This is a genomic window from Methanobrevibacter sp., from assembly GCF_045114555.1.
Classification (GTDB): domain Archaea; phylum Methanobacteriota; class Methanobacteria; order Methanobacteriales; family Methanobacteriaceae; genus Methanobrevibacter.
The window spans coordinates 1-42,554 of the sequence record NZ_JBGUKT010000003.1; the positions used below are offsets into that span (position 1 = coordinate 1).

37 protein-coding genes and 1 tRNA gene are annotated in these 42,554 nt (G+C 31.8%); 9 read left to right on the forward strand and 29 right to left on the reverse strand.

The window, feature by feature from the left end:
* From ACJMLB_RS00385 to ACJMLB_RS00400, 4 genes are all read right to left on the reverse strand, one after another.
* Positions 1 to 302 (reverse strand): transporter substrate-binding domain-containing protein (locus ACJMLB_RS00385; RefSeq protein WP_405322745.1); only part of this gene is annotated, 302 nt, incomplete at its 3' end.
* Positions 303 to 835: 533 nt separating this feature from the next.
* Positions 836 to 1,813 carry a methanogenesis marker 2 protein gene (locus tag ACJMLB_RS00390; RefSeq protein WP_405322748.1) on the reverse strand — a complete coding sequence of 326 codons (978 nt, stop codon included), beginning with the start codon at positions 1,811 to 1,813 and terminating at the stop codon, positions 836 to 838.
* Positions 1,814 to 1,926: 113 nt separating this feature from the next.
* Entirely contained in the window at positions 1,927 to 4,005 is a 2,079-nt protein-coding gene (locus tag ACJMLB_RS00395; RefSeq protein WP_405322750.1) for a DUF2117 domain-containing protein, read from the reverse strand.
* Positions 4,006 to 4,096: 91 nt separating this feature from the next.
* Positions 4,097 to 4,603, reverse strand: a complete 507-nt coding sequence (locus ACJMLB_RS00400) for a ribonuclease VapC (protein ID WP_405322752.1) — start codon at positions 4,601 to 4,603, stop codon at positions 4,097 to 4,099.
* Between the two features lie 219 nt (positions 4,604 to 4,822).
* On the opposite strand from ACJMLB_RS00400, the gene ACJMLB_RS00405 reads away from it, so the two are divergent.
* Positions 4,823 to 5,341, forward strand: a complete 519-nt coding sequence (locus ACJMLB_RS00405; RefSeq protein ID WP_405322754.1) for a molybdenum cofactor biosynthesis protein B — start codon at positions 4,823 to 4,825, stop codon at positions 5,339 to 5,341.
* Positions 5,342 to 5,438: 97 nt separating this feature from the next.
* Here the strand turns inward: ACJMLB_RS00405 and ACJMLB_RS00410 are convergent, their stop codons facing one another.
* The 5 genes from ACJMLB_RS00410 to ACJMLB_RS00430 all read right to left on the reverse strand — a co-directional run bounded on the left by ACJMLB_RS00410 (position 5,439) and on the right by ACJMLB_RS00430 (position 9,009).
* The gene (locus tag ACJMLB_RS00410; protein ID WP_405322756.1) at positions 5,439 to 5,921 is read right to left on the reverse strand and encodes a hypothetical protein; all 483 of its coding nucleotides are present in this window, start codon (positions 5,919 to 5,921) and stop codon (positions 5,439 to 5,441) included.
* 209 nt (positions 5,922 to 6,130) lie between these two features.
* Complete coding sequence (gene pyrE, locus ACJMLB_RS00415) at positions 6,131 to 6,655, reverse strand: orotate phosphoribosyltransferase (protein ID WP_405322758.1); 525 nt, start codon at positions 6,653 to 6,655, stop codon at positions 6,131 to 6,133.
* Between the two features lie 26 nt (positions 6,656 to 6,681).
* Positions 6,682 to 6,966, reverse strand: coding sequence for a PRC-barrel domain-containing protein (locus ACJMLB_RS00420; protein WP_405322761.1), 285 nt, complete (start codon positions 6,964 to 6,966; stop codon positions 6,682 to 6,684).
* Between the two features lie 271 nt (positions 6,967 to 7,237).
* On the reverse strand, positions 7,238 to 7,351 hold the full coding sequence (locus ACJMLB_RS00425; RefSeq protein ID WP_366940066.1) for a symporter small accessory protein: 114 nt from the start codon (positions 7,349 to 7,351) through the stop codon (positions 7,238 to 7,240).
* Positions 7,352 to 7,359: 8 nt separating this feature from the next.
* Positions 7,360 to 9,009 (reverse strand): sodium:solute symporter, encoded by a 1,650-nt coding sequence (locus tag ACJMLB_RS00430; RefSeq protein WP_405322764.1) that lies wholly within the window; start codon positions 9,007 to 9,009, stop codon positions 7,360 to 7,362.
* A gap of 431 nt (positions 9,010 to 9,440) precedes the next feature.
* Here ACJMLB_RS00430 and ACJMLB_RS00435 point away from each other — a divergent pair, with 431 nt between their 5' ends.
* Positions 9,441 to 10,742: a phenylacetate--CoA ligase family protein gene (locus ACJMLB_RS00435; RefSeq protein WP_405322766.1), complete on the forward strand. Its 1,302-nt coding sequence runs from the start codon at positions 9,441 to 9,443 to the stop codon at positions 10,740 to 10,742.
* A 74-nt stretch (positions 10,743 to 10,816) separates the two neighbouring features.
* Complete coding sequence (locus ACJMLB_RS00440; protein WP_405322768.1) at positions 10,817 to 11,248, forward strand: acetolactate synthase; 432 nt, start codon at positions 10,817 to 10,819, stop codon at positions 11,246 to 11,248.
* 254 nt (positions 11,249 to 11,502) lie between these two features.
* Here ACJMLB_RS00440 and ACJMLB_RS00445 read toward each other — a convergent pair whose 3' ends face one another.
* From ACJMLB_RS00445 to ACJMLB_RS00470, 6 genes are all read right to left on the reverse strand, one after another.
* Positions 11,503 to 11,781 carry a hypothetical protein gene (locus ACJMLB_RS00445; RefSeq protein WP_405322769.1) on the reverse strand — a complete coding sequence of 93 codons (279 nt, stop codon included), beginning with the start codon at positions 11,779 to 11,781 and terminating at the stop codon, positions 11,503 to 11,505.
* A gap of 68 nt (positions 11,782 to 11,849) precedes the next feature.
* Complete coding sequence (carB, locus tag ACJMLB_RS00450) at positions 11,850 to 15,026, reverse strand: carbamoyl-phosphate synthase large subunit (RefSeq protein ID WP_405322771.1); 3,177 nt, start codon at positions 15,024 to 15,026, stop codon at positions 11,850 to 11,852.
* Between the two features lie 87 nt (positions 15,027 to 15,113).
* The gene (carA, locus tag ACJMLB_RS00455) at positions 15,114 to 16,193 is read right to left on the reverse strand and encodes a glutamine-hydrolyzing carbamoyl-phosphate synthase small subunit (protein WP_405322774.1); all 1,080 of its coding nucleotides are present in this window, start codon (positions 16,191 to 16,193) and stop codon (positions 15,114 to 15,116) included.
* A 449-nt stretch (positions 16,194 to 16,642) separates the two neighbouring features.
* Entirely contained in the window at positions 16,643 to 17,248 is a 606-nt protein-coding gene (locus tag ACJMLB_RS00460) for a hypothetical protein (protein ID WP_405322776.1), read from the reverse strand.
* A gap of 4 nt (positions 17,249 to 17,252) precedes the next feature.
* Positions 17,253 to 17,510: a hypothetical protein gene (locus ACJMLB_RS00465; protein ID WP_405322778.1), complete on the reverse strand. Its 258-nt coding sequence runs from the start codon at positions 17,508 to 17,510 to the stop codon at positions 17,253 to 17,255.
* A 205-nt stretch (positions 17,511 to 17,715) separates the two neighbouring features.
* Positions 17,716 to 17,955 carry a hypothetical protein gene (locus ACJMLB_RS00470; RefSeq protein WP_405322781.1) on the reverse strand — a complete coding sequence of 80 codons (240 nt, stop codon included), beginning with the start codon at positions 17,953 to 17,955 and terminating at the stop codon, positions 17,716 to 17,718.
* Positions 17,956 to 18,148: 193 nt separating this feature from the next.
* Between ACJMLB_RS00470 and ACJMLB_RS00475 the strand changes: the two genes are divergently transcribed.
* The 4 genes from ACJMLB_RS00475 to ACJMLB_RS00490 all read left to right on the forward strand — a co-directional run bounded on the left by ACJMLB_RS00475 (position 18,149) and on the right by ACJMLB_RS00490 (position 21,244).
* Positions 18,149 to 18,379: a zinc-ribbon domain-containing protein gene (locus ACJMLB_RS00475; protein ID WP_405322783.1), complete on the forward strand. Its 231-nt coding sequence runs from the start codon at positions 18,149 to 18,151 to the stop codon at positions 18,377 to 18,379.
* A gap of 108 nt (positions 18,380 to 18,487) precedes the next feature.
* A complete protein-coding gene (locus tag ACJMLB_RS00480; RefSeq protein WP_405322785.1) occupies positions 18,488 to 18,835 on the forward strand; it encodes a hypothetical protein in 348 nt (115 codons plus the stop codon).
* A gap of 60 nt (positions 18,836 to 18,895) precedes the next feature.
* Positions 18,896 to 20,203 (forward strand): adhesin, encoded by a 1,308-nt coding sequence (locus tag ACJMLB_RS00485; RefSeq protein WP_405322787.1) that lies wholly within the window; start codon positions 18,896 to 18,898, stop codon positions 20,201 to 20,203.
* Positions 20,204 to 20,317: 114 nt separating this feature from the next.
* Positions 20,318 to 21,244 (forward strand): hypothetical protein, encoded by a 927-nt coding sequence (locus ACJMLB_RS00490; protein WP_405322789.1) that lies wholly within the window; start codon positions 20,318 to 20,320, stop codon positions 21,242 to 21,244.
* 115 nt (positions 21,245 to 21,359) lie between these two features.
* Here ACJMLB_RS00490 and rimI read toward each other — a convergent pair whose 3' ends face one another.
* The gene (gene rimI, locus ACJMLB_RS00495; protein ID WP_405322791.1) at positions 21,360 to 21,806 is read right to left on the reverse strand and encodes a ribosomal protein S18-alanine N-acetyltransferase; all 447 of its coding nucleotides are present in this window, start codon (positions 21,804 to 21,806) and stop codon (positions 21,360 to 21,362) included.
* Positions 21,807 to 22,050: 244 nt separating this feature from the next.
* Here rimI and ACJMLB_RS00500 point away from each other — a divergent pair, with 244 nt between their 5' ends.
* Both ACJMLB_RS00500 and ACJMLB_RS00505 read left to right on the forward strand, forming a co-directional pair.
* On the forward strand, positions 22,051 to 22,461 hold the full coding sequence (locus tag ACJMLB_RS00500) for a UPF0146 family protein (protein WP_405322793.1): 411 nt from the start codon (positions 22,051 to 22,053) through the stop codon (positions 22,459 to 22,461).
* Positions 22,462 to 22,649: 188 nt separating this feature from the next.
* Entirely contained in the window at positions 22,650 to 25,328 is a 2,679-nt protein-coding gene (locus tag ACJMLB_RS00505; protein WP_405322810.1) for a cation-translocating P-type ATPase, read from the forward strand.
* A gap of 753 nt (positions 25,329 to 26,081) precedes the next feature.
* On the opposite strand, the gene ACJMLB_RS00510 is transcribed toward ACJMLB_RS00505, so the two are convergent.
* The 13 genes from ACJMLB_RS00510 to ACJMLB_RS00570 all read right to left on the reverse strand — a co-directional run bounded on the left by ACJMLB_RS00510 (position 26,082) and on the right by ACJMLB_RS00570 (position 42,018).
* Positions 26,082 to 26,165: transfer RNA gene (locus ACJMLB_RS00510), tRNA-Ser, on the reverse strand.
* A gap of 117 nt (positions 26,166 to 26,282) precedes the next feature.
* A complete protein-coding gene (gene rpsJ, locus ACJMLB_RS00515; protein WP_292776411.1) occupies positions 26,283 to 26,588 on the reverse strand; it encodes a 30S ribosomal protein S10 in 306 nt (101 codons plus the stop codon).
* Between the two features lie 227 nt (positions 26,589 to 26,815).
* Entirely contained in the window at positions 26,816 to 28,057 is a 1,242-nt protein-coding gene (gene tuf, locus ACJMLB_RS00520; RefSeq protein WP_405322795.1) for a translation elongation factor EF-1 subunit alpha, read from the reverse strand.
* A 475-nt stretch (positions 28,058 to 28,532) separates the two neighbouring features.
* Positions 28,533 to 30,728 (reverse strand): elongation factor EF-2, encoded by a 2,196-nt coding sequence (locus ACJMLB_RS00525; RefSeq protein ID WP_405322797.1) that lies wholly within the window; start codon positions 30,726 to 30,728, stop codon positions 28,533 to 28,535.
* A 191-nt stretch (positions 30,729 to 30,919) separates the two neighbouring features.
* Complete coding sequence (locus tag ACJMLB_RS00530) at positions 30,920 to 31,480, reverse strand: 30S ribosomal protein S7 (protein WP_405322799.1); 561 nt, start codon at positions 31,478 to 31,480, stop codon at positions 30,920 to 30,922.
* 14 nt (positions 31,481 to 31,494) lie between these two features.
* Complete coding sequence (locus ACJMLB_RS00535; RefSeq protein ID WP_067147408.1) at positions 31,495 to 31,920, reverse strand: 30S ribosomal protein S12; 426 nt, start codon at positions 31,918 to 31,920, stop codon at positions 31,495 to 31,497.
* A 761-nt stretch (positions 31,921 to 32,681) separates the two neighbouring features.
* Positions 32,682 to 33,113: a NusA-like transcription termination signal-binding factor gene (locus tag ACJMLB_RS00540; protein WP_405322802.1), complete on the reverse strand. Its 432-nt coding sequence runs from the start codon at positions 33,111 to 33,113 to the stop codon at positions 32,682 to 32,684.
* A gap of 5 nt (positions 33,114 to 33,118) precedes the next feature.
* A complete protein-coding gene (locus ACJMLB_RS00545; RefSeq protein ID WP_296856561.1) occupies positions 33,119 to 33,418 on the reverse strand; it encodes a 50S ribosomal protein L30e in 300 nt (99 codons plus the stop codon).
* Positions 33,419 to 33,794: 376 nt separating this feature from the next.
* The gene (gene rpoA2, locus ACJMLB_RS00550; protein WP_405322804.1) at positions 33,795 to 35,465 is read right to left on the reverse strand and encodes a DNA-directed RNA polymerase subunit A''; all 1,671 of its coding nucleotides are present in this window, start codon (positions 35,463 to 35,465) and stop codon (positions 33,795 to 33,797) included.
* Between the two features lie 16 nt (positions 35,466 to 35,481).
* On the reverse strand, positions 35,482 to 38,241 hold the full coding sequence (locus ACJMLB_RS00555; protein WP_405322806.1) for a DNA-directed RNA polymerase subunit A': 2,760 nt from the start codon (positions 38,239 to 38,241) through the stop codon (positions 35,482 to 35,484).
* 47 nt (positions 38,242 to 38,288) lie between these two features.
* Complete coding sequence (rpoB, locus tag ACJMLB_RS00560) at positions 38,289 to 40,100, reverse strand: DNA-directed RNA polymerase subunit B (RefSeq protein WP_296856576.1); 1,812 nt, start codon at positions 40,098 to 40,100, stop codon at positions 38,289 to 38,291.
* 13 nt (positions 40,101 to 40,113) lie between these two features.
* Entirely contained in the window at positions 40,114 to 41,682 is a 1,569-nt protein-coding gene (locus ACJMLB_RS00565) for a DNA-directed RNA polymerase subunit B'' (RefSeq protein WP_295607821.1), read from the reverse strand.
* 87 nt (positions 41,683 to 41,769) lie between these two features.
* A complete protein-coding gene (locus tag ACJMLB_RS00570; RefSeq protein WP_292776391.1) occupies positions 41,770 to 42,018 on the reverse strand; it encodes a DNA-directed RNA polymerase subunit H in 249 nt (82 codons plus the stop codon).
* Between the last annotated feature and the right edge of the window lie 536 nt (positions 42,019 to 42,554).

Here is a 42,554-nt window from a genome sequence, read left to right on the forward strand (position 1 = left end):
GAACCAGAGTCTAATTCACTGTCTTTAGCATCCCAGTCTATTGGTTGTTTTACTAAAGTCCAGTTATTTCTGTCACAAACTTCTTGAGCTAAGTCTAAGTCAAATCCAACATATTCCCCATTGTCATCTTTGTAACCGTATGGAGGGAATTCTGCGTCGAAACCAACAACTAAAGTGCTGTCATCGTTATCAGTAGCTGCTTCATCGCCACCTAAGAAATCTAAGAAACCTGCGCTGGAAGCACCGATTAATAAGAAGACTAATAATGCAGCTCCTAATATAATTCCTATTTTTTTATTCATATTTACACCAAATATTTTTAATTTATAATATATTATAAATTAGATAAATAAAAAAATCTAATCTACATAATTATTTAAGAAAATCATATTATATAAAATAGTGTCATTTAATCAAAAAAATATTAAAAATAGAGTCAAAAATACAAGTTATGACTAATAAAAGCAAAAAATAATAAATAATGTTTAAGTTTTATTAAATTAGAAAATGAATAATTTTTAATAAAAATTATAAAACAATATGATAAAAATTTTCAATAAAAATAGAAATTATAGTAAAAATTAGTTTCAAATAATTGAAACAAAGAAAAAAATTTGAAAAATTAAAAATTTTAAAGGACAATAAATCGAATAAAAAGAAAATAAAGAATAAATAATGAGTTATAAGTAAAATTAAGTACTGATAATCAAAATAATAAAAAAGTTAAAAAATGAAAATTAAAAAGAATTTAAAAAAATATTGAAAAATTAAGAAAAATAGAAAAATGAAAATGAAAATGAAAAAAATATTGAAAAATTATAATTAATAAAATTATTTATCCATTCATTTTCAATACAGGATTTTTTTCTTGAGAGAATAAAACTGCTTTTTCATCCTCATATTCCAAATAAAGGACTTTCTCTTCTATTACATCACCAACAACAGCAACTTCAAATGAATATGGAGTTAAAGTGTCAATGATCTTTTGACAGTTTTCCTCTTTTGCAGTCAATACAAATGCTGCTCCAGGATAAGCCCTTAACCAATCTTCCCAAGAGACATCAGGATTTCTTGGAATCAAATCAAGGTTTACGCAAGCACCAACACCAGATGCCTCAAGAAGCATCTCTAAAGTGCCTAATGTTCCAGGATTACTGATATCCTTTCCAGCTGTAGGAAGATGTGCTTCTGCAATTTCCTGCATGACCTTTATTTGATCTTGAACCAACTTGTCATCCTTTTCATAAGTGGTATCCCAATTTAGAGCAAATTGAGGATGCTGTCTGCCATCGGTATCAATAGCTACAAGGACCTTATCGCCAGCTCTTGCACCTGCGGATGTGATTAATGAATCCTTCTTTGCAATACCTGCAATAGCCACATCCAATGAATTGAATTCAGAATCAGGATGAAGGTGTCCTCCAACCATAGGAACATTGAATTTCTTGCATCCATCTACAATTCCTTGAAGAAGATCATCATAAATCTCATCATCAAAAATAGACATTGTATTTACCATAGCTATTGGCTTTCCACCCATAGCTGCAATATCATTAACATTTACAAGCACTGAACAATAACCTGCCCAATAAGGATTTACACTCATTAACTGACCCCAAATCCCATCAGCAGCAAGCAGGATAACTTGATTGTTTCCAATGTCAATAGCTGAAGCATCATCTCCAAAATCAAGAAGCACTTCCCCAGAGATATTATAGACTTCACCTAAGGTTTTTGTAACCTTTTCAATGGAATTCTTTCTGCTTACTCCTACAAATTCCTGAAGTGATTTTACAAGTTCATCAAAATCCATCATTACACCTTAATAATAAAAAATATTTTATATAATTTAAAATAATTTAAAATAATCAATAATACAATAATTTAAAATTCATTATTACTATAAAAATAATAAAATAACCAATTCTATTCATTCGAATTGTCTGATTCATGTGAATTTTCAACAGAATCTCCAAATTCCTCTTCAATATATTCTGCCCATCCATCAGACTCATCTTCGCCCTCATCAACAGACTCTTCAGAAGAAACATCATTTGAATTTTCATCCAAATAAACCTCTTCAACTGGAACATCTTCATAAATAACTTCTTCAGCATCATGCTCAACATAAATCTCTTCCACTTGAGGTTCAACATCATGTTCTACATAAATCTCCTCAACTAAAGACTCATCAGAATCATGCTCAACATAGATTTCTTCAACTTGAGGTTCATCAATAGATCCTTCAATAGGAACTTCATCATAATAAATGGACTCCTCTTCATCTAAATAGACTTCCTCGTCCATATAAATCTCTTCATCTGGATAAACATCATCCGGATAATCATCCTCATCAAGATAAACTTCTTCGTATTCACCAGATCCATGTTCAACTATAATCTCTTCAAGTTGAGCATCGGAAATTTCCTTAAAATCTTCATCTAAATATGCCTCTTCAACTGGAGAATCATAATCTTCATCCAAATAAACCTCTTCTCCATCTTCAAAAGATTCATATTCGAATCCATCTATAAACTCATCCAAGTCTTCAACCAATTCAGGATTCTCATCAACAACTTCATGATATGAATCAATCACATCATAATTACAATCCTTCTGAGTGTAGCTTGGAACGATATCCTTTACTTTCTCCAATACATGATATTGGAATACATTAAGAATAGCATTCTTAAATTCATCTACAGAATGAGCCTCTTCATCAAATGGAACCTCTAAAGTGTCCTTTGAATAGAATATTTCCTCATGGATATACTGTCCGACAATATCATCAAATCCTGAAGAGACTTCAATGAATGTTGATTTTTCGTTGACAAAGCCATTTTCAACAACCTTATCCAAATCTCCATCAGTGATTCCAATGATTGGAATATTGAATCTGTACAATATGTCAGAAGCAACCAAGGAAGTGTCATCACCTATTGTGACAACCAAGTCAAAGTCCTTGAATTTATAAATGTCATAAGCTGCATGGTCTACATAAGCCACTTTAAAGGAATACTCATCCTCAGAAATTTCACCGGAATAGAGATTTCTCTCAGTGTCATTTAAATGTATTTCATCATGAGCCAATATGCGAGGATTGATGTCATCAGATTTTCTAAGCAATCCTGTCTTGACAATCACCCTTTCCAAATCAACAGGACCTAATTTTTCAAGACCATGATATTTGATGGTTCCATTGATTATGTCTACAATCAGACCATCACGAGCAACCAAAACTATGGAATCTGCATTGGAATATCCAACAACAATTCCATTTATAAAGATATTTTCATCTGGACTTACCCCATGAATCTTACGGTAAGTATAATGGCTGGTTTCATAATCATCATAAGATTGCAATAATTTTTCAATGGATTTATCATCTTCACTCTCTTGATTATTTGAAAAATACTCATTAACAACTTCTTCTGGTGTGACTTCTATTAAATCCAAAGCTGCCTTAAGGCCATCAAACAATTCTTCAAAGTTAAATGAAAGGGATTCTAGCATATTCTTATCGCCTAATCCTAAACGTGCTCTTTTACTTTTTCTGCTTTTCTCCAACTGTTGATTTAAAACCACATTCCAGCTGATAATTGCACCATCTTCTTCTCCAGGCCTTTCTATTTGAATGACAGGAATGCTAGATTCATACAATGGCTTATGGTTGGTAGCCAAGAAATCCTCATTTGAAATCTGTTTGAAATAATGAGTAAATACCTTATAACCAAAGACACGTCCAGTTTCAGGGGATTTTCCATAATTCAATAGGAAAATAACATCAGTATGGTTCCTATTGAATAGCTCCAATGATTGGCTAGGCAACAATTTTAAGGATATGTCAATTTTATCCTCTAATCCAGCATCTATTACTGCAGTTCTGCCCATTGTGCCTCCTAAACGACAACGGACATTACCAAAATTAGATAAAATGTCAATGATTTTCTCAGCCCAGCCTGAATCAACAATTCCAGGACCATGTACAACTACACCAATTTCCATATTCACACCAAATAAGTTTTAAATAGTTTTTTGTGAATTTTTTTAGTTATTACAATTTAATAATTAATTTGAAAAAACAAAGATTCAACTTTTAATAGGTTTTTATTCTTCTTTTAAAAACTTTAGACCCACATATTTCGCAATCATCAAAAGGATAATCTGCATCGAACTCCTTCTTGCATCCTTCACATGTTTTAACCCAATTATAGACTCCCTTAATTCCTTCGGTTATAATGCTGCCATATGGAATTTCAAGTATCCTTAAAACATTCTGCATTGAATAGTCATCAGTTAAAACCTTAATGTTTTCATTTTCACATTTTAAGTCTAAAGCTAAAGCCAAAAGCTTTTTATCCGCTTCGGATAAACGCAAATCATCTCCAGATTTGGAGATTGTATCATTCAATTCTTTAATAAACTCTTCTTTTGGCTCTTTAATTATTATTTTTCCTTCTTCAATAGCTTGATCTAACAATATCTTGGATTTCAAGTCCTTGACTTCATCTGTTATCAAAGAAACAGTGAAGTTAAATTGGCTTTTTGGTTCAAAGCCGTTGATAAATGCAGATGCATCCAAGACATAATATAAATCATTCATGATAAATATATTTATATTTGCAATAAATAAACTTAATGATATTATTTTAAGTAATAATCATATAGGAATATAAAAATATGAAATAAAAATAAGAATATAAAATAATTTAATGAATTATAAAAAATATTTTATATGAAATTAATAAAAATTAATATGAAATATATCAATTTAAAAAAAACTAAGGAATTTTCTTAAAAATAATCAAATGGAAGTAATCTTATGAAAAGCGAAACTATGGAATTGCATAAAAAGAAAGCACCAATAAAGGTATCATGTGGTGTTATCACTCTCAGCGACAGATTTTCCAATGACAAGGAAGGGGAAGATAAGGACTTGTCTGGAAAATACTTAAAAGAGGAATTGGGTAAAAAATATGACGTTGACGCTTACGCAATTATTCCTGATGAAATGGACACCTTAAGAAACACTATTGAGGAAATGATTGATAATGGAATAGAAGTTATCATTACAACTGGTGGAACAGGACTTGAATCAAGGGACATCACAATTGAAACAATAGAACCTCTCTTTGAAAAGGAAATCAAGGGATTCGGAGAAATATTCCGAGCTATTTCATATGAGGAATTAGGAGCGGGATCATTATTGTCAAGAGCAACTGCAGGAATCTATAGAAAAACCATGATATTTGCAATGCCTGGCTCTCCAAATGCAGTTAAGACAGGACTTGGAATCATCATAGATGAATTAGGCCACTTGAAAAAGCATGCCACAAAATAAGATTTAAATATTTAATAATTTTTTTAAAAAAAAGTTGAAAATAAGTCTAAATATTTTTTTTAAAATAAGTAAAAAATTAGCTTCCAAAAGAAATAGATTATCTATTTCTTAATGGAATCACTATTAAAAACAATAAAGACAATAATAATACACCAATAGGATTTCCAGCTTTAGGGCTTAAATCCGAGCTATTTTGAGAACCTCCAGCAGAATTTGATGCCATTTCACCATTCATGCCCTTTGCACTTGAAATATCGAATCCTGCAGATAATGCTGTAAATTCTCCATCAAATTCCCCATCGAATTCTTCTTCAAATGATTCATCTTCCTCATCCAAATCTTCATCCGAATCATCATCCAAATCATCATCCAAATCATCATCAGAATCCTCCTCATCATCATTATCTTCATCGTCTAAATCATCATTGTCATCGCCATCATCAAGGTCAAAATCGTCTTCACTATCTTCATCGAAATCATCGCCATCAGAAAGAAGACCATCATCAGTTCCTGCACAAACAGAACCAATGGCTACGATTAGAACTATCAATGTAACAATCATTAAATTAATTATTTTCATATTGACACCAGAATAAGTTATAATAATTTCAATTATATCTCTATCAATTTTAGAATATATACTTAATTAAATTAACATATGAAAATTTAAAGAAAGATGAGATGATAAAAAAGATAAGAAAGAAATGAAAATGATTAAAAAAAATATGAAATAAAAATAGAAAAATTTAAAAAAATAAATATGAAAAAACAATCATTATTTAAAATCAATTATTCAAAAAATTCGCTTACGGAAATTAATGGTTCAAGTGTGATTCCTTCATTTGCAAAGGTCTCCATTGCACCTTCTTCCCTGTCCACAACAACAAATGCTTTTTTAACTACTCCTCCATTATCAAGTATTGCATTTATTGCTTTTAATAAAGATCCGCCAGTGGTAGTAACATCTTCAACAAGAATTACATTATCCCCCTCAATCAAATTTCCTTCAATCAATTTGGAAGTTCCGTAACCTTTTTTCTCTTTTCTAATCATTAAGAGAGGTTTTCCTGATTCAAGAGAAACAGCAGTTGCTATAGGAACAGCACCTAATGCAGGACCTGCAATCTTATCTATGTCATCATCAATCTTTTCATTGATCAATTTAGCTATTGTAGATAAAATCTCAGGCTCGGTAATGGCTCGTTTCATGTTAACATAATAATTGCTTTTTTTACCTGAAGCAAGAGTGAAATCCCCTTCTTCAAACACTTTATTTTCCTTTAATATTTCAATCAAATACTCTTTAGTAACCATAGAAATCACAACTATGTAAAAATGATTTATAATTGACTTTTCAATTCTTCAATATCCTCTTCCATTTGAGCAAGGTCTTCATCAAAAACATCTTTCAAAATAATCTTGTCTCCAATTTTATTAATCATATCAAAAGGAATCACCAATTCACTTTTACTGATGTTTAAAGATTCTTGAATTCCTCCTTTAGATACAATAATGGATTCTATGGCATTATCATCAAGGTCAACATCAACATCCACAACTTTTCCCATACTAATTATGTCATTGCCTAAAACCTCTTTACCGACTAATTCCTTAACTATTCTCATAAAAACTCTCTCCGAAAATAAGTTTTATAATTATTATATTGAAAAATTTCTTATTAGTAAACAATATTCTTTTTATATTAATCAATTAATAAATATTTTGAAAATTAAATAAAAACAATGAAAAAATAACAATAAGAACAATGAAAAAAGATAGAAAAAATAAAAAAATTATGAAAAGAATAAAATAAAAAAGATAGAAAAAATAAAAAAATTATGAAAAGAATAAAATAAAAAAAATAGAAAAAATAAAAAAAGAAAAATAAGGATTAAATTAATCCTCACTATTCCATTTTAATGCGCCATACACAATACAAATCAATGTAATTAAAATTATTAAGACATAAGCTCCCCAAATCCAAGGATCTTCTATTCCTAAAACCATCATAATATCACCTATTCTTTAGAAATCCCCTCAAAGGATTTATCAAGGACTTTTTCATCAATTGGTTGTGTAAGCAAACTTACTACAATTGTAAATATTGCAGAAACAGGTATAGCGAAAATCATTACATCAATTGAATACCATGGCAATGTATTGATTAACATGTCTACACCAAATATGAATTTACAAATACCGAGACCTGTTGCAGTTTTCTTAAATACGAATACAAGCAAGAATAAACTTGTTAATGTACCTGATAAAAGTCCTGCAATTGCACCTTGTTTAGTAGTACGTTTCCAGAATAAAGCTGCACAATAAACCGGCAAGAATGCTGCTGCACATAATCCCATGAACAATGAGGTACCAAGTGCTACAATACTGCCTGGCAAGACCAAACCAATTACCAATGAAAGAATAACTGCTATTAAAATACCTGCTTGGCTAACTGAAATAAATCCAATTTTACTTTCTTCAACAACTTTGTTTGCATTGAGTTCATCTTCACTGTACTCATCAGAACCGCCTCTGTTTCTAATTGCATCTACAATATCATGACCTAATGCAGTTCCTTGGGTGTGATACTGTGAACTTAAAGTGGACATAGCTGCTGCAAGCAATGACAATAGGAAAATGTATACAAACCATTCAGGAAGTGCTGTTGAAATAAATGTTGGAATGATTGAATCCATGTTTCCGCCAACATAATCAATTGAAATCTGTCCAAAATTCTGATAGAAGTATACATTAGATAAGGAACCAACAATATAAGCGGTACCAGCCATTACAGCAATGAATATAGCACCGATTAAAAGTGATCTGTGTAATTCCTTATTGGATTTTACAGTCATGAATCTTACTGCAAGCTGTGGTTGAGCCAATGCACCGATACCTACACCCATAATGGTTGTAGTTACAAGAGACCACCAGAATGGACTTCCAAGTGTTGGGAAACTTGTCCAACCGGTACCCCCTTCTGCGATAGCATCAGGAGGATAAAGGTGAGCCATGTTGGTTAATGCGGTATTTGCTTCAGTAACACCACCTAATACCCAGTAAATGAATACAAGTAGAATTATCATACCGACAAACATGATTGTTCCTTGCAATGCATCTGTATACATAACACCTTTTAAACCACCGAACAATACATATGCACAGATAACAACCGCAAGCACTAAAAGCGCTAAATTAAAGTCAAGCATCAAAGAACTTTCCATAAATCTTGCTGCACCAATAAGAACTACCGCTGCATAAATCGGCATAGCACAGAAGATTAAAATTCCACTAAAGTACTGTATGAATTTACTATTGAATCTACGGCCTAAAAACTCTGGGAATGTAAGGGATCCAAGATTTTTACCCATTCTACGAGTTCTTTTACCGAAGAATACGAATGCAATGAAAATACCTACAAAAATATTCAAGAATACAAGCCATAGTATACCCATACCGTATTTACCTGCAACCCCTCCGAAACCTACTATAGCTGCAGTTGAAATGAAAGTAGCCCCATAACTTAATGCCATGATATATGGGTGGGTTTCTCTACCTGCAACCATGAAGTCTTCGGAGGAATTAGTTCTTTTCCAAGCAAGGTATCCTACATACCCTACCATAAGAAAATAAACGATAAAAACTATTCCTAATAAAAAGTAATTCATTCAAAAACCTCTAAATAAAGATTAATATTAAAAATAATAATTTAATAATAATTTACACATTAATTTTTAATGAATATTATATATAAATTTTTTTAGGAATTCTTAAAAGCACCATAAAGAACTCAATTAAGTCTTAAATAGGTTAATGAATTAATAAAATACAATTATTTTAAAAATAAAAACTAATTTATGCATAAATGAACAAAAAATATACATTTAAGACATTTAAAAGAATTTTTGAACTAGTAAATATATTAATGATTAGAAATAAAATTAATAATGTTATTAAATTATATTAAATTATAAATTTTTAAACAGTGCTTATTATTAAAATAATTTTAAATTTATAAAAACTTTTATAATAATTCTTAAATTTATAATATTAACTAAATAATTACTCAAAAGACATATTGAATCATTGGAGAAATTATATGATTTGGAATGAAAACGCAGAATGTATGGAAAGGGAAGAGAAAGAAGAAATGCAACTTGCCCTATTCCAACAACAAGTAAAGAGAGTTTATGAAAATGTGCCCTTCTACAAGAAAAAGTTTGATGAAGCGGGATTCCATCCGAACGACTTGAAAACTCTTGATGACATTAGCAAAATACCATTTACCACCAAAGCAGATTTAAGGGAAGCTTACCCATTCGGCTTATTTGCTGTGCCAGATGATGAGATCATAGAAATCCACAGTACCTCAGGAACCACTGGAACCCCTGTCGTATCTGGATACACACAAAAGGACATTGACATTTGGGGAGAATGTACTGCAAGAGCTATTGCTATGGCTGGAGGAGACAAAAACTCAAAAATCCAAAATTCATACGGATACGGATTATTCACTGGAGGATTTGGAATCGACCACGGTGCAAAGGCAATGGGTGCAACAGTCATACCAATGTCTGCAGGAAACACTGCAAGACAACTAAAGATTATGGAAGATTTCCAAAGTGACATTTTAACATGCACTCCTTCTTATGCAATGTATTTAGCAGAATCCCTTGAAAAAGAAGGATTCACTGCAGATAAAATCAGCTTGCATGCAGGAATTTTCGGAGCTGAAATGTGGACTGAGGAAATGAGACATAGCTTAGAGGAAAAACTTGGAATTACTGCACATAACATTTACGGATTAACTGAATTGATGGGTCCGGGAGTATCTACAGAATGTGAATACCAAACAGGATTACATATACAAGAAGATCATTTCTATCCAGAAATCATCGACTCCGAAACTGGAGAAACCCTTGAAGATGGGCAAAAAGGGGAATTGGTCTTAACCAACCTTACAAGAGAAGGAATGCCGGTTATCAGATTCAGAACAAAAGACATTACTGCACTTAGAAGAGATAAATGCCCTTGTGGAAGAACCACTGTTAGAATGGACAGAATCACTGGTAGAAGCGACGACATGTTAAAAATCAAGGGAGTAATGGTTTACCCATCTCAAATCGAAGCAGCTATCTTGCAAATTGAAGGATTAACCGCAAACTATCAAATTCATGTATCAAGACCAAAAACACTTGACGAAATTGAAGTGAAAGTTGAAACTTCCCCTGAAGTGTTCTCTGATGAAATGAAGAAGATTGAAGAATTTGAAAGAAGAATTGCTAAGAAAATCCAAAGCGCTATTGGAATTAGCGTAGATGTAACTTTAGTAGAACCTGAATCCTTGCCAAGAAGTGAAGGAAAAGCTATTAGGGTGATTGACGAGAGGAACTTTGATTAAATGAACTTTAATGAATTATTAATACATTTAATGAAGTTTAATATAAATATAATAATTATTAAGAAAGTGATAACATGAGTGTAAAACAACTTTCCGTATTTCTTGAAAACAAAGAAGGAAAATTAAAAAAAGCTGTTAATGCAATGTCCCAAGCAGGAATTAATATCAGAGCACTTTCCATTGCAGACAGCTCAAAATATGGAATCTTAAGATTAATTGTTTCAGACAATGAAGCTGCAATCAAAGCTTTGAAAGAAGAAAAATTCACAGTGAAAGAAACTGATGTAATTGTTGTAGGAGTTAAAGACGAACCTAACGGTCTTAACACCATGCTTGAAATCCTTGAAAAGGAAAGCATTAATGTTGAATACCTTTATGCATTCGTCAGCTCTAAAACTGATGAAGCTATTGTTGTCGTTAAAATCGAAAACTATGAAGATGGTTTAAAAGCACTTGAAGCAGCAAATGCAAACATCTTAAGCGAAGAAGATTTATCTGAATTATAAATCTTCTTATTTTCTCTTTTTTTAAAACTTTACTTTTTTAATTTTGCTATTTTCAGATTTTTTTTATTATTTGTTTTTTATTTGCATATCTTTATCCTTTAATTGTTTTTTCTTGATTAATTTAAAAAAATTAATAATATGAAAATAAGATAAAAATAGCCTAATAAAATAAAAATAAGAAAAAATATAACTAAAAAGGACAAAATAAGTAAAAATAGTTTAATAGAAAAATAAAATATTCTATTAATAAAAAATTAAAATTCTTTAAGCAATTCAACGATTTCGTCTCTGCCATATCCTAATTTAACAAGAATAGCCTTAAGACTGTCAGAATCGCCCCACTTAACTTCTTTCCATGCTTTAAAATCGTTTCTGATAATTGCGTTGATAACTAACTGCATAGTGATGAAGTCATCACTTTCAACTACCATTAAAGCATCTTTTTTATTGAACTTTCCATCCGGATCCACTAAATCGTATTTACCGGTTTCTGAATCTAATTTCATTATTGCACTGTCAATTTTAAAAGGCATTTTAACACCACATAAAATAAATAAGAAAGAAAATGGAGAAAATCTCCATTAATAAACTTCTAAAAAATCTAAATATTTGCTATATGATCATTTAATGATTTAACTTTTAATTCATTCTCTTTAACAGCTTCAATTGCATTTAATGCTGCTCTTGCTCCTGCTAAAGTTGTCACATAAGGAATTCCAAGTTCAATAGCTAAACGTCTAATGGTATAACCATCTTTGGAAGCCTGTTCACCATGAGGGGTGTTTATGATCATATCAATCTTACCGTCTAAAATAGCTTCCTTGATGTTAGGGGTTCCTTGGGAAACTTTCTTAATTCTTGTAATAGGAACATCAAATATGGCATTAGCTGTACCTTTTGTAGCAAATATATTGAATCCTAAAGCATGAGCTTTTTCAGCTATTGGTTGGATTTTCTTTTGGTCCTGTTCCCTTACACTAATCAAAAGATTTCCTTCCTTAGGCAAGTCCATACCTGCTGAAAGCTGTGATTTATAGAAAGCAAGACCGAAGTTCTCGTCTATACCAATACTTTCACCAGTGGATTTCATTTCAGGACCTAAAATACTGTCAGATTCTGTTAATTTCAAGAATGGGAAAACAGATTCCTTAACAGCTACGTGATTGATCTTAATCTCTTTAGTTAAATTAAGGTCTTTGAGTTTTGCACCCATCATCAAGGAGGTTGCAACTTTCGCAAGAGGAACACCAATAGCCTTACTTACAAATGGAACAGTTCTACTTGCTCTTGGGTTTGCTTCAATGATGTAAACTTTCTCTTCATCTAATTTAACTGCATATTGAATGTTCATTAAACCAATAACATCTAATTCTAAAGCCAATTTTCTTGTATTATCCCTAATGACTTCAAGCAAATGTTCTGGAATTGTTTGAGGAGGTATTACACATGCAGAGTCTCCAGAGTGAACACCTGCTTCTTCGATGTGTTCCATAATACCTGCAATGAATACATCTTCTCCATCACATAAGAGGTCAACATCAAGTTCAACAGCATCTTCCAAGAATTTATCTACAAGAATAGGGTGCTCTGGGGAAACCTTTACCGCTTCCTTCATATACTCTTCAAGTTCTTCTACACAGTAAACGATTTCCATTGCTCTTCCACCGATAACATATGATGGACGAACAAGAACTGGGAATCCAATTCTTTCAGCCGCTTCTTTTGCTTCATCAAAGGAATTAGCCAAACCATAAGGAGCTTGGCGAATATTTAAATCGTTGAGCACTTCAGTGAATCTTTCCCTATCTTCTACCCTATCAATGCTTTCATATGGAGTACCTAAGATTTTAACTCCAGCTTTTGCGAGAGGAACGGATAAGTTAATTGAAGTTTGACCTCCAAATTGAACGATTACACCTTCAGGTTCAACTTGTTCAATTATTCCCATAATGTCTTCAAAGGTTAATGGTTCAAAGAACAATTCATCTGAAATGTCATAATCGGTACTTACAGTTTCAGGGTTGTTGTTTACAAGGATAGTTTCAATTCCTTGGTCTTTTAATGCGAGAGAGGAGTGTACACAACAGTAATCGAACTCAATACCTTGTCCTATTCTAATTGGACCTGCACCGATAATCAAGATTTTCTTGTTATCTGTTTTAATGAGCTCATTACCTTTGTCATAACTACTGTAATAATATGGAGTTTTTGCTTCAAACTCTGCTGCACAGGTATCTACCATCTTATAGGAAGGCTTGATGTCAAACTTATCAAGAAGTGCCTTTACATCTTCTTCTTTAATTCCTGCGAGTTTTGCAAGAGTGAAGTTAGAGAATCCTAATTTTTTAGCTTTAATCAGGAATTTTTCATCTTCAAGTGCTTCTTTTGTAACTTTATTTTCAAACTCCACTATGTTTTCAATTTTGTATAAGAAGAATGCATCCATTTTAGAAATTTCTGCAAGTTCTTCTACACTTCTTCCATCTTTTATAGCAGAGTACATGTGGAATAATCTTTCATCAGTAGGATTTGCTAAATTATCTTCAGTGTATTCTAAATATTCAAATCCATGCAAGCCAATGTCTAAGGAACGAATAGCTTTTTGAATAGCTTCCTCATAGGTTCTACCAATAGCCATTACTTCCCCAGTAGCTTTCATTTGAACTCCGATTTTTCTGTCAATTCCTTTGAATTTGTCAAATGGCCATCTTGGGATTTTCACTACGATATAATCGATGGACGGTTCAAATGAAGCAGGAGTTTCTTTAGTGATGTCATTTCTGATTTCATCTAAAGTTAGTCCAAGCGCTACTTTTGAAGAGATTTTCGCAATAGGATAACCTGTTGCCTTAGATGCAAGTGCACTACTTCTACTTACACGAGGGTTTACCTCAATAATCTTATATTCATTGGTTTCAGGGTTTAAAGCAAATTGGATGTTACATCCACCATTGATTCCCAAGTTCCTAATGATCTTGATGGAAGCATCCCTTAATCTTTGACATACTTCATCATTAAGGTTTTGAATAGGTGCAACTACAATACTGTCTCCTGTATGTATACCCATAGGATCCACATTTTCCATGTTACATACAATGATACAGGTATCGTTTTTATCTCTCATTACCTCAAATTCGATTTCTTTCCATCCGAGAACGGATTCATCGATTAGAACTTGGTTAATGTAACTCATGTCAAGACCATGAGTGGTAACTTCGATAAGCTCTTCCTTGTTATGAGCTACTCCCCCACCAGTACCTCCTAAGGTAAATGCAGGACGTACAATTACAGGATAACCGATTTCCTCAACAGCCTCTAAAGCCTCTTCAACAGATTCCACAGCATGACATTTAGGAATAGGTTCATCCAATCTATCCATAAAGTTTGCAAACAAGTCTCTGTCTTCCACATCTGCAATTGTTTGAACATCAGAACCAATAACCTTAATTCCTTCCAAAAGACCAAGTTTTCCAAGTTCTGTTGCAATGTTTAAACCAGTTTGGCCACCCATAGTAGGCAAAATAGCATCAATATTCTCTTTTTCAATAATCTGAGCAACAAGTTCTGGAGTCAACGGTTCAGTATAAACAGTATCTGCCATATCCATATCAGTTTGAATGGTAGCAGGATTACTGTTTACAAGAACAGTTTCCAATCCCTCTTCTCTAAGTGATTTACAAGCTTGAGAACCAGAGTAGTCAAACTCAGCAGCCTGACCAATCTGAATAGGCCCAGAACCAATTATAAGCACTTTTTTAATATCCTCATCAACAGGCATATTATCCTCTCTCAATCCACATTAAAGTAATAATTTTATAAATTTTATAAATTTTAACAGTCAATTAAATACAATGAAATTCAAATCCTAGTACTCCTTAATTATCTTTCCAAACTCTTCAAACAAGTCTTTTGTATCATTTGGACCAGGACCAGATTCTGGATGGTATTGTATAGTTCTTAAAGGCAATTCCTTATGCAAGAATCCTTCTGGAGTACCATCGTTTAAGTTTATTTGGGTCAATTCCAAATCAGTGCCTTTCAATGAATCTGGATCAATAGCGAATCCATGATTTTGAGAAGTGATAAACACTTTTCCAGTTTGCAAGTCCTTTACTGGTTGATTTGCTCCCCTATGACCAAATTTCATTTTATAGGTAGTGGCACCAAATGTCTTTGCAATAACATGCTGACCCATACAAATACCGAACACAGGGAACCTGGTAATTAATTTTCCCACATTTGCAATTGTGTCAGTCAATCTTTCTGGGTTTCCAGGACCAGGGGATACCATAAGCCCATTTACACCATAATCTAAAATAGTTTGATAATCAGTATCGTAAGGGAATAAAGCAACACCAATATCATTTTCCAAGAAACAATTAATGATATTCTTTTTAACACCACAATCAAGAATAGCTACAGTTTTATCGAAGTCTCCGAAAGTCTTTACTTCAGGAGTTGACACTAAAGGAACCAAATCTAAATCGATGATGCTTTTATGCTCTTGAGCACGAGCTACAAGTTCATCATCATCAATCTCTTCAGTAGCGAGTGCTGCTTTTAGAGAACCTTTTTCACGAATCTTCAAAGTTAAGTCTCTTGTGTCTATATCTTCAATTCCAGGTACCTTAAACTCTTTCAAGAAGTCATCTAAAGTCTTTTTAGTACCGAAATTGGATAATTTTTTACAAGCTTCTCTAACTACAAAACCTTCAACCTGTACCTTATCGGATTGATACCATTCTTCACTAACTCCATAGTTACCTTCCAAAGGATAAGTGGACATTAATATTTGTCCTTTGAAAGACGGGTCAGTAAGCGCTTCGGTATAACCAGACATACCGGTTGAGAAAGCAAGTTCACCTACAGTTACTGTTTCATAACCAAAGGCTTCACCTTTTAGAACAGTTCCATCTTCTAAAGCTAATTTTGCTTCATTTCCCATATTTTCACCATTTAATTCATTGTATTTAATCTAAAATAATCATCAAATTAATAGTAACACAAAAAGCATTTTACAAAAAATGATACTTTTTGCTAAATTAATTTACCTTAATTATTTATGTAATTTATTTAATTTAAACTATTCTATAAATCTGATTTTTATAAAAAAATCTTATGAAAAATTCATAGAATTTAATCAGATTTCAACTAAATATTACATTATAATATAATATCTATTATACAAAATATTTTAAGTTATCTATTGAAAAAATAAATTTTAAAAATATAATTTAAAAATCATTAAATGATTAATAAAAAATAGCTAATTGTTAATAAAAATACTAATTGTTAATAAAAATTGAACAAAAAGGAATTAATAAATAAAAAATAAGAAAATATGAACTAAAAAATTTAAGCCAAAAAATAAAAAAACAAAACTTTGATTAAAAATCAGCGTTCCTCACTAGAGCATCTATCAAATTTCATTTGATTTGAAATCTCTCTTTTTCTTTTTTCTGAAATCTCAGCGTTCATTTGATTCATGAAATCATCAAATTTCTGAGACTCATTAGAATCATTGTCTTTCCCATCTAAAAAATCCTTTTCATTAGACTTGATGAAATCTGATTTGTTTAGATTAGATTTGATCATGGAATGTCTTACAACCAATTCATCATAGAACCATCTAACTGCAAATCCATCAGAACTGCTTAAGGAGATTAAATGTTTAATATAACCATTTTTTGAATAAACAATAACTATAGAAGAATACAATGATGACAAGTCAGATTTATTAAGCTTTAGATCAATTATTTCACTATAAAAAATCTTAAGAGCCCCCATAGATTTACGTTGGAGCAATGATTTCTTTTTCAGTAAAATGTAATTTTCTTCCAGTGAAGTTTCAGAGATAATGTTTGAGCTCATGCAAGATTTGGAAAAAGCGCCTAAATCTGAAGCATCATCCTTATCTTTAGAGCTTAATCTCTTTTGTGAAAAAGAAAAATTAAGAAGATATCCAGAATCTTGAGAGTAATTTGAATTATTTTTTTCCATAATATCACATTGAAGTATTGATTTTCCCATCTAAGAAGTACAATAGGACTATATAAATCATCATTGATCCAAAATAGCAGATAACATCGATAAAATCAAATATCGCTCCTGCTTTGATAAACAAGGCAACATATTCCCACACGAATGAAGCCAATATAGTTACAACAATTATTAGCCAAACATTTGTCAATTTATAAGGATAAACTAGATTTAAAAAGCTTAACAAGACAACAATAGCTAGGAAATCATTGAAATAGAACATGAAAAACCAATTTATTTCATGCAAAAAATGATTATTCAATAAATAAAGGGATAATCCCACTATCAAAATTATGAGATTATATATTCTAAAGCCATTATCATTTTTCTCAAATGAAAATCTTTTAAATAAATTCTCCAAATAAAACATTCTAATCAAAAACTCATGAAAAATAAAAAAATAAAAAAACAATAAGTAAAGGCATTCATTAATCAAAAGTCATTATAAAAATAGCTATTAATACAATAGCAACCATTAAAATAATCAAAAGGGAAGTGTTATTCAATGAAATGGATTTATAAAACCCATTTACGCTACCTTGACTCTCATATCCACTATCATATTCCTTTTGATTAAAATCACTTTGATATTCCTCTTCATTATCTGTTTCTATAATCTGAGTGTCCTTTACTTCATAATCCTCAATTTCAATAATGTCATCAGCCATATTATCACATAATTCATTTTTAAAAATATATCCATATACAATGCCAATACATTTTTCTAATCTAACTTATTAAAAATTTATAAATCTTTTTATAAATAAGTGTTCTTAATTATATTATAGATATCTATAAAAATAATTAAGATAATAATTAAATTATATTTAGTTATAACAATTTAAAGCTGAAGGTGAAATAATGAACCAATTTTGTCCAAAGTGCGGGGCAAAACTTTATGATATCAATGCTAAGTTTTGTAGCCAATGCGGTGCTAATTTAACTGAAAAAAAGGAAATCAATCCTAAGGACTTACCTGAAGAGAGAATTGACTTAAGGGAAGGCATGACCAATAGGAATACGGGAATGTGGAAATCAACCAAATGGGGAAGACGAAAGAAAAAACCAGTTAATTGGGATATGGAAAAATAAATTTTCTCAATTAAACACCAAAAAAACTAGAAACTAGAATAAAAACTAGAAAAAACTAGAATAAAAATGAAAAATTAGAATAAATTAAGGATTATTGGAGATTATAAAATGAAAACAAAAGAGGAAATTGGAGAAAAGATTGAAGTGTTGAATGATAAGATTGCAGGATTAAGAGCAGAAGAAGATGATTTGACAAACGAGCTTAAGGTAATCCTTGCAGGATCAGAATTGCAATCAATTATGTTAACAAGCACTTTAGTTAGCTCTGAAAGCCAAGTTCGTGACTTGCTTGAAAAATTTGAACAAAGAGCGGAAGAATTAACTGAAAAGTATGAAGAAGCATCCCTTGAAGGAAATGCAGAAATGAAAAATCAAATCCATGCTATGATTTGGACAAATGACATTAGATTAGACACCATTAAATGGGTTCTTGAAGAAGATGATGAAGGAATCTAATTAAAAAATTTTAATATTGATTTTAATATTGCAACTAGTATTGACTTAAGAGATAAGACTATGAAAAAGATTATTCCATTATTGCTTTTATCATTAATCATTTTATGCCCGATAATTGCTGAAAGTGCAGATGCAACTACATTATTCTTAACTTCAGACAATTTGCATGAGCATGATGCGGATTTTGCAAGATTGAATGATATCAAGGAAAGAATTGAATCAAAAACCAATGGAGACATTGTTGTAGTGGTTGATGATTCAGCTTCAAATCCTGGAGAAGGGACAAGGGTAATGGCGGCTAGATATGATGTGGCCGTTACAATAGCTGGTGCTTGTGCAGGAAATTTAGTTGACCTTGCAGACTATTCCAGTAAAGTCAGCAAAAAGGTAATTTATGTAAATGCAGGTACCCTTGATTTGAATACAATAAATTTCCTTAGAAGATCCTATGATGACAATTGGTCACATTATACTTTTGCATCAGTTAAAAGCCCTGGAAAATTCTTGAATGACGCGGGAATAAGCTTGATTCAACCTGCACAGGAATATCCTGATGATTGCTATAAAGGAATAATCGCATATGACAGTGATAGTGTTAACGAATACATTGCAAACGAAATCATTAATGCAGTTTATGCTGGAACAAGTGAAAACAAGCAAGTGGATACCGATTTAATAGTTTATCACAAGTTAGACCCTAAATACTTGGCAGAGGATTCTAAAAAAATCGTTGATGGACATGGAAGTGATATGCAGGAATCCTATGGTTCCTACACTACCCCTCAATTATTGTATATGAGCGCATCATATATAGATGGATACGGCTTAGAAGTTCCTGGAGAATTTGGAGCTCCTGATAACCCTCAGAAATATTCAAGCTTTACAAAAGGGGAATATTCATTTAACGATTATTACAATATGGCTGATATAGTTGTAGACTATATGAATGAACATGGAAAAGCGCCGGATTCCATTAATTATGAAGGTGCAACTATTGGTTACTATGATCTGGTCTACAATTTTGCACTTCTAACAGAAGATGACACAAGTGCAAGCACTATGAATTTCCCATCAGAAATGGAATTCCATAAATACTACAGTGATTTCCTATTCGAAATCTTGCCAATAGGAATAATAATCATCATAATAATTGTAATCCTATTGATAGTTAGAACTATAATAAAGAGAATAAAAAGAAGAATCAGAAGAAGAAAAGAAAGGAAATATAGGAAAAGAATGCAAAGAGAAAGATATGGCAGAAATCCTAGACAATTCCATAGAAATATAGATTCACGATATTATTCAGATTACGATTATCCGTCCAATCAGCCAAAAAGATTACATAGGCAAGAAAGAAGGCGAAGATAAATTAAAATAACAAAATATAGAAAATAAAATAAAATAAAATTTTATAAAATATCATGGAATAGCATATTATAAAAAATTATAGATTATTATAAATGTTTATCAAGGAGTTTGAAAATGACTGAAGCCCAGAATAATGCAAAAAATGAAGAATATATTGATAGTTTAAAAGATGAAATAAACTATTTAAGGGAGATTCTAGCTAGCAAACTCTTTGAAGAGGATAATTTGATAAATTTCACATGTAGAGAAATTGAAACAGATTATTCCTTGAAATTTGGAGTTTATAAATACAAGATTAAAGATTATAAGCTTAAAATCAAGAAAACAAAAAGAACAATTGAACTCATTACAAAAATGGTCAATCAACAATCTTATAATCAATTCAATAAGGAACCGAGTAAATTAGAGGAAAATCAAATCAAGATCAATAAGACCAAAATCAATAAGCCAAAAATCAATATGAGTGAAATTGAAAGCCATATTGAAAATGAGTTTAGTGAAGAGGATCTTGAATTGGAAACAGAAACTGCAAAAGTGAATATTCTTATTGAAGAGCATAAGAATAATTTAAGCAAAAAACAGGACTTCAAGGAATTGCACACCATTTATAAGGATTGCATAAGAAAGATTCATCCTGATTTATTGCTTGAACCGACAGATTATGAAGAAAACCTATTTTTCGCCTCTAAAGAGGCATATGAAGATAGGAATTTGGAAGAATTGAAATCCACACAAAATCTTATAAATAGACATGAAATTGAAAATGAACCTATAAGTGTGGAAGACTTTGAAAAGCTAAGGGACAAACTTGAAATCAATATTGAACTGGAAGATAAGGAAATTTCAAATATAATCAATTCAAAACCATATACCCAACAGAAGTTCCTATTGGATACCAAAAAAGTGAATAACTATAGGGAAGGATTGATTACATCTTTATTGGAAGTTGAAAAAGAGTATATAAAAATCAATAAAGACTTAAGTGAATTGAAAAAAGAGAACAACCTTAGCTATAAATTAGATTTGACTAAAAATAATTAAAATAATTAATTTTTATTCATTTCATTAGTTTACTTTTTTAAATTATTTAATTTTCTTATTATTTGATTTTCTAATTATTATTATCTAATATTATTATCCAAATATTATTATCTGATTAATTACTGATTTTATTGGTGCTGAATAACATCACATAAGCATCTGATCCGTCCTCATAATAATTAGGCACTTTTCTATCAATTTCAAAGCCGAATTTTTTATAGAATCTTACTGCCGCTTCATTATGGGATTTCACTTCCAAGCTTATCCTGTGAATATCAATATTCTTGAATATTCTTATTGCCATCATAAGCAATCGAGTTGCTATATGTTGCCTGCGGAATTTACTATCAACTGCAAGAGCTATTATATGACCTAATCCTTCTTCTTTTACCCAAAAAATAATATATCCTACAATTTCACCATCTTCAACAGCTACAAGAAAACCTGCACCGATTTCATATAATTGCTGAAGAATAGCCAGTTCATAAGGTGTGGAAAAGGACTCTACTTCAATTTGATATACCCTAGCCAAATCAGAAGGGACAAATTCACGAATAAACATATAAAACACTTAAAATATCAAATAAAATATATTTTTTTAATCATTATTTTCTATTAAAATTTATATTAATATTATTTGATTTACTCTATTAAAAAGATTTCTAAAAATTAATTAATAGCATAAAAGTAATATAAGACTAAAACAGAACTAAAACCATGCAAAAATAGAACATATTAAATTATTAAAAATAAATATATTATTATAAAGTAAAAAAATAGAGAAAAAAAATTTAAAAGGAATAAAAATGTGGAATGATTTAGAGGAATATATACTAAAATTAGCTATTGAGAATAGCGAAAAAACAGGCAAAAATACAAAAATAGTTGAAATTGGAGCAGGAAAATTCCAAACAATCTCTAAAAACTTAAATGAAAATGAAAATATTGATATTGTAATGACAGATATTGATCCTGCAAATGAAAACATTATTAGGGACGATGTCTTCAATCCAAATATGAGCATCTATAAAGATGCAGACATATTGTTTTCAATTAGACCTCCTGCAGAATTGCAGGAAGCGATAATGAAAATAAGGGATGAAGTTAATGCTACACTAATAATAAAACCATTATTCAATGAGGATTTGAATATGAAAACCAAAAAAATGAAGTTAAAGAATTATAATCGTGCCTCATTTTACATATATGAAAAATAAGCAAGGATTTTACAAATAAAACCTTAAATATTTAAATAAAATAAATTAAAGATATAAATTTACAAACTTATTATATTATATATAAATAAAAATTTATATAAAACATTAAATTAAATAAAAAAATTAAATTAAGTAAAATATCAAATAAAAACTATTTTTAGCTAATTAGGAACTTGGGGATTATATTGATAGAAGAAATATTAAAACATTATTCCACTCAAAAAGAAGGGTTAAGCAATGCTGAGGCCAATGCTAGATTAGAAAAGTATGGTCCAAATAAACTAAAAGAACAAAAGAAAAACAGCCCTTTAAAACTATTTTTATCACAATTTATAGATGTTTTAATATTCATGCTTATCATTGCAGCCATTGCAAGTTATATTATTGGAAATCATTTAGATGCAATTGTTATACTTGTAGTTGTGATAATCAACTCAATAATTGGTTTCATTCAAGAATATCGTGCTGAAAACGCTATGGAAAAGCTCAAGAGTTTAGTCCATACTGATGCACATGTTAGAAGAGAAGAAAACCTTAAAAGGATTCCGAGCGAAAATCTCGTACCTGGAGATATTGTGCTTCTTGAAGAGGGAGACAAAGTTCCTGCAGACTTGATCTTAATAGAATCATATGATTTAAGAGTGGATGAATCCTCCTTAACTGGAGAGTCAGATTTTGTTAAAAAAGACACAAGCTATGGAAACATTGAAGATTTCTCAAACAAGATTAAGGACATTAAGAAATATTCAAAAGAGGAGAATATTCAATCTAAACTCGTATCCATGAATTCCAATGTGATTTTCGGAAAAGGGACTGGTGTTGTAATAGCTACCGGAATGGAAACAACCATCGGAAGAATAGCTACAATGATCCAAGAAGATGAAGAGGAAACTCCATTAACAATTAAAGTGGGCAAATTAGGTAAAAGAATTGGAATACTATCCATTATCGTTTGTATTTTTGTATTCTTTATAGACTTTTTCCAAGCTATGGACCTTCTTGAAAGCTTCATGACTGCAGTTTCCCTAGCTGTTGCAGCTATTCCAGAGGGACTTCCTGCAGTTTTAACTTTGACTTTAGCATTAGGAATGCAAAAAATGGCAAAATCCAATGCAATCGTTAAAAAATTATCATCTGTAGAGACATTAGGATCCTGTACTTACATCTGTACAGACAAAACAGGAACATTGACCAAAAATAAGATGACTGTAAGGCAACCTTTCTTAACCAGTCAAGAGAATGGCGTATTAATTGCAGGTTTATGCAATGGAGTGAGATACGAAGATGGTGAATTGATTGGAAACCCTACTGATTTGGCATCATACTACTTTGCACTTGATAACGATTTTGAAAAGATTAAAGCCAATAGGAATTTTGAAAAAGAATTTGAAATACCTTTTGACAGCAATAGAAAAAGAATGACCTTCATTTACAGTGAAATTGATGAAGAGAATAATAAAGATTATTACGTTTTAACAAAAGGAGCTCCTGAATTAATTTTAGATTTATCTGAAAAAATTGATTTCAATGGGCATATAAACGATTTTGACAGTGGCACCAAAAAGGAAATAATGCGTGAAATTGACAGAATGACAAAAAGGTCATTAAGAGTCATAGCGCTTGCCTATAATAAAATAGATAAGGAAGAATATGAAAAGATTTCAGATTTAGACAATAAGGAAATTGAAAAAGGCGATTCTGAAATACATAGAACATATTCCAAAAATAAGCATCATGGAGAATCTTTTGAAAAAGATTTGATATTCGCAGGTCTTCTTGGAATCATGGATCCGCCAAGACCAGAAGCTATTGATGCAATAGCAGATTGCCAAAAGGCAGGAATCAATGTAGTGATGATTACCGGAGACCACAAGGACACCGCAACTGCAATAGCTATGGAATTGGGCATTCTCCCTAGAGATTACTATATCCATGAAGAAAATTATAATAATTCAATCTTAACTGGACAGGAATTGGAAGATTTAAGTGATAAGGAATACAACGATATTGCAAAGGATATCAGAGTTTATGCAAGAGTATATCCTGAACAGAAAAGAAGAATCATTGAAGTTCTGCAAAACCATGGCGAAATCGTATCAATGACCGGTGATGGTGTAAATGATGCACCAGCGCTTAAGAAAGCTTCCATAGGAGTAGCTATGGGAAGTGGAACAGATGTTACAAAGGAATCCGCAGACATGATTATACAGGATGATAACTTTGCCACAATAGTCTCTTCAATAAAGGAAGGGAGGACAATATTTGACAACATCAAAAGATTCTTAAAATTCCAATTATCCACTAATATTGGGGCAATATTAACCATCACTATAGGATCATTATTGCCAATACCAACTCCATTCACTCCGATTCAACTTTTATGGATCAATATAATCATGGATGGCCCTCCAGCGCAATCATTAGGTTTGGAAGGACCAGAAAAGGACATAATGAGAAGACCCCCTGAAAAAGGAGAATTGATTAACAGAAAAACAATGATGAAGATAACAATCTCTGGAATTGTTATGGCAATCGGCACATTAGGACTATTCATTTATGAATTGAATAATGGCGTAGGAGATGTAAAGACCAAGGCAATTACCATTGCATTTACAGTATTTGTATTATATCAATTGTTTAATGCATTGAATTACAGATCCAGTTCAAAATCAAGAAACACTATGCTTTGGTTATCCCTTATAGGATCATTCATATTGCAGGTTCTTGTTATTTATGTGCCTTTCCTGCAAACAATTTTCAAGACCTGTGCAATTGGACTCCTTGATTGGATTTTAATCATAATTGTATCAGCAATAATATTAGTTACAGATAAAATTGCCAATAGGATTGTAGATGGAAACATTTAAACTGGCACATGAGCTTTAAATTAAGAAATTTAAAAAAATTATAAATAGTATATTAACAAAAATATTATTAAATAAAATTATAATTATTAAATTAATTATTGATTTTTTTAGGAGGAATATTATGAATTTAATAGCAGACATTATTAACGGACTTTCATCAATGTCCATTGTTATGATCATAGGTTTCATTTTTGTAGTTGCATTAATGACTGTCATAGCAAAAAAAGCTTAAGTTAGATTTTTTATTAATTTTTAAAATTAATATTAAATCATCCAAAATTTTACCACCATCAAATACTTTTTTTTATTTATCAAAAAAATCATACCATCAAAAAATATCATCAGTACCCTATTTTTTAATAAATTATTAAATTTTACTAACTGCATATAGATTACTATTTTTCAAAAATTATGATTGAAACATTATTTTAATTAAATTAAAACTAGATGTAATTAAATTAAAAGTTTTATAAAAAGTATAATTTTAATGAAAGTTATGATTAATTAAACTATGATAAATTTTTTAACCAAAAAATTTAATTGAAAAAATGAATTTTTAATGAAAATTTTTAAAATTGAGAGAAATTTTTTCTTGAAAAAATGTGAAAAATAAAAAATTTAAAAAATTAGAAAAATTGAAAAATTAAAATTTTAAAAATTTAAGAATTTGAAAGAATTGGAAAAATATTTAAAAAATAAAAATTTCAAAAATAGTGGAAAATTTAAAAATAATAAAAAAAGTTATAATAAAAACGCCGAGACTGGGATTTGAACCCAGGCGGCTATTACACCACGGGATTTCAAGTCCCGCGCCTTACCAGGCTAGACTATCTCGGCATATGAATATGTAAAATAAATATAAATTTATTAAGAATAATCTAATAGAAATTTAGTAAAAATTTAAAATAAAAGTATGAAAATTAATTCTGAAAAAAATTCAGAACAATAACTTAATTATTTAAGTTCAATTTCAATACTTACGTTATCAGGAACGCTTACTTTCATAATTTGTCTCATAGCTCTTTCATCAGCGCCGATTCCAATTAAACGTTTGTGGATACGAAGTTCCCATTTTTCCCAAGTAGCTTTTCCTTCTCCATCTGGAGATTTTCTAGTTGGTACAACTAATTTTTTAGTAGGTAATGGAATTGGGCCAGAAATATCTACACCAGTTCTTTCAGAAATTTTCTTTAACTGGTCACAGACATAATTAATTTTTTCAGGATCAGTACCTGTAAGTTTAATTCTAGCTTGATTCATTTTAATCCTCCTTAAACAGGTTAATAATCTAGTTTAAATCTAAAATATGATTAAACTAGATTACTAGATTAAAACATACTATAGATTTAAAATAAGTATTATTTAAAACCTAAAAATAAAGATTTGATTTATTAGATGAAAATTAAAAATCTTCTCTAATAAATTTTCAAAATTAAAACTAAAAAAAATAAAAAATGAATAATTTAATTAAAAATTAATCATTGATCTTATTTTTTGTCAGTTACTTTAAGACATAAACCAGCTGCTACGGTTTGACCCATATCTCTGATAGCGAATCTTCCCATTGGAGGGATGTTTGCAGCTTCTTCCATAACCATAGGTTTGGTTGGTTTAATTTGTACAATAGCTGCGTCACCAGTTTTAATGAAGTCAGGTTTGGTTGCTTCAGGTTGACCGGTAGCAGGGTCGAGTTTAGAAGTTAAGTCTAAGAAAGTACATGCAGTTTGTGAGGTGTGACAGTGGAATACAGGGGTGTATCCAACGGTGATTACACCAGGGTGTTGTAATACAACAACTTGTGCAGTAAATTCTTTAGCTACGGTAGGTGCGTCAGCAGTGTGACCAGCTACGTCTCCTCTTCTGATATCGTTTTTACCTACACCTCTTACGTTGAATCCGATGTTGTCACCAGGTTCAGCTTCAGGGAAAGTTTCGTGGTGCATTTCGATAGATTTTACTTCACCAGATACTCCAGCAGGTTCAAAGATAACGTTGTCTCCTTGTTTCATGATACCAGTTTCTACTCTTCCTACAGGTACAGTACCTACACCAGTAATGGAGTATACGTCTTGAATAGGAATTCTTAATGGTAAGTCTACAGGTTTTTCAGGTGGTACTAATTTGTCTAATTCATCCATTAAAGGACTACCTTTGTACCAGGACATGTTATCGGAGAGCTCTTTGATGTTGTCTCCTTCAAATGCAGACATAGGGATGAAAGGAGTGGTTGCTGGGTCTCTACCAATGGATCTGAGTAAGTCAGATACTTCGCCTTTTACTTCGTTGAATCTGTCTTCACTGTAATCTACCATATCCATTTTGTTTACAGCAATAATTAATTGTTTAATACCTAAAGTCATGGATAAGAACATGTGTTCTTTGGTTTGTGGCATTACACCGTCGTTAGCAGCTACTACTAATACAGCTGCGTCAGCTTGGGATGCACCAGTAATCATGTTTTTAACGAAGTCTCTGTGTCCAGGACAGTCTACTACAGTGTAGTCGTATTTGTTGGTGGAGAATTTTTGGTGAGCTAAGTCAATGGTTACTCCTCTTTCTCTTTCTTCTCCTAATTTGTCCATAACAAATCTGAATTTGTCTTCACCTTCATCTAATTGTTGTTCAGCGATTGCACCAGCTTTTAATAATAAGTGTCCTACTAAAGTGGATTTACCGTGGTCAACGTGTCCAATAAATGCTAAATTTAAATGTTCTTTTGCTTTTGCCATTATAAAAACCTCTTTTTATAAATTGTATATAAGTTAAGTATATAATTAAGTAAAATTATTTGTTAAGTTATTTATATTGTTGAATATTTTTGAAATACTTATGAATTAATAATCAATAAATGTTATCAAAGATATATCAACGGATTTATTCTATAACTTACATGTAAAAATTACATGGTAACAATTACATGCAATATAAAATAAATCACATGTAATATAAGAATACTCAACTATATGTATATTATTATATTTTTTATAATATATAAACTATATGATTATAATACTATTTTTTTAATAATTGAAAAAACTAAAAAAATAGCAATTTAAGTTTTGAAACTTAATGAAATTTAATTAAAAAATAATAATTAAAATAAAAAATTTAAATTAGGAAAAATTCCTAATTTAATAAAAACAAAATCAGAAAATTAAGATAAAGATTATCTTAATTTAACTTGGAACTGATCTAACTTAGAACTTATCCTAAGTAGTGGTCAGGACCAAATGGTTGTGGGGATAATCCTTTTCTTTCTCTGATTTGTCTGATAATTTGACTTTGCAATTCTCTTGGTAATCTTTCGAATCCAGAGTTTTCAGTAGACCATAAACATCTACCTTGGGTTGCAGATCTGATTTCACCAGCGAAACCAAACATTTCAGCTACAGGTACTTTAGCTTCAACGTTTACCATGTCACCTTCAGTTGGCATATCTACAATTTGACCTCTTCTGTTCAAGATTTCTTTAGTAACGGATCCCATATAGTCAGTAGGAGTGTTAATGAATACTTTTTGAACAGGTTCAAGTAAAGTAGGGTCAGCCATCATCATACCACCTTTAATAGCGTTACGGATAGCAGGTAAAATTTGAGCTGGTCCTCTGTGAACTGCGTCTTCGTGAAGTTTTGCATCTACAAGAGTGAATTTCATACCCATTGCAATTTCGTTTGCAACTGGACCTTCTTCGAGTGCAGATTCGAAACCTTCAATAACAAGCTCTTTGATCTCATCTAAGTATTGGATACCACGAGTCATGTTGATGAATAAGGATTTGTTGTAAACATCCCATACTCTTCTAGCTTCTTCTTTGTCAAGACCATGTTCAATGAATTTTTGAGCTTCTTCCTTATCTTTGATTTTACCTTCTTTGATGTCACCATTTTGCAATGCTTCGAAGATTGAATCTTCTAAAGGTGCAACTTCAAGGTATAATCTGTTATGCTTGTTAGGAGATTTACCTTCTACAGGGTTAGCAGTTTTTCCTGCAACGGTTTCTCTGTATACAACAATAGGTTCGGAAGTGTTGATATCTACACCTTTGTTGTTGATTCTTACACCGATAACTTCTAAGTGAAGTTCTCCCATACCTGAAACTAAGTGTTCACCAGTTTCTTCGTTAATGTTAACGTGAATGGTAGGATCTTCTTTTGCAGTTTGTCTTAATACTTCAATAAGTTTTGGTAAGTCTTTAGTGTTTTTAGCTTCTACAGCTACAGTAACTACAGGCTCAGAGATGTGTTCGATTCCTTCAAACTCTACAATCTTGTTTTCAGGAGAACAGATGGTTTCCCCTGCGGTAGCTCCTTTTGCACCAGTGATGTAAACAATGTTACCAGCTGGAACCTTTTCAGTAGGAACTCTTTCAGGACCGAAGAAAACACCAACTTGTTGTACTCTGGATCTAGCTTGACCTCCTACTAAGAACACTTCAGTACCTTGTTCTACAGTACCACCATATACTCTACCGGTAGCTACTTCACCAGCATGCTTATCTACAGACACATTAGTAACCATTACAGCTAAAGGTCCATCAGGACTGGTGTTAACCATGGTTTGACCAGCTTCACTTTCAATGTCTCCATCCCAAATGTTAGGACATCTGTATTGTTGGGAAACTTCAGGAGAAGGTAAGTGTTCTACTACCATACCTAATAATACTTCAGCTAAAGGTACTTTTTTAGCTAATTCTTTTTGGTTTTCATCATTACAGTAATCAATGATGTCTTTAAAGTTGATTCCGGTTTCTTGCATCATTGGGATGTTAATAGCCCAATTGTGGTATGCTGAACCGAATGCTACACTACCGTCATCCACTTTTACAAGCCATTCATCTTTTTTATCTTTAGGAGCCATTTTAGTGATTAATTTGTTAGCTTCATTGATGATTCCAATGAATTTGTTTGCTAATTCTTCTGGTCCTAATTTTACTTCGTTGATTAATCTGTCAACTTTGTTAATGAATAATACAGGTTTAACTTTTTCTCTTAAAGCTTGTCTAAGTACAGTTTCAGTTTGAGGCATGATACCTTCTACTGCACATACAACTACTACTGCACCGTCTACAGCTCTCATTGCACGAGTTACGTCTCCACCGAAGTCAACGTGACCAGGAGTGTCAATTAAGTTAATTAAATATTCATCATCATGATATTCGTGTACCATAGATACGTTTGCAGCATCAATGGTAATACCACGAGCTTGTTCTTGTTCGTCAAAATCTAAGAATCTTTGATCTCCAGCAAGTTCTTCAGAAATCATTCCTGCACCTGCTAAGAGATTGTCGGATAAAGTAGTTTTACCGTGGTCAATGTGTGCACAGATACCAATGTTTCTGATATTTGCAGGTTGATACATCAATTCTTTGATTTTTGCAATCATTTTGTCTCGTCTACTCAAAATCATCACCTATAAACATTAGTTTATTATTTTAGTCTATATTTAAGTCAATATTATGTCTTTTAAATTAAAAAAATATAAAAAAATATAAAAATTAAACAGAATTTGGATTAAAAGACTTTTTTAAAAATTTAAAAAAGAAATTAAAAAGAAAATTCTGATTAATTCTATAATTATTAAAAACACTAAAATTAGTGTGCTGCTTTTGCAACTCTTTCTTTTTCTTCTTTCTTCTGAATAGCGAAACTTCTTGTATCTTCTTCAGAAGCAAAAATCAATTCACTAGCTAAACATTCAGCAACAGATCTTTTGTTTTTAAATGCAGCTTGTAAAGTTCCTCTAGTTAAGAATCCTAAAGAAAGGTCTACTCTTCTTTGTGGAGAAATGTCTACAGCTACTTGGTATCCAATACCACCGTATTTAATACGGGTAGTTTCTTCACGTGGAGAAGTGTTTTCAATAGCAGTTACTAAAACTTGAACAGGGTTCTTTTTAGTTCTTTTGTTAATAATTTCTAAAGCTTCTTTTACAATATTGTAAGCTTTGTTCTTTTTACCAGAGTTTCTTTGGGTTCTCATGATTTTGTTCATTAATCTTTCTACGATAGAAACTTTGGATTTTGCGAATTGTCTTTTTACGTGTCTACCTAAAGTATGAGGAACGATAGTTTCATCTAAGCAGATGTATCTTTTTAAACCTAAATCTTGTACCTCTACTTCGTCAAGGTCCCATTTATCAAATAATTTAGCCATGAAAATTACCTCAATTATCTTACTGGTTTATCAATTTTTCCGCTTACCATTTCGGATAAAGCAACATTGTTAACTTTACTTACTTTCCAACGAACTCCTGGAATGTCACCCATGGATCTTCCAGATGGTCCACCGATACCTTCAATCATTACTTCATCGTGCTCATCGATAAAACCGATTGCTCCATCACCTGGTGCAAATGCGGTTAATTGTTTACCGTTTTTAATTAATTGAACACGAACACATTTACGAATAGCAGAGTTAGGTTGCTTTGCTTCAATTCCTACTTTTTCAATAACAATTCCTCTAGCTTGAGGTGCCCCTTCGAGAGGGTCTGCTTTTACATCTAAACGTAATGCTCTTCTTTTGTAATCTACGTCTTTCCATTTAAAATTTTGTCTATTCTTTTTAAGCTTTTTAGCAGCAAAAAGTCCTGGCATATTTATTCTTCCTCTTAAGTTTTTACGACAAATGTCTTTTTGAATAAATTACAAGATTAAAATAATTAATTCCATTCAGATAGAAGTCCACCGCTGCGATTTACTATTATATTCCAAATCTCTCTACAAATATCTAAACTAAGGTGATTAAGCTTAATTTAGATTCAAAATACTAAAATTATACGATAAAATAACCATATAATAGCAATCAAAACTCCTATACAAAATAGAATATAAGTATAGAATCTAATTAAATACATTAATCAAATACTGTCTGTGATTGATTTAATTAATGTTTGAATCATTGAAATTCAATCTTGGAATCCAATGATGTGAAAATAATATAGGTAAAACTATAATAAATACAAAAACTATAGCCAAAACGCACACATAGCTATTAGTTTTAGAAATAAAGAAATTATAGCTAATGAATTATATTAATTAACATTAAAAATTAAGATAAAATTCTTTACAAACAAATGTTAATATAACATAATGTTACCTATTATAATAATATATTATAATAACTTTATTAATAAATGTTTGGTTTTTTTGATGTGTGATGGTGATGAAATTACTAAATAAAATTAAAATAATTTAAAAATTTAAAAATTTAAAAAAATGAAAAAATAAAAAAATAAAAAAGTTAACATGACCTAAATTGTTTTAGATCATGTGAAATTAATCATAAACAAAATGCAAAACAAAAATATTAGAAAAGAATTATTTTAAAATGTTATTTAAAAAATTATTTTTAAAGATTATTTTAAAATAATATTATTGATATCATGTTGTCTTTTAGCTAATAATTTTGCTCTTTCAATGTTAATACCATTTTTACCTATAGCTATTCTCTTATTAGAAGAATCTGTATTTACAATAGCTATTTTTTCATCATTGCTTTTCTCAACGATTTTTATGGATTTCAATTCAGCAGGGGATAAAACATTTTTAATGAATTGAGCAGGATCTTCATTGTGCTCAATGATTTCAACTCCTCTTCCAACTGCTTTTTTAACTTTGGTTACAGTGCTTCCACCTTTACCAATAGCTAAACCCATATCACCGTTTTTAACAACAAAGGTAACTTTGGCATTTTCATCATCGAGTATGCAATCTTTAACCATTGCACCAGTCATGCTCTCAAAGAGAGCTATAAAACGGATCTCATGTGCATTAAATTTAATAGACACAAAATCTACCCCATTTTTTCTAAGATAGTAGAATCTCCTGGATCGTTTATGATTAAAGTAGCAACAGTAAATGGTTTACCACAAACAGAACCTAAGTCTACACTTGTACCTTCATATACAATGAAAGGAATTTCAGAGAGATTTGCGTAATATTCTACATCTTCTAAAATTTCTTTAGGACTGTTAGCTGCAACAACTGCAAGTCTACCTTTACCTAATTTTAAAGATTGAATAGATTTTTCTGAGCCGAGAGTGACATCTCCTGTGTCTACTGCAACTCTTATTCCTCTTTCTATATCCATCATCTGCCTCCTAAATTTTAATTTAAAAAAAATCATCTATCTCAAGATAAGAAAAATTTCATTAAATAAATCATATCTTACTCAAGATAAAATTTTCATAGAGTAATAAAATATGTGCTATTAAATAAATAAAATTAAATAACAAATATGAAATTAAACTATTACATTTAATTATAATAATATCTATTATTTATAATTTATTGATATTTTAATAGAATATTTTACAATAAAATCATTCTTAAACAATTGGTTATTCCATATTGTTTATTGAATAACTATGAACATGAAAATTATAATTTAATTAATATTTTAATAATTAATAAAAATTTAAGTATTAAGAAAAATTTAAAATAAATTCTTAATACAATTTTTTAAAATTTTAATATACGTCTGGTTTCATTGTAACACTTACTGATCCAGTACCTAAAGGAATTGGCTGACCAATAATGATATTTTCAATAATACCAGTTAAATCATCCATTTCTCCCCTAATACTTGCGTGAAGTAAATGCTTACCAGTTTCTTCAAATGCTGCACGAGCAAGAACACTTGATTTTTCACCACTAATACCATGTCTTCCAATGGATTTTACAACACCTTCAGAAGTCATCATATCAGCAACTAACATAATGTGTCTGATATCTACAGTCAAACCTTGGTCGGATAAGGTACGGTTTAACTCGTAGACAATAGCGTTACGAGCAGCTTCAATACCTAATACAGTTTCAATTTCGTGAATGTCGTTAGTGGTTGATCTAGCCTTGTCAATACCTTCTTCATTGAAGATAGCTTTAAGGTTAGAACCTTCAGTATGGATAATCCATTCATCATCCCCTTTACGGATAATTACTTTACCAATACCTTTGGTTCCACTAATTTGTAAATCACGAACTTTGTCAGCTAAAAGCCTGATTTCTCTTATAGTAGGATTTCTAGGTCTGAAAGTTAACTTATAGTCATCTTCAATTTCAACTTTCTTGAAGATTTTTTCAACTTGTGCAATGATGCTGTCATAATCTAATCTTCTATCTTGAATTTTTCTCTCATCTAAAGTGACTATTACTTGCATTCCACCATAATCTAAGTTGAAATCAGATAATATATCATTAATAGTACTTTTACCAATCTTATTAGCTAACTTTCTTACAAATTCTTCGTCATTCTTGTACTCTTCCTCGAAGTAAATGTCCATGGTAGGTGTGGAAATCTTTTTCCTTGCATCTACAATTTCAATTAACCTTGGAAGACCGAGAGTTACGTTTAACTCAGCTACCCCTGCGTAGTGGAAAGTACGCATGGTCATCTGAGTACCAGGTTCACCTACAGATTGAGCTGCAACAGTACCTACTGCTTCTCCAGCTTCAATATAAGCTCTTTCATAAGCTTCATCAACTTTAAGAACTAACTCATTTAATTCATCATCAGTTAACTCTCTTTTAATGTAAACTCTCACTAAGTCTTTAATGTAACTTGGAGGGAACTTGATCTCATTTTTAATGATTACATCTAAAACTTTTGAAATAGCTTCAGGCACATAATCATATTCTTCAATGCTAAGTTCATCTTCAAGAGTTTTGATTAAATAGATAGTTCCGTCTTTAGAATATTCAATACCATTGACTGCAAACTCTTTTTCAACAAGGACTAAAGTATTTAACTCATTGTAAGTTAATTTTTCTTTAATGAAATCCATTGCAGATTCAATAATAGCAGTTTCAGCAACTTCTATCTCATTATTTTCATATATCTCTTCTACAAGAACTATTTTGCTTATTAAGTCATTTAAATCATCATCACTTAATTCACCATCACTGTAAAGTTGTGATAAACTGATTACATAAATTTCAGATGAGTTAACCTTATTCTTTTTAAAAGACTTTTCAACAGTTTTGATGGAGTCAATTAAATCTTCTAATTCCTCAAGACTTAAATCCCCTTCATCATAAGACTGTTGGAGATTTTTGACATATTCTTTAGAAAAATCAATTTTGCTCTTTTCAAATAATTCTTGAACATTAATTGTTTCAGATATCTCTTTAGTATCAGTCATAAAATTGCCCCCTCAATTAGTTATCCTTAATCCTCATTTCGTCAATAAGTTTGTCGAGGTTTGCTACATGACCAAAGTCACTTTTTGCTGGGTCAATACCCTCTTCACCAAATACACTTTGAATGACTTGACCTTTATTATCAGTTACTAATCCATCTGATCTTACATTTAAGTCTTCAAGTGCATTTACAAGTCTTCTTTGCATATAACCTGATTGTGCAGTACGAATAGCAGTATCTACTAAACCTTCTCTTCCACCCATAGCGTGGAAGAAGAATTCTACAGGGTCTAATCCTTCCTTATAACTGGAATGTACAAATCCTTTTGCTCTTGCCCCTAACTCATGTTTTCTGAAGTGAGGCAATGGTCTAGCTAAGTATCCTCTTGTAATACGTCCACCACGAACAGATTGTTGTCCTACACAAGCAGTAATCTGAGCAAGGTTCAACATGGATGCTCTCGCACCGGTACGAGCCATAACAACAGAGTGGTTCTCAACAGCCATCACATAATCATAGGAATCATCTTGAGATTGTTTACCCATAGTGAGGTAACCTTCAGCGATTTCACCTGCTGTGTCCCTAGCTTCCCCAAGAACTTGAACAATACGCATTTCCAAAGTTTCTTCTGCACTTCTACCTGGTAAAGGTTGGAGAAGTCCTTCTTCATAAGTTGCAATTAACTTATCTACTTCTTGTTCAGCCTTATCTAAGTGAGCGTCAATAACCTCGATTGCCTCTTCTGGAATTTCCTCATCGTTAGTACCAGTGGTAATACCTGTTTTCATGATACCACAGATAGCAAGGTCAGTGGATCTGTCCAAGAATTCTTTTGCACGAGATGGTCCGTATTCCTTAACAATTGTATCTAAGATTTTACCTGAGAAAGAACCATATGCTGCTTCGTCAATAGCACCATGGGTTAATTGACCATCTTTGATTACTACGAATGCATCATATTGGCAGTTTTCCTTAAGACAGGTTTCACATTTTCTACAGATTTCAGCTTTGTAGTTCATGTTGAGGTCATCTGGAAGCAATAAGCTGAATAATTCTTTTCCAGTCCAATCACGGTTTTTACGTTTTAAATGCTTTTTATCAACGTATTCGTTGTTAAGAAGATGTGATTTTCTAATCATTTGGAAAGCGTCATCTTCACTAACAGTGAAACCATCACGGGTTAAAAGGTAAGCTCCACTAATGTGGTCGTGAATAGCACCGATAATTGGTCCACCAAACCTTGGAGATAAGATGTGTTCCTGTACTCTCATTAAGGATTTAGCTTCTGCACGGGACTCATCAGTTTGGAAAACGTGCATGTTCATTTCGTCTCCGTCAAAGTCCGCGTTGTATGGAGGACATACACAAAGGTTTAATCTGAAAGTCTTGTAAGGCAATACTCTTACTTCATGAGCCATCATACTCATTCTGTGAAGGGAAGGTTGACGGTTGAATAAAACAATGTCCCCATCTTTGAGGTGTCTCATTACAACATCACCGTATTCAAGGTTCTCAACTACCAATTCCCTATTGTCATCCAAGACTCTGACTTTCATTTCCTTACCATTGATGGTCTTTTTGACATAGTTAGCTCCAGGGTGAACATTAGGACCATTTAAGATAGCTTCTTTTAATTCTTCAATGTTCCATTCATTTACATAAGTAGGTACAGTTACCTCTTTTGCAATCATTTCAGGAACACCGACTTCATTAATACTGATATTTGGATCAGGGGAGATTACAGTACGTGCTGAGAAGTTTACACGTTTACCAGATAAGTTGCTTCTGAATCTTCCTTCTTTTCCTTTTAATCTTTGAGCTAAAGTCTTTAATGGCCTTCCACTTCTGTGTCTTGCAGGAGGAACACCACTTGCTTCATTGTCAAAGTAAGTGGTTACGTGGTATTGGAGTAATTTCCAAAGGTCCTCTACAATAAGCTGTGGAGCACCAGCATCCATATTCTCAATCAATCTTTGGTTGATTCTTAAGATATCAACAAGTTTGTGAGTTAAGTCATCCTCAGACCTTTCACCAGTATCAAGAGTGATTGATGGTCTTACAGTAACTGGAGGAACAGGCAATACAGTGAGTACCATCCATTCTGGACGTGCAACTTCAGGGTTTACACCTAAAACATAAGAATCTTCATCTGGAATGCGTTGAAGTTTTTCACGCACTTCAGATGCAGTCAAATCATAATCTTCAGTTAAAGGAGTTCCATCCTCTTCAGTCATAAGTTCTCCGTTCTCATCATATTGCTTGCGAACTTCAATAATGTCAATAGGTTTGACAATCTTGATGTCTTCCTGTTCAGCACCACAATGAGGACATACCTCTTTGGTTTTTTTATCTTTACAGATTTTATAAACTTCTTTTACGAGTTCTTCTACGCTTTCACCTGCTTCTTGGAGTTCTTCCATCTTTTCAGTGTACTCTTCGATTTCATTATCATCCAAGAGTACACGTCCACATTCGCTACAGGTGGAACGTAGGATTTTATGAATGTCATCACCGAAACCTACGTGGATAACAGGTCTTGCAAGCTCAATCATACCGAAGTGACCTTGACATTCCCCACCTTTTTCACCACAAGTACGGCATTTTAAACTAGGATCAATAACACCTAAACGAGAATCCATCAATCCAGATTCAATTGGATAACCATCCTCATCGTAAGTGTCTGGTCTTTCTATCTTAACAACAGACATTTCCCTAATCTGTTCTGGTGACATTAATCCAAAATTAATTCTATCAATTTTTTTAATAATTCCTTTCAAAATATTGGCTCCTTAAAAAATTTATTTTTATTTCAACACCTTATTTCTTAAGCTTTGTCCCCAAGAACTAATTTAGGGAAAATACATAAACTTTTAAGTTCATCTAATAATAATTTGAATGCATATGAAATTTCTACAGGATAGGTTTCACTGTCTCCACAAATTGGACAGTACATTTTACGTTTGTTCTTATCGTAGACAGCTAACATACCACATTCATTACATACAACTGCTTCGTACTTATCGGATTCATCCAATAATCTTTCTTTTAATGCGAGAGCAGCACCGTGTGCAATGAGACAGTCCCTTTCCATTTCTCCAAACCTAAGACCACCTTCACGTGCTCTTCCTTCAGTTGGTTGTCTTGTAAGCACTTGTACTGGACCAGTGGAACGTGCGTAAACCTTATCAGTTGTCATGTGATGTAATTTTTGGTAATATGCAACACCTACAAAGATTTCAGCTTCAATACGTTCACCAGTTACACCATTGTATAATGATTCACATCCTGCTGATTCAAAACCGTTTTCTTTAAGAGCACGTTTGATTTCACCTTCAACAGTTTCATTGAATGGGGTACCATCCATACGATGCCCTTCCATACAACCTGCTTTACCAGCTACCATTTCCAATACTTGTCCAACAGACATCCTTGAAGGGATAGCGTGTGGGTTAACGATAATATCAGGCACTACACCATCTTCAGTGAATGGAATGTCATCTTGAGATAAGATAAGACCTACAACCCCTTTCTGACCGTGTCTTGATGCAAATTTATCACCAAATTCCGGTTGTCTTGTATCTCTTACTCTTATTTTGGTTAATTTGCTTCCTTCAACAGTTTCTGTTAAGAGCACAGCATCAACAATACCCTTTTCACCGTGTCTTACAGTTACGGAAGTTTCTCTTCTTTTTTCTGCAACAGTACCAAACTCGTCAATTTCTCCTAAGAATCTTGGAGGGGAAGTCTTACCAATCAATACATCACCAGATTCAACATGGGATTCTGGGTTAACAATACCGTCTTCATCTAAGTTTCTGTAGGATTCTTCACTGCGGTATCCTTTAACTCCTTTTTCTGGAACTTCGAATTTATCTTCTTGTCCACCAGGATATCTTCTTTCAGATGCTTCATAAGATCTGAAGAAACTGGATCTGCCCATTCCTCTTTCAAGAGAGGATTTATTGAGAATCATTGCGTCTTCCATGTTATATCCTTCGTAAGACATGAGAGCTACAACCAAGTTCTGACCAGATGGCCTTGAATCATAATTGATAGCATCAATAATTCTTGTTTTTACGATAGGAGTTTGAGGGTGGTGCAATAAGTGTGCACGAGTATCAGTACGTAAAGCATAATTTGATACATATAAACCTAATGCTTGTTTTGTCATCCCTGCTTCCATGGTGTTCCTTGGAGAGGAGTTATGGTCTGAAAATGGAATAATTCCTGCACAAATACCTAACATAGTGGATGGGTCGATTTCCAAATGAGTGTGGTCTTCATTTAATTGACTTAAATTCATCGCAATATAGGAATTTTCTTCTTCTTCAGCATCCAAGTATTCTAAAATACCTTTTGCAAACAATTCATCCCATTTTAATTCACCGTTTGCAATAGCTTCCATATGGTCATCTGTAAGTGCTGGCTGACCATCATAAACAAGGATTAAAGGTCTTCTTGCCCTTCCAGGGTCTGTGAAAATATAGATTTCGTGATTATCCTCATAATAGGTAATGTTCATCTCATTATTGATTTGACCATTTCTTCTTTTATCACGCATTTCCTTAGTAAATTCTTCAGGATTATCGCAATAACCAGTTAGTTTACCATTAATATAAATTTTAGCTCTTACCATAAAATCCCTCCGATTAGTCTATCATCTCTACATCCATGTCTCTAATGATGTTTACAAGTTTTTGGTCTTCTTCTTCTTCAAAACCTTCAGAGATTTTACACATTAGAGCTAAATTCTTTACTAATCCACAGTTTGGTCCTTCTGGTGTTTCGTTTGGACAAATCTTACCAAATTGAGTAGGGTGCAAGTCCCTAGCTTCAAAGTGAGGTTGACTTCTAGTAAGAGGAGATACAACCCTTCTTAAGTGAGAAAGTGTTGCCATGTAACTTACTCTATCTAAAAGCTGGCTTACCCCAGCTCTTCCGCCTACCCAATTACCGGTAGCAATTGCATGCTTGATATTTTCAGTTAAAACATCAGAACGGACAGCTTGCTTAATTGAAAGTTCCTTACCTCTGGATAAGCTTCTTTCAAGTTGGTAGCTCATATCTCTTGTTAATGAAGAGAAAGCTACTCTGAATAAGTCTTCCATTAAGTCACCTGAAACTCTTAATCTCTTATTGGTGTAATGGTCCTTATCGTGAGGTTCTCTTTGACCTTCAATTACTTGAAGCAACATTTCAGTCATTTCAGCTAAGTAAATAGCTTTATCATAACGTTTATCAGATTCAATACCCATATGTGGCAATAAGTATCTGTCAATGACATCTTCAGCACGTTTAATTCTGTACTCTTCAGTCATTCCTTTAGCTACTCTATTACCAATGTATTTAATAGCAGCCATTCTTAAGTATTCTTCTCTTTCTTCATTGGTCATTTCTGCCATTAACTCAGAATCCAATTTCAAGTCTTTTTCAGACACTTGGATATCGTCTGCAATATACATTTGGAAGTTGAAATCATCAGAAATCTTTGTAATGATTTCTTGGTCAGTTGATAATCCTAATGCTCTAAGCAAGATCACTAATGGAATTTCTCCAGGAACATATGGGAAAGAGATTCTTAAGAAAACACCACTTTTACGTGGCTTTTTGTATTCTAAAGTAATTCTTGCTCTGAAACCACTTTTAATTGAGGTTACAATAGCTTTTGCATGTCTATCTTCAGGCTCATCAATTCTTTCCAAGATAATTTTGTTAGGAGCGATTTCTTCCATAGTAACAACAGCTCTTTCAGAACCGTTTACAATGAAATAACCTCCAGGGTCTTTAGGGTCTTCCCCTTTTTCCATTAATTCCTTATCAGTAAGTCCATGTAAATGACAAATGCTGGATTTGAGCATGAGAGGCAATTCACCAATGTACACTTCTTCCAATTCTTCCTCTTCGTCGCTGTTGTTGTCATGCAATGCCATTTCCAAGTACATGTGAGCAGAATAGTTTAAATTTCTAAGTCTTGCTTCTGTAGGATAAATCATACTTTTAGAACCGTCTGCTTCTTTGGTGAAAGGTTTTTCAATTTTAATTTTACCTGTTCTAAGAGTATAGTTTCCTTTTTCGTTTTCAATAGTGATTGGTTCAGTGATATCAATAATCTTTTGTATACGATTTTCAACAAAATCGTTATAAGATTTAATATGATGGTCTACAATATCATATTTATCAAAAAATGAATCTACTAAACCCCATGTCTTATTTTTCATTTAATATCTCCAAAATAATACAGTTAGATTAAATATAAAATTATTAAATTGAATTTAATATTTTCTTAATTAATTGTTCTTAATGTTTTATTTTTGATTATTTTCTCCACTGACAAGTCTATATGTAACAAATATACCTGCAGTTTCGCTTTTACGAGTTATTTTTAAAACTTGACCTTCTTCAGCACCAATAGCTTTAGAAACAGGATCATTTACTTTAATTTTTGGAAGTTGACTAATGTCATAATCAACATCTGCAAAAATCTCTTCAATTTCATCATCAGACAAAATCTCGTGCTTAGGAACAGCACTATGGTTTAATATATTAAATGCCAAAATATTCCTCCGATAAAACTTTTTAAACAATTTGTAATGAAATAACTTTTTTCTAAATGAAATTTCTAATATTAATCATAATATAAATTTTAAATAAAATTTAATATTTTCATTAATTTTTTACAATCCCTTACTTCTTCACCATCATAGAATAGATTTAGTTTATATCAAAATTCGAAAATGCAAATTCATTCATAAATCCAACTAACAAATCAAATATAATAAATATTTTGATTAAAATGTATGATTAAAATGTAAAAAATAGATAAACACTTGAATTTATGAAATTAAACATTACCCCCAATTAAAAATATAAATAAATCACCCAATTCTAGTAGAATAAATTCTAAGTCAAATACAATATAAATTTAAACATGATTTAAATAAGACATTAAAGTTAAAAAATCTTCGAAAAAATGTTAATTTAAAAATTTAAATTTAGTAAAGTTAATAAATAAAAAAAATCAGAGCGGGCCCGACGGGAATTGAACCCGCGGCCGCTTGGTTAAAAGCCAAGCGCTCTGCCAGACTGAGCT

What these genes read in the sequence shown, in the direction of transcription:
- ACJMLB_RS00390 (WP_405322748.1), bottom strand. Translation starts at nt 1,813, where the DNA reads ATGGATTTTGATGAACTTGTAAAATCACTTCAGGAATTTGTAGGAGTA.
- ACJMLB_RS00395 (WP_405322750.1), bottom strand. Translation starts at nt 4,005, where the DNA reads ATGGAAATTGGTGTAGTTGTACATGGTCCTGGAATTGTTGATTCAGGC.
- ACJMLB_RS00400 (WP_405322752.1), bottom strand. Translation starts at nt 4,603, where the DNA reads ATGAATGATTTATATTATGTCTTGGATGCATCTGCATTTATCAACGGC.
- ACJMLB_RS00405 (WP_405322754.1), top strand. Translation starts at nt 4,823, where the DNA reads ATGAAAAGCGAAACTATGGAATTGCATAAAAAGAAAGCACCAATAAAG.
- ACJMLB_RS00410 (WP_405322756.1), bottom strand. Translation starts at nt 5,921, where the DNA reads ATGAAAATAATTAATTTAATGATTGTTACATTGATAGTTCTAATCGTA.
- pyrE (WP_405322758.1), bottom strand. Translation starts at nt 6,655, where the DNA reads ATGGTTACTAAAGAGTATTTGATTGAAATATTAAAGGAAAATAAAGTG.
- ACJMLB_RS00420 (WP_405322761.1), bottom strand. Translation starts at nt 6,966, where the DNA reads ATGAGAATAGTTAAGGAATTAGTCGGTAAAGAGGTTTTAGGCAATGAC.
- ACJMLB_RS00425 (WP_366940066.1), bottom strand. Translation starts at nt 7,351, where the DNA reads ATGATGGTTTTAGGAATAGAAGATCCTTGGATTTGGGGAGCTTATGTC.
- ACJMLB_RS00430 (WP_405322764.1), bottom strand. Translation starts at nt 9,009, where the DNA reads ATGAATTACTTTTTATTAGGAATAGTTTTTATCGTTTATTTTCTTATG.
- ACJMLB_RS00435 (WP_405322766.1), top strand. Translation starts at nt 9,441, where the DNA reads ATGATTTGGAATGAAAACGCAGAATGTATGGAAAGGGAAGAGAAAGAA.
- ACJMLB_RS00440 (WP_405322768.1), top strand. Translation starts at nt 10,817, where the DNA reads ATGAGTGTAAAACAACTTTCCGTATTTCTTGAAAACAAAGAAGGAAAA.
- ACJMLB_RS00445 (WP_405322769.1), bottom strand. Translation starts at nt 11,781, where the DNA reads ATGCCTTTTAAAATTGACAGTGCAATAATGAAATTAGATTCAGAAACC.
- carB (WP_405322771.1), bottom strand. Translation starts at nt 15,026, where the DNA reads ATGCCTGTTGATGAGGATATTAAAAAAGTGCTTATAATTGGTTCTGGG.
- carA (WP_405322774.1), bottom strand. Translation starts at nt 16,193, where the DNA reads ATGGGAAATGAAGCAAAATTAGCTTTAGAAGATGGAACTGTTCTAAAA.
- ACJMLB_RS00460 (WP_405322776.1), bottom strand. Translation starts at nt 17,248, where the DNA reads ATGGAAAAAAATAATTCAAATTACTCTCAAGATTCTGGATATCTTCTT.
- ACJMLB_RS00465 (WP_405322778.1), bottom strand. Translation starts at nt 17,510, where the DNA reads ATGTTCTATTTCAATGATTTCCTAGCTATTGTTGTCTTGTTAAGCTTT.
- ACJMLB_RS00470 (WP_405322781.1), bottom strand. Translation starts at nt 17,955, where the DNA reads ATGGCTGATGACATTATTGAAATTGAGGATTATGAAGTAAAGGACACT.
- ACJMLB_RS00475 (WP_405322783.1), top strand. Translation starts at nt 18,149, where the DNA reads ATGAACCAATTTTGTCCAAAGTGCGGGGCAAAACTTTATGATATCAAT.
- ACJMLB_RS00480 (WP_405322785.1), top strand. Translation starts at nt 18,488, where the DNA reads ATGAAAACAAAAGAGGAAATTGGAGAAAAGATTGAAGTGTTGAATGAT.
- ACJMLB_RS00485 (WP_405322787.1), top strand. Translation starts at nt 18,896, where the DNA reads ATGAAAAAGATTATTCCATTATTGCTTTTATCATTAATCATTTTATGC.
- ACJMLB_RS00490 (WP_405322789.1), top strand. Translation starts at nt 20,318, where the DNA reads ATGACTGAAGCCCAGAATAATGCAAAAAATGAAGAATATATTGATAGT.
- rimI (WP_405322791.1), bottom strand. Translation starts at nt 21,806, where the DNA reads ATGTTTATTCGTGAATTTGTCCCTTCTGATTTGGCTAGGGTATATCAA.
- ACJMLB_RS00500 (WP_405322793.1), top strand. Translation starts at nt 22,051, where the DNA reads ATGTGGAATGATTTAGAGGAATATATACTAAAATTAGCTATTGAGAAT.
- rpsJ (WP_292776411.1), bottom strand. Translation starts at nt 26,588, where the DNA reads ATGAATCAAGCTAGAATTAAACTTACAGGTACTGATCCTGAAAAAATT.
- tuf (WP_405322795.1), bottom strand. Translation starts at nt 28,057, where the DNA reads ATGGCAAAAGCAAAAGAACATTTAAATTTAGCATTTATTGGACACGTT.
- ACJMLB_RS00530 (WP_405322799.1), bottom strand. Translation starts at nt 31,480, where the DNA reads ATGGCTAAATTATTTGATAAATGGGACCTTGACGAAGTAGAGGTACAA.
- ACJMLB_RS00535 (WP_067147408.1), bottom strand. Translation starts at nt 31,920, where the DNA reads ATGCCAGGACTTTTTGCTGCTAAAAAGCTTAAAAAGAATAGACAAAAT.
- ACJMLB_RS00545 (WP_296856561.1), bottom strand. Translation starts at nt 33,418, where the DNA reads ATGATGGATATAGAAAGAGGAATAAGAGTTGCAGTAGACACAGGAGAT.
- rpoA2 (WP_405322804.1), bottom strand. Translation starts at nt 35,465, where the DNA reads ATGACTGATACTAAAGAGATATCTGAAACAATTAATGTTCAAGAATTA.
- rpoB (WP_296856576.1), bottom strand. Translation starts at nt 40,100, where the DNA reads ATGGTAAGAGCTAAAATTTATATTAATGGTAAACTAACTGGTTATTGC.
- ACJMLB_RS00565 (WP_295607821.1), bottom strand. Translation starts at nt 41,682, where the DNA reads ATGAAAAATAAGACATGGGGTTTAGTAGATTCATTTTTTGATAAATAT.